This window comes from Streptomyces sp. NPDC058373, from assembly GCF_042723275.1.
Classification (GTDB): domain Bacteria; phylum Actinomycetota; class Actinomycetes; order Streptomycetales; family Streptomycetaceae; genus Streptomyces.
The window spans coordinates 1-40,407 of sequence record NZ_JBHXJE010000055.1 but is presented as its reverse complement, the minus strand read 5'-3'; the positions used below and the strand labels follow the sequence as shown (position 1 = coordinate 40,407).

Genomic DNA, 40,407 nt, shown 5'->3' with positions numbered 1-40,407 from the left:
GGAGTCCCGCCGCGCGCCGGAGCCACGGGGCCGCGCGCCCGGCACCGAATCCACCGGTGGTCCGGGGCGTGTGGCATACCTCGCATTGGCTGAGGTAGCGGGAGTCGGAGTTGCGGGCGGAGGCAGGGCGCGTGGTGGGATGACGCGATGCGTTCCCCCCACCGCATGACCCAGGACACCGACCGTTCACCGGAGGTACCGGCGTACGACGAGGAGGCCGCCACCCCCGGGCCCCACACCCCCGGCCCCGTCCCGCCGCCCCGCGCCGGCGGGCCCGTACCGCGCTACGGGCCGTACGAGTCCAACCCCGAGTGGGACAACCCCTACGAGCAGCTCGCCGGGCTCGACGACCGGGCCGTGGACACCTTCCTCCAGCAGGACGCGGACGCATTCGACCAGTTCGAGACGGGTAAGGCCCCCGCCCGCCGGGCGTCCCCGGCCGCTCCGTCCCGGCGCCGGGCGCGCGGGCGCGGCCCGCTCCGGCGCGCCTTCCGGACGCTGCACTGGGGCGCCAAGATCGTCGTCGGCGTCCTCGTCCTCGCCTGCTTCCTCGCCCTCGGCGACCGCTGGGCCGTGCTCTACGCCGAGAACAGGGCCGAGGACGCGCTGAAGGAGAAGATGGACCTCAGCGCCGCCCCCGAGGTCGACATCGACGGCTTCCCCTTCCTCACCCAGGTCGCCGCCCGCCGCCTCGACACCGTCCACCTCACCGTCCCCGACGTCGCCGCCGGGCGGGTCTCGCTCGCCGAGGTCTCCGCCACCGGCCACGACGTACGGATATCCGGGGAGGGCCTGACCGGCATCGACGGCGCCGACTTCGGCGGCGTCGACGGCGAGGTCCGGCTCTCCTTCGACGACCTCGGCCGCGAACTCGGCGCCTCCCAGGTCACCTTCACCGGCAAGGGCACCGACCGCGTGCTCGCCCGCGGCACCCTCCCCGTCGCCGGGCACGAACTGGTCCTGCGCGCCGACGCGGTGATCCGCCGCGAGGGCGACCGGGGCGTCACCACCGAGGTCACCGGCATGCGGCTCGACATCGGTGACCTCGCCACCTTCCGGCCCGGCACCGGCCCGGACGACGGCCTCCACCTCACCCCGAGCAGCCTGGAGGCGCTGGCGGGCGAGACCCGCAAGGCCAAGGCCCTGCTCTCGGTCCCGGCCATCGTGCACGCCCTCGGCGTCCCCGACTCCCAGATCCGCGCGGCCCTCGCCAACGACCAGAAGCTCGCCGACCTCCTCGGCACCCCCGCCGTCGTCGACGACCTCCTCGCCGTCAACCTGGTCGACCTCGCCGCCGCCCACCCCGACGTGCTGCGCCGCCTCGGCATCGACCCCGGCCTCCTCGACGCCCTCCTGGGCCTCACCCGCCCGCAGCTCGCCGACCGCCTCACCCTCGGCTTCACCCTGCCGGAACTGCCCGGCGAGGGGGACGTACGCCTCCGCGACGTCGGCGTGGAGCCGGACGGGATTCTGGTGCGGCTGGAGGGGACGGGGATGCGGTTCGGGAAGTGAGCGCCGGGGAGCGGGGCGAGGCCGCCGGCCGTACGCGGCTCAGCCCACGCCGCCGGCACCCCCCGGCGTCTCCCCCTCGCCGTCCTCCCCGCGCTCCGACCCGGGCGGCGGCGTCGGCGCCCCCGGCAGGATCAGCCGGACCAGGGTCCCGCCGCCCTCGGCGCGCTCGACGGCGACCCGGCCGCCGCACTGCTCGGCCGTCCGCGCCACGATGGACAGCCCCAGCCCGGAGCCCGGCAGCGAACGCGCCGACGGCGAGCGCCAGAACCGGTCGAAGACGTACCGGAGTTCGTCCTCCAGAATGCCAGGCCCCCGGTCGCGTACGGTCAGTTCGCCCCGGTGCAGCCGGACGTCGACCGTCGCGCCCGCCGGGCTGAACTTCACCGCGTTGTCGAGGACGTTGACGACGGCGCGCTCCAGCGCGGCCGGGCGGCACCGTACGTACCAGGGCGCCAGGTCGGCGGTGAAGGACAGCTCCGGGCCGCGCAGCCGGGCCCGGCGCAGCGCGGTCGCCGTCGTCTCGTGGAAGGCGACCACCTCAACCCGGCCCTGCTGCGCGCCGTCCGTGCGGGAAAGCTCCTGGAGGTCCCCGATGAGCGCCGCCAACTCCGTCATCTGCGCCTTGACCGAGTCGAGCAGCGCCGCCCGGTCCTCGGCGGGCAGCGCGCGGCCGGTGCGCTCGCTGCGGGCCAGCAGCTCGATGTTGGTCCGCAGCGAGGTCAGCGGGGTCCGCAGCTCGTGCCCCGCGTCGGCGATCAACTGCTGCTGCAGGTCGTGGGAGTCGGCGAGGGCGCTGGTCATGGCGTTGAACGAGGCGGAGAGCCGGGCGATCTCGTCGTCCCCGTCGACGGGGATGCGCACGGTCAGGTCCTGCGTACGGGCGACGTGCTCCACCGCGTCCGTCAGCCGGTCCACCGGCCGCAGCCCCGACCGGGCGATCCACAGCCCCGCCCCGCCCGCGCCGAGCACCCCCACGCCCGAGACCAGCAGCAGCAGCAGCGCCAGATCGTCCAGGGTGGCCCGGGTCTCCTCCAGCGAGTACGCGTAGAGGATCGCGGTGTTCCGGAAGTGTGCCGGGGGCGGCCCCTTGCCGATGGCGGGCGCGGCCAGCACGCGGACCTCGGTGCCGTCGGCGGCCTTCGCGTCGTGCGGCTCGGGCTCCGCGGGCGGCCCGGCCACCGCCACCGCCAGGTCGGCCGACTCCGGCTCGACCACCCCGGCCGAGGCCTCGGCGACACAGACCTGGCCGTCGGCGGTGACCAGCTGGAGGTACAGCTCGGGGTGGGCGCGACCGAAGTCGCCCGGGCCCACCGGCGTGGGCTCGTTCGGGCAGTCGGCGAGCAGGTCGCGCAGGGCGGCGGTGGGCTGCGCCTGGTTCTGCGCCTTCAGCTGGGCGTCGATCTCGTCGTACAGCTTGCCGCGCACCACGAACCAGCAGGCCACCGAGACGGCGGCGACCGCCAGCGCCACGGCCACCGCCACCAGCAGGGCGAGGCGGGCCCGCAGCGGGAGCGCGCCGAGCCGTCTCACTCGCCGCTCCCGGTGCGCAGCACGTAGCCGACGCCGCGCACGGTGTGGACCAGGCGCGGTTCGCCGCCCGCCTCGGTCTTGCGGCGCAGGTACATCACGTACACGTCCAGGGAGTTGGAGGTCGGCTCGAAGTCGAAGCCCCAGACGGCCTTGAGGATCTGCTCGCGGGTCAGCACCTGACGCGGGTGGGCCAGCAGCATCTCCAGGAGCGTGAACTCCGTACGGGTCAGCTCCACCGGCCGGTTGCCGCGCAGTACCTCGCGGGTGGCGAGGTCCATCCGCAGGTCGGCGAAGGCCAGCACGTCGTCGTCGGGGGCGGTGTCGGTCCGCTCGGCGGCGTAGGAGGAGCGGCGGAGCAGGGCGCGGACGCGGGCGAAGAGCTCGTCCAGTTCGAAGGGCTTGACCAGGTAGTCGTCGGCGCCCGCGTCGAGGCCGGTGACGCGGTCGCCGACGGTGTCGCGGGCGGTCAGCATGAGGATCGGCACGGTGTCCTGCGCGGCCCGCACCCGCCGGGCCGCGGTCAGCCCGTCCATCCGCGGCATCTGGATGTCCAGCACGATCAGGTCGGGCCGGTACGCGGCGGACTTCTCCAACGCGTCCAGCCCGTCGACGGCCACTTCGGTGCCGTACCCCTCGAAGGCGAGGCTGCGGCGGAGCGCGTCGCGGACCGCGGGCTCGTCGTCGACGATCAGGATGCGCTGCTCGCGGTCCTGGTCCTGCGGTTCGGCGGCCGGCATGGCGGGCTCCCTGGGGCTCGGGTGACGGGACTCGGTGCGGCCAGCCTCGCACGCGCGGGCGGGCGCGCGGGCGAACGCGCCGTCAGCGCTGGGAGCCGGAGCGCAGCGTGTCGAGGTCGGCCTTGAGGTCGTTGACGGGGATGGCGAAGCCGAGGCCGACACTGCCCGCGTCGGCCGACTGGCCCTGTGAGGAACCGGCCGAGTACATCGCCGAGTTGATGCCGATGATCTCGCCGTCCATGTTGATCAGGGCGCCCCCGGAGTTGCCCGGGTTGAGCGAGGCGTCCGTCTGGATCGCCTGGTACGTCGTGGTGCGCTCGCCGGTCTCCCCGTTGAACTGCTCCCCGCCGTACTCGAACGGCCACTCGCGCCCGCCGCCCTGCCCGCTGCCGCCCTGGCTCTCGTCGCGCGACACGGTCACGTCCCGGTCGAGCGCCGAGACGATGCCGCTGGTCACGGTCCCGGTCAGCCCCGCCGGCGACCCGATGGCCACCACGTCGTCCCCGACGGCCACCTTGTCGGAGTCCCCGAGCGAGGCCGTCTTCATCCCCGAGGCGCCCCGCATCTTGAGCAGCGCCAGATCCTTGGAACTGTCCGTCCCGACCACCTCGGCGCTGTACGTCTTTCCGTCACTGGTCGCCACCTGCACCTGCGAGGCCCCGGAAACGACGTGGTTGTTGGTCACGACCTCCCCGTCCTCGCTGATGACGACGCCGGACCCGGTCGACTGCCCCGACGACCCCGCCGCCCTGATCTCCACGATGCTCGGCCCGACCGCCTCGGCCACCCCGGCGACCGTCCCCTTGCTGGACGCGGCCACGGTGGTCCCGTTCACCTGCCCGCCCCCACCGGCCTGCCCGCCCCCGGTCAGCTCCTGGAACGCGTACGCCGTCCCGCCCCCGATGGCGGCGGCGGTCACCGCGACCGCGGCGAGCAGCCCGGCGGGGCCGCGCAGGCGGCGCCGGGCGCGCGGGGTGGGGGGCGCGTAGGCCGGGGGCGGGGGCCAGGCGCCGGGGGCCGCGGGGGCTTCGGCCGTCCCGCCGTACGCCTCCTCCGCCTGCCCGGCGTACTGCGCCTGCGGGCCGGGGTACGTGCTCGGGTACTCGCTGGGTGCGCCGTCGTGGCGGTAGCTCTCGGTCATGGGTACGACGATCCGGGCCCCGGATGAGAGGGAGCTGAGAGCCGACTGAGAAGAGGGGGAGAATCCTGTATGCCCGGTATAAAGGCGCGGGAGAGCGGGGGTGGGTCCGGGCGAAGGCGGCGCGCGGTGTCGCGGTCAGCCGCCCGTGCGGCTCAGCCCCCGGCGCCCGGTCCCCCTCAAGAACACCCGCAGGACCTCCGCACCACCAGTCGCGACGGGAACACCTTCTGCCGCTCCCGGCGGGACCCCGCCACCCGCAGCGCGTCGTCCAGGACCAGGTCGACGGCGGCGCGGGCCATCGCGGTGCGGTCGGAGGCGACGGTGGTGAGGGGCGGGTCGGTGAGACCGGCCTCCTTGACGTCGTCGAAGCCGGCGACGAGGAGTTCGCCGGGGACGTCGATGCGCAGTTCGCGGGCGGCGCGCAGGACGCCTATCGCCTGGTCGTCGGTGGCGCAGACGATGGCGGGCGGGCGGTCGGGGCCCGCGAGCAGGGTGAGGGCGACCTGGTAGGCGTCGTAGCGGTTGTAGGGGGCCTGGAAGAGGCGGCCCTCCGTGGTGCGGCCCGCCTCGGACATGGCGCGGCGCCAGCCCTCGACGTGGTCGGAGACCGGGTCGCCGACCGAAGGGGTGCTGGGGGTGCCGCCGAGGCAGGCGACGTAGGAGACGCCGTGTTCCAGGAGGTGGCGGGTGGCGAGCTGGGCGCCGCCCACGTCGTCGGTGACCACGGCCACGTCGTCGATCGCGTCGGGTCTGCGGTGCAGCAGGACGACCCGGGCGTCCCACGCCTCTATCTCGCTGGCGGCGGTCTCGCTCGGACCCTGGCTGACCAGGATCAGGCCGGAGACCCGCATGCCGAGGAAGGCGCGGAGGTAGTGCACCTCGCGCTCGTCGATGTAGTCGCTGTTGCCGACCAGGACCATCTTTCCGCGCTCGGCGGCGGCCTGTTCCACGGCGTGCGCCATCTCCGCGAAGAAGGGCTGCCGGGCGTCGGGCACGATCATGCCGACCAGGTCGGTGCGGCGGGAGGCCATCGCCTGCGCGACCCGGTCGGGCCGGTAGCCCAGCTCCTTGATCGCGGCGAGTACCCGCTCTCTGGTGGCCGGGGCGACCGGCCGGGGTCCGTTGTTGATCACGTAGCTCACGACGGCGGTCGATGTACCCGCCAGTCGCGCCACGTCGTCCCGCGTCACCTTGGCCACGGCGGCAGTCTACGCGGGTCGCGCCGGCGCTCCTAAGGGCTGTCCGCCCCTCAATACCGGCGCGGGAGCGCTCTCGCGAGCGCGCGCCCCGGCAGTGCTCCGCCCGCCTCCCGGCCGTGGTGCGCGGTGGCCGGGAGGCGGGCGGAGGAAGGGAGCGGGGGCGGGACTCAGCCCTTGGCGGCCTGCTGCTCCGCCGTCTTCTCCCCGGACCCGGCAGCCGCGGCCCGGGCCGACCGGACCTTCTCGGCCGCCTCCTCCTGCGCCTGCTCCTTCGCCGCCTTCTCCTTCGCCTCCGGCTTCTCCGGGGTGACGAAGCGGTAGCCGACGTTGCGGACCGTGCCGATCAGCGACTCGTGCTCGGGGCCGAGCTTGGCGCGCAGCCGCCGTACGTGGACGTCGACGGTCCGGGTACCGCCGAAGTAGTCGTAGCCCCAGACCTCCTGGAGCAGCTGGGCGCGGGTGAAGACCCGGCCCGGGTGCTGCGCCAGGTACTTCAGCAGCTCGAACTCCTTGAAGGTCAGGTCGAGGATCCGGCCCTTGAGCTTGGCGCTGTAGGTGGCCTCGTCGACGGAGAGGTCGCCGTTGCGGATCTCCATGGGGGAGTCGTCGGTGGTGATCTGCTGGCGGCCCATGGCCAGCCGCAGCCGCGCCTCGACCTCGGCGGGCCCGGCGGTGTCCAGCAGCACGTCGTCGACGCCCCAGTCGGCGGTGACGGCGGCGAGGCCGCCCTCGGTGACGACGAGGACCAGCGGGCAGCCGGGCCCGGTGGAGCGCAGCAGCTGGCAGAGGCTGCGGACCTGCGGCAGGTCGCGGCGGCCGTCGATCAGGATGACGTCCGCGCCCGGGGTGTCGACGAGAGCGGGCCCCTCGGCGGGGGCGACGCGGACCTGGTGGAGGAGCAGCCCCAGTGCGGGCAGCACCTCGGTGGAGGGCTGGAGGGCGTTGGTGAGCAGCAGCAAGGAGCTCATCGGCACTCACCCGCCCCGCGGCCGGACTCTCGACAGCTCGGATGGTGCGGGTTGGATCGGTCGCCCATGACGTCGGTTCCTCCTCGGTTCCCTGCGAGAGGGAGTCCGTCCGGAGTGGCGCGCCGGACGGACATGCGGCACTGCGTACGGATATTTCCGCGACCCCCGCGCCCTGGGGACCGCCGGCCTCCCGGAGCGCAGGACGCGACCGGGAGACCCGGTCGTATACAACGTGCCGGAAAGCACGAAAGGACCCGGGGGCGTCGCTGCCCGAGTCCTCTTCCCAGCACAATAACCCACATGAGTACGCCTACGTCAGGGCGCGACGTGTGCCCGGCCCCCTCCCAGGCCGCCTCCCGGGTCCCTCCGCAGGGCCGTGCGGAAGGCGTGGGGCAGGGGCCCGGGGGCAGCGCTCAGGGGCCCCGAGGAGCAGGCTTTCCCGCAGGTCAGGGAGGTTTCGCCGAAGGGGCCGAACGGGTGGTGCTACTGGCGGCGGACGGGGTCGCGCTGGAGGCGGTGTACGAGCCGGCGGATTCTGGCGCGGATTTGTCGGGGGAGCCGACCGATCAGGTGCCGGTCACCGTCGTGGCCCACGGCTTCACCGGCAGTGCCGGACGGCCGCACGTCCGCCGGGCCGCGGCCGTCTTCCGCCGTTACGGGGCGGTGGTCACCTTCTCGTTCCGCGGCCACGGGGCCTCCGGCGGCCGCTCGACCGTCGGCGACCGCGAGGTGCTCGACCTCGCCGCCGCCGTCGCCTGGGCCCGGCGGCTGGGTCACCGCACGGTGTGGACGGTCGGCTTCTCCATGGGCGGCTCGGTCGTCCTGCGCCACGCCGCCCTGCACCGCGCCGGGACCCCGGGCGCGTACGGGCCCGCCCACACCGACGCCGTGGTCGCGGTGAGCGCGCCCGCCCGCTGGTACTACCGGGGCACCGCCGCCATGCGCCGCCTGCACTGGGTGGTGACCCGGCCACTGGGCCGCGCGGTGGGCCGGTACGGACTGCGGACCCGCATCCACACCAGCGACTGGGACCCGGTGCCGCTCGACCCGGCCGAGGCCGCCGCCCGGATCGCCCCGACGCCGCTGCTCCTCGTGCACGGCGACAGCGACCCGTACTTCCCCCTCGACCACCCGCGCGCCCTCGCCGCGGCCGCCGGGGAGGACGCCGAACTGTGGCTGGAGCCCGGCATGGGCCACGCCGAGAACGCCGCCGGCGATGCGCTGCTGGGCCGCATCGGGGAATGGGTGGCCCGGCGGGCGCCGGGCGGGTGACGTACGCCGGTGCCCCGCGAGCGTCCTCAAACGCCGGACGGGCTGTGTTTGTCCTCAGGCGCCGGACGGGCTTCATGTGTCCTCAAGCGCCGGACGGGCTTCATGTGTCCTCAAGCGCCGGACGGGCTTCGTGTGTCCTCAAGTGGTGGCGGGGCTGAATTCCAGCCCGTCCGGCGTTTGAGGACACTCAGCCTGTCCGGCGCCTGAGGACCACGCCGGGTCGCCCGCGCCCCGCGAGGGCCTAACCTTGCGTCTCGGCGCGCCCGCGGACCGCGCCAGGGAACAAGGACGGCCGCGCGACGGCCGTCCGCAGAGCACCGGGTTTCCGCGCCCGGCCGAGGAGGAGCGCCATGCCCACCGGCACGATCCGCTATTGGGCGGCCGCCAAGGCCGCCGCGGGGGTCGCCGAGGAGCCGTACGACGCGGCGACCCTCGCCGAGGCCCTGGACGGCGCCCGCAGCCACCACCCCGGCGAGCTGGTCCGCGTGCTCCAGCGCTGCTCGTACCTGGTCGACGGCGACCCCGTCGGCACCCGCGCCCATGAGACCGTACGGCTGGCCGAGGGCGGCACGGTCGAGGTGCTCCCGCCGTTCGCAGGAGGGTGACCCCCCACAGCATGAGCAATCAGCCGCAGCAGCAGCCGTACGACCCGTACAGCCAGCAGTACCAGCAGTACCAGCAGTACCAGCAGTACCAGCAGGGTCAGGAGAATTACTCGTACGACCCCGACGGCTCTTACGGCCCTCACGGTGCGCAGGGCGCGCAGTACGGGGCTCCGCAGGGGCACGACCCGTACCAGCAGCAGGGGTACGCCCAGCCCCAGCAGGGCGCCGACGGGCCCGCGCAGACCTGGCAGGGGCAGACCTGGGAGAGCCAGACCCACCCGACCATCGCGCCCGGCCCGGCACAGGGTTCGTACGGCGGCCAGGCGTACGGCGGCCCGTCGTACGGCGGCCACCCGGGGCCGGCCGCACCCTCGCCCTACGAGGAGACGGCCCTCATGCCGCCCACCCCGGCCGCCGGCCCGCCGCCCGCGGCCCCACGCGCGCCCCGCCCGCCCGCCCCGCCGAGCGCGCCCGGTCGGCCCGCGCCCTCCCCGTACGAGGAGACGGCGATGATGCCGCAGACTCCGGCGGGCGGCACCCGCCCCGCGCCGCCGCCCCCGGGCGCCCCGTCGTACGGCGGCCAGGGGCGGCCGGTCCCGCCGCCGTCGCCCTACGAGGAGACGGCCCTGATCCCGCCGACCGCCGCCGGGCCGGGTCCGGCCTCGCACGGCGGACAGCGGGGTGCGGTGCCGCCGCCGTCGCCGTACGAGGAGACGGCGCTCATCCCGCCGACCCCGGCCGCCGGTGGCCCCGCGTACGCCGAGACGGCGTACATCCCGCCGGTGACCGGTGCCGGGCCGATGCCCGCCGAGGCGCGGCCCGGGACGGGCGGCCATCGCGCGCCCGGCGGGCAGGGGACCGGCCAGGCCGTCGGCGCCCCGGCCGCGACCGGCAGCCACCGTGCTCCCCGCGGCGAGGAGCCGGCGGGGGCCGACGGGCCCGCCTACGGCCCGGCCACCGTCACCGGCAACACCCGGATCACCGACGCCCAGCGCGCCCGCGCCGAGGGGCGCTCGCCGATCATCGACCCGGGTACGCAGCCCGCGCTGCTCACCGCCGGCCTCGGCGTGCTGCTGGCGGGCGGGGCCGCGCTCGGCTGGTGGGGGACGCTGCTGCCGCTGATCGCCCTCCAGGGGCTGACGGCGGCCGGGTGGTTCCGGTTGAACGGGATGTGGCCCGCCCGGCAGGGCATCGCCCTCGCCTTCGCGGGCGCGCTCGCCGCCGACGCGGTGGTGCTGGTCGCCGGGCGGGAGCACGGCCCGGCCGCGGTGATCGGCACGCTCGGCGTCTGGGTGCTGCTCTGCCTCGTCCTGCAACTGCGCAGCAACGCCCCGGCCGACGACCGGCTGCACGGCCTCTTCGCCACCATCGCCTCGGCGGCGCTGGCGATCATCGCCGCCGGGTACCTGGCCGCCGAGCCGGACGCGGTGGTGGTCGGCGGGATCTCCGTCGCCGTCGCGGTCTTCGTCCGCTCGCTGCCGCTGCCCGCCGCCGCCTCGATGGTCGCCGCCGTCCTGGCGGGCGCCGGGGCAGGGGCGCTCGGCGGAGTCCTGACCGGGCTCGGCGCCTCGGCCGCGCTGATCGGCGCGGGTGCGGCGGTGTGCGCGGTGATCGGCCACCGGGTCGCCGCGTACGACTACCCGTCGCGGTTCGTGCACATGACGGCGGGCGTGGCCTTGCCGCTCACCGCCGCCGTCCCGGCCGTCTACCTGCTGGGCCGCGTGGTCACCGGCTGAGCCGCCCGCACGAAGCCGCACCGCGCCCTCGCCGGACACGGCGGGGGCGCGGTGCGCTCGGTACGGGCCGGAGGGCGGCTCGCCCCGCTCACTCAGGCGGGCCGGTGAAGAAGTCCGCCAAGGAGGCCGCGAGCGCCTCGGGCGCCTCCTCGGCGACGTGGTGGCCGGAGTCGATGCCGTGGCCGCGTACGTCCGTCGCCCACCGCCGCCAGATTCTGACCGGGTCTGCGTACAGTTCCTCCAGGTCGTCCCGGAGCGACCACAGGGCCAGGGCCGGGCAGGCGATCCGCGCCCCGGCGGCCCGGTCCTCCTCCTCGTGCCGCCTGTCGACGGTCAGTCCGGCCCGGTAGTCCTCCAGCATCGCCCGCACCACCTCGGGGTTCCTGGTGGCCTCCCGCCACTCCTCGTAGTTCTCCTGGCCCATGCTCCGCGGATCGCCGCGGTACCAGCTGTCCGGGTCGGCGTTGATCACGCGCTCGGGGATCTCCGGCTGGGCGAAGAAGAACCAGTGCCACCACCGCGTGGCGAAGTCGGCGGTGATCCGGGACAGGTGCTCGCTGACCGGCAGGCAGTCGATCAGCGCCACCCGCGAGACCGCCTCCGGGTGGTCGAGCGCGAGGCGCAGCGCGACGGCTCCGCCCCGGTCGTGCCCGGCGAGCGCGAACCGGTCATGGCCGAGGGAGCGCGCCACCGCGACCACGTCACCGGCGACGGCCCGCTTGGAGTGCCCCGCGTGGTCGGGCGTGGGAGCCGGGCCCCGGGAGCGGCCGTACCCGCGCAGGTCCGGACAGACGACGGTGAAACCGCGCCGGACGAGGAGCGGGGCGACGCGGTGCCAGGTCGCGGAGGTCCGGGGATGGCCGTGGAGCAGCACCACCGGCGGCCCTTCGCCGCCGTGGCGGACGAAGACCGAGGCTCCGTCGACCTGGACCCGCTTGGCCTCGAATCCCTCGAACACGGCCCGCACCTCCCGCCTCGCCGGCGTGCCGCCCACCGCGACCGCGCGTACCGGCAGGTGCCGCACCGGCACCGCCTTCCTCCTGCCCGCGCGGCCACCGCCGACACCGCACGTACGCGTACGGTCACGATCGGCCACCGGGGCGTCTCAGCTCGCACACACTCGGGCACGAACGATCGGGTCGTGGGGCCGTCCGGGTTACGCTCGCGGCCGGGTGCCCAGCGGGGCGCCACGAGCGAAGTCCACCTGGTGGGGGAAGCCGAACGATGCGCGCACTACGCATACTCCTGATCGTCGTCGTGGTCCTGGGGGGACTCTTCGTCATCGCCGACCGCCTCGCGGTCAACTTCGCCGAGGGCGAGGTCGCCGACCGGCTCAAGGCGAGCGGATCGATGAACGCCGACCCCGAGGTGACCATCCACGGCTTCCCCTTCCTCACCCAGGTCGTGGGCAGCGGCCTGGAGGACGTCGAGGTGTCGGTGAAGGAGTTCGACGCCACCACCGACGGCAAGAGCGTCCGGATCGCCGACCTCAACGCCCACCTGCGCGGCGTCGAGTTCTCCGGCGGCTTCAGCCAGGCCACCGCGAAGACCGCCGAGGGCACCGCCCGGATCGGCTACGCGGACCTGCTCAAGGCGGCCAAGCCCGACCCGATCGACGTCGCGCCCGGCGCCACCGCCAAGGTCGTCGGCCTCTCCGACGGCGGAAACGGCAAGATCAAGGTGGAGATCGAGGCGACCATCTTCGGTGCCGCCCTCCCCCAGCCCCTGGAGGTCCTCTCCACCCCGACCGTCAGGGACGGCGAGGTGCGGGTGAAGGCCGACGCGCTGCCCAGCCTCGGCATCAAGCTCGCCGAGGACAAGGTCCGCGAGATCACCGACTTCCAGCAGAAGGTCGGCGGGCTGCCCGGCGGCATCGAGCTGTCGAAGGTCACCCCGGCCAAGAACGGCGTCGAGATCAGTGTCGAGGGTTCGTCGGTCCGCCTCGCCGGGTAGGACGGGGACGGCCGCGCGGATCCCGGGGACGCGGCGGGGCGGCGTCCGCAGAGCGAGACGCGCCCGTCCGTGTTCCCCGCGTGTTCCCCGCCCGCGAGCCGGACGCGACCGCCTCCGCCCCTGCCGCAGCGGGCCGGGGCGGCTCCGTGCTGTCCGGACGCACCTGCGGTGACCACATTGCGGATGATCCTGTCTCAGATGGTGAAACGTCGGTGACATGGTCGCCGATTCGTCCCTACGATCGGACCCATGAAGCGACAGGCGGACCTCACGAAGCGGCGGGCAGTCGACCTGTGCCGCGTCGCCGCCATGCTCTGTCGCCGCGGCTGAGCAGCGCGGGGGCCGCACGCCCCGGCCCGGCCCCGTCCGAGGGCCCGGCCCGGCACCACCCCGCCGAGAAGCCCGGAGAATCCCGCGCGAGCGCCACGATCCCGCATCCTGTCCGTATCGCGGACACCGCCCCCGCCGGACCGCACCGGCAGGAGGCGGGCGGAATCCCCGCACCCGGAGCTCCGGCCCAGCACCGCCCACCCGCCACGCCGTACCAGCCCCGCAACTGCCCCGGAGGAATGCACCATGAGCCGTAGTGACGTCCTGGTAGACGCCGACTGGGTCCAGGACCACCTGGACGACCCGAACGTCGCCGTCGTGGAGGTCGACGAGGACACGTCGGCGTACGACAAGAACCACATCCGCAACGCGATCCGCATCGACTGGACCGAGGACCTCCAGGACCCGGTCCGCCGCGACTTCATCGACCAGGAGGGCTTCGAGAAGCTCCTCTCGGCCAAGGGCATCGCCAACGACACCCTCGTGGTCCTCTACGGCGGCAACAACAACTGGTTCGCCTCCTACGCCTACTGGTACTTCAAGCTGTACGGCCACGAGAACGTCAAGCTCCTCGACGGCGGCCGCAAGAAGTGGGAGCTGGACTCGCGCGACCTGGTCGCCGAGGTCCCCGAGCGCCCCGCCACCGACTACAAGGCCAAGCCGCAGAACACCGCGATCCGCGCCTTCCGCGAGGACGTCGTGAACGCCATCGGCAGCCAGAACCTGGTCGACGTGCGCTCCCCCGACGAGTTCTCCGGCAAGCTGCTCGCCCCGGCCCACCTCCCGCAGGAGCAGTCGCAGCGCCCCGGCCACGTGCCGAGCGCCCGCAACATCCCGTGGTCGAAGAACGCCAACGACGACGGCACCTTCAAGTCCGACGAGGAGCTGAAGGCGCTCTACGCCGACGAGCAGGTCGACCTCGCCAAGGACACCATCGCCTACTGCCGCATCGGTGAGCGTTCCGCGCTCACCTGGTTCGTCCTGCACGAGCTGCTCGGTGTCGAGAACGTCAAGAACTACGACGGCTCCTGGACCGAGTACGGCTCCCTGGTCGGCGTGCCGATCGAGCTCGGCGCCAACAAGTGACCCGCCGGGGCCGCGCGCACCGCGCGGCCCCGCGCCCCCGCCCCTGATTTGGTGAGCGGGGGCCCCGCAACAGCGAAGGACGGATGCAGGAATGTGTGGAGCCAAGGCCGGCGGCCCCGACGCCTCGACCATCAAGCCCGGTGAGACCACCATCCAGGGCAGCGTGACCCGCGACGGCGAGCCCGTCACCGGTTACGTGCGGCTGCTCGACTCGACCGGCGAGTTCACCGCCGAGGTCCCGACCTCGGCCACCGGTCAGTTCCGCTTCTACGCCGCCGAGGGCACCTGGACGCTGCGCGCCCTGGTCCCGGGTGGTTCCGCCGACCGCACGGTCGTCGCCCAGCAGGGCGGCCTGGCCGAGGTCGCCATCGCCGTCTGAGACGCACCGCCGTCCTCAGGCCGCCGTCCGCGCCCCGGCGAGCGCGGGCGGTGCGCAGGACCCGCCGGCCGCAGGGCCGCACCCCAGGGGGTTGGACGCCACCTGGCCGGGGTGCGGCCCTGCGGCCTGTCCGTGTGCGGCCCGCTACCCACCGGCGTCGCTGTCTCCCCTGGTCAGCGCCGTATTTCGAGGAGTTTCGCGAGGGGCCGGCCGTCGGGGTGCAAAGCGGGTGAACCTGCTTACGCTGGAACCATGTATGCGCGAAGGCGGCATGTGTACTTCGCCATGATGGGCTTCTGTCTGAGCCTCTTCGTCGTGGCGTGCGCGGTCGTGCGCCTCTGGTCGGTGCCGGCCGCCGTCGCGATGTGCGTGGTGGCGATGGTGATCCCGCCGTTCGCCGCCATCGTCGCCAACCGCAAGGGGCCCGAGGACCGTTGGTACGACGGCCCCGATCCCGGCCCCGGCGCCGAGCCGCCGCCCGCCCCGCCGACCCACGTCCGCAGAACAGGGCCGCGGGACGGGCCGGGGACGCCGCCGGTGAACCCGCCGGCCGGGCCGCCCGGACCGTCCGGGTCGACCGGGATCTCCGGTACGCCGGGCCCGCCCGGTGGGCGCGGGGGCCGGAGCGGGTCCCGGGGGTCGCTCTCCGACCAGGATCGCGTCCAGGGGCCCGACCCCCAGTCCGAGGCGTGGTGGCGGGAGTTGGACGGGCGGGGCAGCGATCCGCGGCGGCCGGGGCCCTGGCCGGACGAGTAGAGAGCCGCGGCAGCCGAGCCGCTCACGGCGTGCGGGTGTTCAGTAGACGAGCGCCTGCACGCCGTCCGCCATGATCTCGCTGACGAAGACCTGCGCCCCCGCGATCCGGACGCCCTCGATCACGTCGGCCTCGGTGATCTCCCGGCGGGCCGCGCACTGCGTGCAGAGGGTGATCCCGCCGCCCGCCATGATCCCCTCGATGAGCTCCGGCAGCGGGGCCGCGTGCGGGAGTTCGAACTCCGCCGCCCGCCCCGGCAGGGCGAACCACGAGGACTCACCGGTCAGCCAGAGGGACACCTCCACGCCGCTCGCCACGGCCACCGCGGCCACCGTGAACGCCTGCGAACAGCGTTCCGGGGCGTCCGCCCCGGCCGTCACCTTGATCACGAGCTTCTTCGCCATGGCCGAATCGTAATCAACGCGAGGGCAACCCCGTGCCCGCCCGGCCGGTCATCTGTGCGAACTGATCATGCACCGCACAGACACATGCGGAGCATGGGCTTCGACTTCGCGGACCCTGGGGGGACCTTGGACACGTCAGACACGGGCAGACCGGAGCCGGGCCCCTCGGGGCCCGAGGCGGCACCGCCGACCGGGCCGGACGCGGCGCCCGTACCGGCCGAGGCGCCGGAACCCGCCGCCGCCCCGGCCCCACCGCGTCGCCGCCCGCGCGGCCTCACCACGCTCATCGTGGCCTGCGCGGCGCTGGTCGGCGTGGTCGGCGGCACCGCCACCGGGTACGCCGTCCAGGCCGAGCGGAAGCCGACGCCGCTGCCGCCGCTCTCCCAGGGAGACCTGGCGTACCCGAGGAAGGCGCTGCCGGAGAGCGAGCGTCCGGCGCCGCTCCAGCCGAAGCACGACACGGCGGTCAAGGCCGGCGGGGATCTGCGGAAGTTGCTGGTGGGGAAGCCGAAGGGGTTCCGGAAGAATGCCGCCTTCTTCGTCGGCGGGGTCGCCCCCAAGGACGGCTGGCTCTCACCGGGCGGGTTCAGTGCCGAGTACACCGAGCCCGGCGACGTGCTCGTCGACTCGGTGAAGAACGGCATCCGCAGAGTCGCCGCGGCCAACTGGGCGCGCGGCGAGCACGAGCAGATCGCGGTGCGGCTGGTGCAGTTCCGTCCCGGCCCGGTGGCGGAGGCCCAGTCCTTGGCCGAGGACGGCCACCGGGACGCCGGAAGCCGTACCCGCTCCGGTGACCCGGAAGGCCGCGAGGTCAAGGCGGGCAGCGGAGCCCGGTACTTCGTCTACGCGCCGGACTCGAAGCCGGGCTACATGACCGTCTACGGGGCCCGAGTCGTCGGCTACCGCGGCGACATCATGTTCGACCTGCACTTCGTCGACACCAAGCCCCTGTCCGAGAAGGCGATCAAGGATCTCGCCCTCAAGCAACTGGAGCGCCTGTGACCGCCGACGAGGTGCCCGGGACCGTGGCCGACGAGGCCGTGTCCGACTCCGCCCCCGCCCCTGTCCCCGCTGCCCCGGCGCCGCGTCGCGGGGTCCGGCGGCTGCTGACCGTCGGCGTGCCGGTGGTCCTGGTCCTCGCCGTCTGCGGCGGCACGCTCGCCTGGACCGCGGAGACCGCGGCCAAGGCCGACAAGAAGGTGTCCACCGAACGCTGGGGGGAACTGGCGGAGCCCGGCAAGGACCCCGCAGAGCGCGCCTACGAGGGTCGTCACGACACCGAGCTGAGCAAGCTCCTGCTGCCCGCCTCGGAGGTGTACGCCCTCGGGCCGGACAGCGGCGAGCAGGGCAACGACAGCGAGGTGGACGGCGCCGAGGCGGTCGCCGCCGCCAAGGAGACGCTGCGCGGCATGCCGCAGAAGCTCCGCCGGGACATGGAGAAGCAGCTCGACCGCAGCGGCGTCGAGGGCATCGCCCTGCGCACCTACGCGCGCACCGACGACGACACCTTCCTCGCCGGGATGAGCATCGGCGTGCTCAATGACGCCAAGGCCGTCCGCGAACGGCACCGGAGCACCGCCAAGCTGTTCCGCGCGCTCGGCGTCGACAAGGGGCCCAAGATCGAGGGCCACCGTGACGCGGCGTGCTTCCGGTTCAAGGGCGAGAAGAAGAAGGACGTGCAGGAGCTGTACTGCACGGCCGCCAAGGGCAACCACCTCGTCTCCATGACCGCCGAACTGCCCGGCGTGGGCTCCGTGAAGGAGCCCGCCGAGCTGTTCCGCGACCAACTGGACCACCTCGTCTCCCCGGGGGAGTACGTATGACCGAGCAGACCCTGCCCAGAACGCCCGAGGAGTCCGCCGCTCCGGCCGAGGCTGCTGCCGCGCCCGCCCCCGCGCCCGCCAAGTCGCCCCGCAAACCGCTGCGGGAACGCCGCGTGCTGCGCGCCTTCGCCCGGTGGAGCCTCGCCGTCGTGGTCGCGGGCGGCCTCGGCGCGGGGACGGCCGCGCTCGTCACCGCGCAGGACCGCACCGACCTGCCCGGCCTCGCCACCGCCTCCGACGGCCGCTGGGACTTCCCCCGGCAGAAGCTCCCCGCGCTCCCTGCCGACGCGATGCGCCCGGACCACCCCCAGAACCGCGCGGGCGTCCACCACGCCGACCTCCGCGACCTGCTGGTCACCGCGCCCGCCGGGGCGAAGACCGCCGACGGCCTGGACGGGAAGGAGTGGACCCCCACCACCGCCTACCTCGCCGAGTACGCCAAGGGCGACCGCCGCGACCTCGGCGCCAAGCTCCACGAGTTCGGTCTGCGCCACCTAGCCTCCCGGGGCTGGGGCATGCCCGACGGCACCGAGGCCCGCGTCCACCTGCTGCGCTTCCCGTCGTCGGGGCTCACGGACCTGTACCGGGACCGGGGGCTCGACTTCGGGTCGACGACGGGCGCGTCCCTGGCACGGGTCGGGGAGACCTGGATGGACAAGCAGTGGACCAGCCTCGGCGTGCCCGAGACCGCCTCCGTCTACTCCTACGAGGAGCAGGCCCCCTACGGCGACGACGGCGTCCAGACCCGGGTGGCGTACATCGTCGCCGGGGACACCCTCGGGATGGTCGTGCACGAGAAGGAGGGCGGGGCGGCCCGCCTCCCCTTCCACCAGACGGTCGTTCTCCAGACGCAGCTGCTCGGCTGAGGCGTAGGACGGGGCGGGCCCGGGGAGCCGGGCCGCCCTCGCCGAGAGAGCCGGGGCCCGGCCGTCTAAGCTGGGTCCTGGCTTCGTATCCGCTCATCCACGCGTCACCGAGGAGCACCCCGTGCTTGAGGCATTCTTCTCCGCCCTGCTGGTTCTGGTCTGCGTCGGCGTTCTCGCCTTCGTCGGCCTGAGCGTGAAGAAGCTGTACCAGGGCCAGCGCTGACCCAGCTGCCCCGCCGACCCGAACCCCTGCGACGAAACGCGTGAGCCGCTCATGATCGAGATCCCGTCCGACCTCCATCCGGACCTCGTGCCGCTGACCTTCCTCCTCGGCGACTGGGCGGGCGCGGGTGTCTTCGACTTCCCCGGTGCCGAGAAGTGCAACTTCGGCCAGGAGGTCTCCTTCAGCCACGACGGCCGGGACTTCCTGGAGTACCACTCGCACACCTGGGTCCTCGACGAAGAGGGCAAGAAGGTGAAGCCGCTGGAGTCCGAGGCGGGCTTCTGGCGGATCGACAAGGACCGCAAGGTCGAGGTCGTCATGACCCGCGACGACGGGGTGGTCGAGGTCTGGTACGGCGAGCTGGCCGACCAGAAGCCGCAGATCGACCTGGCCACGGACGCGGTGGCCCGCACGGCGGCCTCCGGGCCGTACAGCGGCGGGAAGCGGCTGTACGGGTACGTCAAGAGCGACCTCATGTGGGTCGGGGAGAAGCAGACCCCCGAGGTGCCGCTGCGCCCCTACATGTCGGCGCAGCTCAAGAAGGTCGTGAGCCCTGGCGAGGTCGAGTCCTGGGCCAAGGACCTCGGTGACCTCCCGGACGACGGGATCGCCTTCTTCAAGTAGGCCCCTTTCCTGGCCTCGAGCGCCGGCCGCATCAAGCCCGGCCGGCGTTTGAGGCCACTTTTCAGCCCGGCCGGCGCTCGAGGCCACCCGCCTACACTGAGGACGTGGTGAGCATCGACTGGAAGAGTGACCTGCGGCAGCGCGGCTACCGGCTGACGCCTCAGCGCCAACTGGTGCTGGAGGCGGTCGACACCCTGGAGCACGCGACCCCGGACGACATCCTCGGCGAGGTCCGCAAAACCGCCGCCGGGGTCAACATCTCCACGGTCTACCGCACCCTGGAGCTCCTGGAGGAGCTGGGCCTGGTCAGCCACGCCCACCTGGGCCACGGCGCCCCCACGTACCACCTCGCCGACCGACACCACCACATCCACCTGGTCTGCCGGGACTGCGCCGACGTGATCGAGGCGGACGTCTCGGTGGTCGAGGAATTCACCGCCAAGCTCCGCGAGAGCTTCGGCTTCGACACCGACATGAAGCACTTCGCGATCTTCGGCCGGTGCGAGGCGTGCCGCGAGAAGGCCGCGCGGGCCTGATCCCGGAGAGGGACCCGTACGGAATATTCAGGCCCCCACCCGGCGTCCTAGGCTGTGTGTCCATGAAGAGTCCCCTGCTGTCCCTGCCCGGTGCCGTGCCCGCCGAGGGGCCCGACGAAGGCGTCGCCGCGCACTACGGCGACCTGTTCCGCGAACAGCGTGCCCTCGCCGACGGCACGGGGTTCGTCGACCTCTCGCACCGCGGCGTCCTTTCCGTCACCGGCGACGACCGGCTGAGCTGGCTCCACCTGCTCCTCACCCAGCACGTCAGCGAGCTGCCCGCCGGGCGCGCCACCGAGGCGCTGGTGCTCACCGCCAACGGCCACATCGAGCACGCGCTCTACCTGGTCGACGACGGCACCACCACGTGGATCCACGTGGAGCCCGGCACCCAGGGCGCGCTTCTCGCGTACCTGGAGAGCATGAAGTTCTTCTACCGCGTCGAGGCCGCCGACCGGACCGAGGAGATCGCCCTCGTCCACCTCCCCGCCGGTTCCATCGCCACCCTCCCCGAGGACGCGGCCCAGGCCGTCCGCGAGACCCCGTACGGGCGCGACGTCTTCCTGGAGCGGGAGCGGCTGGAGGAGTTCGCCGCCGCGCACGGCCCGGCCATCGGCGTCCTCGCCCACGAGGCGCTGCGGGTCGAGGCGCACCGGCCGCGGCTCGGCTTCGAGACCGACCACCGCACCATCCCGCACGAGCTGGGCTGGATCGGCACCGCCGTCCACCTCCAGAAGGGCTGCTACCGCGGCCAGGAGACGGTGGCCCGCGTGCAGAACCTGGGCAAGCCCCCGCGCCGCCTGGTCTTCCTCCACCTCGACGGCAGCGAGGTCCACCTGCCCGGGCCCGGTACGCCGGTCCGGCTGGCCGCCGACGGGCCCGACGGGCGGAAGCTGGGCTTCGTCACCACCTCGGCCCGTCACCACGAACTCGGCCCGATCGCGCTGGCCCTGGTCAAGCGGAACGTGCCGCTCGACGCCGAGCTGACGGTGGAGACGACGGCGGCGGCGCAGGAGGTCGTGGTCGAGCCGTAAGGGGCGCCCGGCTGCCACCTGGTCCGGGACGGGGAGCCCGGCGCGGTCGGTGCGCCCCCTGTGACACCGTGCGCCCTTTGTGCCCCCATGTGCGCCGTGGGGTGGCGGACGCGCGACCGTCGGGGGTGGCGAAACCCGCGCCCGGCGGCCCCGGCCCCCGGTCAGATCTCCAGCAGGACCGTGAACGGGCCGTCGTTGGTGAGCCCCACCCGCATCTTGGCGCCGAACCTCCCGGTCGCCACGGTCGCGCCCAGCTCGCGCAGCCGCGCCACCACCGCGTCGACCAAGGGCTCGGCGACCGGGCCCGGGGCCGCCGCCGACCAGGTGGGCCGGCGGCCCTTGCGGGCGTCGCCGTAAAGGGTGAACTGGCTGATGACCAGGAGCGGGGCGCCGGTGTCGGAGCACGAGCGCTCGTCGGCCAGGATGCGCAGCGACCAGAGTTTGCGGGCCAGTTGTGCCGCCTTCTCCGCGGTGTCCTCGTGGGTGACGCCCACCAGGACGCAGAGCCCCTCGCCGGTGATCTCCCCGACCGTCTCGCCCTCGACCACCACACTCGCGCCGTCGACGCGCTGCACCACTGCTCGCATGGGACCCATCATGCCGTGCGCCCGGCGCGTGCCGCGCACGCACCCGCGCGCCCGTCGCACTCCACGCCGGGCCCGGACGGTACCGCCGTACGGGCACGAAATCGGGCACTCCGGCACGTTGCGGTCATCCGGGGTGGCACGATGCTCCCACGCGGTGCAGCCCGCGGCCGGTTCGAGGGGACGGACGAGAAAACCATGAGCACGTCGAGCACATCGAGCACGTCGAGTACGGCAGGCACCGGGCGCCTGGCACCGGAGCGCCGGTCCGGCGGCGTCTACGGGACAGCCCGCCCGCCGACCCAGCGCACCGACAGCCCGCCACCCGGCGGCGGTCTGGCCGCCACCGGGGAGCCCACCCGCGACCTGGTCCTGCTCTCCCTCGCCGAACTGCGCACCGTGCGCCGCACGGCCCAGCGCGACGAGGGCGACCTGAGTTACGTACGGCGCATCCTCCAGGGCCGCCTGGACATCCTGCGGGCCGAGGCGGCGGCGCGCCGGGCCGAGCGGGCGGACACCCCGGGCCCCGAGGGAGAGCCGGGCGCCGGGGACGCTTCCGGTTGCGGGAGCGCCGGGTCCGGCAGTCCGCGCCCCGCCGGGGCCACCGGCGCCGGAGAGGGCACGGTCTCCGGTTCCGGATCGGGCGCCGTCCCGGCCCAGGCACCGCCCCGGGCGCTCGGGTTCGGCTCCGGGCTGACCGGGGCGGGCAGGCGGCTGGTGGTGGGGGCGCCGGTGGTGGCGCGCCTGTCGCAGATCCTCGCCGACGCCCCGACCCGGCACCGCGCCTCGGCCCGGCACGTGACGGTCTCCGTGCCGCAGGGCGAGGAGTACCGCAGGCTCGCCTCCGAGATGCTCTCCGAGGTGGAGCTCTCCGACCTGTCCGCCCTCACCGACGAGGAGCTGGAGACCGCCACCGCCCGCCTCGGCCGCTACGAGCAACAGGTCTCCCGCCGCCGCCAGCAGCTCCAGCGCACCGCCGACGCCTGCGGCACGGAGATCGCCCGCCGGTACCGGGAGGGCGAGGCCCAGGTGGACGACCTGCTGGTATGAGGGGGCCGGGGGACCCCGCCCGCGCCCGTCGGCCGGGGACGCCCAGAATGGACGTACCCGCTCCGGAAGGCCGACTGATGTCCCCCGATCTGCCCGTCCCGCCCCGCCCCGCCGACGAGGGCCGCGCGGCCCCGCCCGCCGGCGCTCCCGTGTACGGACCGTCGCCGGTCCTCGCCGAGGTGGTGCGGTCCGGCTTCGTGGAGGGCGTGCACCGGGGGAGCGCGGTGGTGCTGGAGGCCGACGGGAGCGTCGCCTGGTCCCTCGGCGACCCCGGCCGGCCGGTCTTCCCTCGCTCCGCCAACAAGCCGATGCAGGCCGCCGCGATCCTGCGGACCGGGCTCGACCTCGGCGGCGAACGGCTCGCGCTGGCCGCCGCCAGCCACTCCGGGGAGCCCTTCCACCTGGAGTTGGTCGAGCGGATGCTCGCCGAGTACGGCCTGGCCGCCGACGCGCTCCAGTGCCCGCCCGACCTGCCGCTGGACCCGGTCGAGGCCGAGCGGTACCTCGCCTCCGGCCAGGTCCGCCGCCCCCTCACCATGAACTGCTCGGGCAAGCACACCGCGATGCTCGCCGCCTGCGCTCTCAACGGCTGGCCGCTCGGCAGCTACCTCGACCCCGGCCACCCGCTCCAGCTCCTGGTCCGCGAGACCGTCGAGGCGGCCGCGGGCGAACCCGTCGCCGCGGTCGGCACCGACGGCTGCGGCGCCCCGCTGATGGCCCTCACCCTGCCGGGCCTGGCCCGCGCCTTCGCCGCCTTCGTCCGCGCCGAGCCGGGCACGCCGGAGCGCCGCGTCGCCGACGCGATGCGCGCCCACCCCGAGTACGTCGCCGGGACCCGCCGCCCCGACACCTGGCTCATGCGCGCCGTCCCCGGCGCCCTGTCCAAGATGGGCGCCGAGGCGATCCAGGCGGTGGCGCTCCCCGACGGCCGCGCCCTCGCCTTCAAGGTGGACGACGGCGCCACCCGCGCCCTCGGCCCCGTCCTCGCCCGCCTCCTGGAGCGGCTGGGCCACACCGGCGACACCGTCACCCGCATCGGCCACGCCCCGCTGACGGGCGGGGCCGAGCGGGTCGGGGAGATCCGGGCGGCCTTCTGAGGCGTACGCGAAGCGGGGGTGACGGTCAGCTCTGCCCGAGCAGTCCCGCCAGTGAACTGCGGCGCTCCTGGAGGCAGTTGAGGCGTTCGTCCATGGCGGCCAGTTCTCCGGCGAGGAGGTCGCGCAGCTCGGCACACCAGTCGACGCCGGTGTCGAACGTGTCCTGGTCGACGCAGGGCAGGACGGCCTGGATGACCTCCGTGGTCAGCCCCGCGTCGAGCAGGAACCTGATCCGGCCCACCGCCGTGACGGCGTCCTCGGCGTACGCGCGGTAGCCGTTGGGGCCGCGTTCGGCCTGGAGCAGGCCCTGGTCCTCGTAGTAGCGCAGCAGCCGTCTGCTGACGCCGGTCCGGCGGGACAGTTCTCCGATCAGCATGTACGCCCCCGATGCTCGCGGTCGGCCGGCGGTGATCCGGCTTGACCTTCTCACTGGTGTGAAGCCTTAACGTCCTTTCCCAGAGCGGCATTCCGCTCCACGGGGGGAATGCGGGGGCCGCCGCGCACCGCCGCCCGCCCATGGGGGAGCGGGCGGCGACCGGCCCTCGCCGCCCCCACCCGGCCACCCGTCCGCCCTCACACCGCTGGAGCACACCGTGACTTCGTTCCCCACCTCCGCCTCCGCCACCACCGTCGGCGCCGGGGACCAGGACCGCTCGTTCCTCTTCGTCCTCGGCAGCTCGCGCGCCGACGGGAACACCGCGCAACTGGCGCGGGCCGCCGCCGAGCACCTGCCCGCCGCCGTCTCCCGGCGCTGGGTCGACCTCAACACCCTGGAGCTGCCCGACTTCCGCGACGGGCGCCACGAGGGCGCGGGCTGGCAGCCCGGGGAGGCGGAGGAGAGCCTGCGCGAGGCGACCCTGGCCGCCACCGACGTGGTCATCGCCACGCCGCTGTACTGGTACTCCTTCTCCGCCCAGGTCAAGCGGTACCTCGACTACTGGTCGGGGTGGCTGACCGTGCCCGGCTCGGATTTCGCCCAACGGATGGCGGGCCGCAGGCTGTGGGGTGTCACCGTGATGGCCGACCGCGACGAGGTGGTCGCCGACGGCCTGGACACCTCGCTCCACCACACCGCGGCCTACCTGAGGATGAGGTACGGCGGCCTCCTCCTCGGCAACGGCTCCCGCCCCGGCCAGGTCGCCGCCGACGAGCGGGCGATGCGGCGCGCCAAGACCTTCTTCGACGGCGCCACGCCACTGGCCCGCTTCCCGTCCGAGGAGAAGGCCGGGGCGGCGTAACCCTCTTGGGACCGCGTCGGTCCGCGCTCACCCGTCGGCCGCCGGGCCTCCCCCGGCGGCCGACTCGGCGGTACGCTGCCCGGGCCGCGGCCGGTGCGAGACGTCGGCACCCTCCGCTCCGGCCTCCGGCACGCCCTCTGGTCTCCCTGCCGATCGAAGCGGACACTCCCCTCGTGACCTCTAGCGCGCACCTTCCCGAGCCGACCGCGGACGCCCTCTCCCGTTCCGACCTGAGCGCGGACCCCCGTGCGGCTGCCCCCGCGCTCCCTCCCGCGCTGGACGCGGAGAGCCTGGCGGCCGTCCGCGAGCTGGTCGCCGCCGCGAAGACGGTGATCCTCGGCTTCGACGGCCCCCTCTGCCGCCTCTACGACCCCCTCACCGCCCGCGCCGCCACCGACGCCCTGACCCGGCTCCTGCGCGAGCACGGGGTACCGGCCGAGGAGGTGCCCGGCCGCACCCCGCTCGCCCTGCTCCGCTCCCTGACCCTCGGTGCCCTGGACGACGACCCCGAGCTGAGCACCGCGCTGGACGCGCTGCTGACCGAATCGGAGGTGGCGGCCACGCTGACCGCCCGCCCCACCCCCTACGCCGACAACCTGGTCCGCACCTGGTCGGCGGTGGGCACCCGGCTCGCCGTCGCCACCGGCCACGCGGCCGACGCCGTCCACGCCTACCTCGCCGGACGCGGCCTCACCGCCTGCTTCGGGCCGCACGTCCACGGCCGCACCGGCGGCCTCGCCCACCTGGGCCACGACGCCCCGCCCCGGGCCCTGGCCGCGCTGGGCGCCGACCCGGCCGATGCGCTGGTGGTCGGCTCCACCCCCGACGATCTGCGGGCCGCGCGCGACGCCGGCGCGCCCTTCCTCGGCTACGCCCGCGACCTGCGCGGCTGGGAGCGGCTCCACGCGGCCGGGGCGACGCTGGTCACCGGCACCCTGGAGCCGGTCCGCCAGGCCGTCTGGGAACTGAACCTGCCGCGCCGCTGAGAGGCGGGGCCCGCTGTCACCGCGTCCGGTACCGGAAGAGGCCGTTCGACGCGGCGACGGCGACCAGCAGGACGCCGGCGCACCAGGCCAGCGCCGTCCAGGGCGCCGAACCGGCGGGCTGCCCCAGGAGCAGGGCGCGCAGCGACTCGATGAGCGGGGTGACGGGCTGGTGCTCCGCGAAGCCGTGCAGCCAGCTCGGCATCGTCTCGATCGGCACGAACGCGCTGCTCGGGTACGGCAGGAACATCAGCACGAAGGTGAACCCGGAGGCGGCGTCCGGCGTCCTGGCGAGCAGCCCGACCCCCGCGGAGAGCCAGGAGACCGCGGTCAGGTAGGCGAGCAGGATGCCCGCCGCGGCCAGCCAGGCGAGGGGGGTCGCGGCCGGGCGGAAGCCGATGAGCAGGGCGACGGACAGGACGACGGCGGTGGCCACGACGTTCCGGACGACGCTCGCCGCGACGTGCCCGGCCAGCACCGAGGTGCCGCTGACGCCCATGCTGCGGAAGCGGTCCACGACACCGGTCCGCATGTCCTCGGTGACCCGCATCGCGGTCCCGGCCGAGCCGTACCCGGCGCAGAGCACCAGCAGGCCGGGCACCACGTACGTCACGTAGGCGGTGCCGGTGTCGATGGCGCCGCCGAAGAAGTAGACGAAGACCAGCATGAGGAGGACCGGCAGCAGGATCGCCATCAGCAGGGCTTCGGTGTCCCGGCGGTTCATGCGCAGGCAGCGGCCGGTCAGGGTGAGCGCGTCAGACATGGCTGGGCTCCTTCCGGTCCTTGGGGGTCTCACCGGTGAGCGCCATGAAGACGTCGTCCAGGGTGGCCTGTCGCACGGTGAAGGCGGTGATCTCCGTGCGGTCCGGGTCGAGTTCGTCCAGCAGGGTGCGGACGTGCAGGGCGTCGCCGTCGGTGGGGAAGCCGAGGGTGAGCCTCTCGGGTGAGCGGTGCGCGACCGGATGCGGCGTGGCTCGCTCCAGCCGCGCGAACGCCGCAGGACCGGCCGCCGTCACCTGGAGCCGGCTCTGCCCGGTCGCCGCCTTCAGCTCGTCCGGGGTCCCCTCGGCGGCGATGCGGCCGCCGTGCAGGACGGCGACCCGGTCCGCCAGCTGATCGGCCTCCTCCAGGTACTGCGTCGTCAACAGCACCGCGGTACCGGACGCGGCCAACTCCCGTACGACCATCCACAATTGTTGGCGGCTGCGCGGATCGAGCCCGGTCGTCGGCTCGTCCAGGAACATCACCCGCGGCTCGCCGACCAGCCCGGCCGCCAGGTCCAGCCGCCGCCGCATCCCGCCGGAGTACGTCCGTACGAGCCGGCCACCCGCCTCCGTGAGCGCGAACCGCTCCAGCAGCTCGGCGGCGCGGGCCCGGGCCGCCGTCCGGGTCAGCCCCGCGAGCCGGGCCGTCGTCCAGAGGTTCTCGGCGCCGGTCTGCGTCTCGTCCACGGCGGCGAACTGGCCGGTCAGGCTGATGGCGCGCTGCACGCGGCGCCGGTCGGCCACCACGTCGTACCCGGCGACCCGGACCGATCCGGCATCCGGCGGGGTGAGCGTGGCCAGGACGCGGACGGCCGTCGTCTTCCCCGCGCCGTTCGGCCCGAGCAGGGCGAGGACGCCGCCCTGCGGCACGCGCAGGTCGATCGAGCGGAGGACGGCGTGGTCGCCGTACGACTTGCTGAGGCCCTGGACCTGTACGGCGTCGGGCGATGGTGGGCTCATGGTGGTCCTCCGTCGGGGCGGCTGCCATTACTGCGTATGGCATACACGTTACTGTGTAAGCCTTACGCAGAAATAGGATGGCGTCAACCGGCCAGGTGGCGAAGGGTTCCCGAGTGGAGCCGTGGGAGGAGCGGGCATGGCGGCACCACCCCCCGAGGGGCGCGACGGAGTGGGGGAGACGGGGCTGCCCGCCAGCGTCGAGGCCGCCTGGGGGTTGCGCGGGCGCCCCACCAAGGGGCCGCGCCCGGGGCTGGGCGTGGACAGGATCGTCGACGCCGCCGTGCGGCTGGCGGCGAGCGAAGGGATCCCCGCCGTCTCCATGGGGCGGGTCGCCAAGGAACTCGGCGCCTCCACGATGTCCCTCTACCGCTACGTCGCCGCCAAGGACGAGCTGTTCATCCTCATGCAGGAGGCGGCCACCGGGCTCCCGCCCGAGGACTGCCCGCCGCCCTCGGCCGGGTGGCGGGCCCGCCTGACCTGGTTCGCCGAGGCCTACAGGGACGTCCTCGAAGCCAACCTCTGGCTCCTCCACATCCCCATCAGCTCCCCGCCCGCCACCCCCAACTCGGTCGCCTGGATGGAAGCCGGGCTCGACACCCTCGACGGGACCGGGCTCGACGAGGCGACCAAGCTCGGCGTGATGATGCTGATCGACGGCTACGTCCGCAGCCAGGCGGGCCTCGCGGCCGACCTCGCCGAGGCGATGCGCCGCAGCGGGCGCACGGCCGAGGAGTCCCACCGCCAGTACGTCCACACTCTCACCCGCCTCGCCGACCAGCGCGGCCCCGACAGCTTCCCCGCCGTCCGGCGGCTCCTCGCGGCCCAGGTGCTGGGTGAGGGGGATGATCCGGAGGCGGACTTCGACTGGGGGCTTCAGCGGGTGCTGGACGGGGTGGGGGTGCTCGTCGGCGGGGGCGCGCGCTAGCTGGGCTCCGTCCGGCGCGGGGTGGCCTCAAGCGCCGGCCGGGCTGTCTTTTCGGGTTGCTGTCCGGCTGCCGTCACGGGTGGGGGTGGCCTCAAGCGCCGGCCAGGCTGTCTTTTCGGGTTGCTGTCCGGCTGTCCGGCTGCCGTCACCGATGGCCTCAAGCGCCGGCCGGGCTGGGTTTTGGCGTGGTGTCGGGCAGCATCCGTCCGTAGCGCCACTTCCTAGCCCGGCCGGCGCTTGAGGCCACACTTCAGCCGGGCCGGCGTTTGAGGCCACACTTCAGCCCGGCCGGCGTTTGAGGCCACATCTCAGCCGAGCCGGCGTTTGAGGCCACCCCCGGGGCGAGGTTCGGCCCTACACGCGCAACCCCGGAGGGAAGCCCGTCCAGCGCAGCTCCTCCGGCAGGTGCCGGATGTCGTTGTAGACGATCAGCGAGGACGGCTGCTCAGGCGCGTAATGAATGATGGTGAGCGCAGCGTTGGCATGGTGCAGCCCGATCCACCGCCAGTCAGGCGCGTCCAGCGCCTCCCGCACCAACCACCCGATGACGAAGTTGTGCGTCACGACCAACTCGTGCCGGGCCGCCTCCCCGGGCACCGCCCCGGTGAACCTCCGCAAGGCGTCCCGGGCCAGCTCCGGCCCGGGCAGCCGCTCCCGCTCAGGGAGCTGGAGCAGCCACTCCCACGTGCTCTCGGGCAACCCCGCCGGGACCTCTCGCCGTTCGGGCAGGTACGGCACGTAGTCCCCGGCCGAGTCGCAGGGCCGCAGGGCCAGGCGCGGACCGTCCGCCCGGTCGGGCCGGTGCGCGGCGACGATCTCCGCGGTCTCCCGCGCCCGCGCCTGCGGCCCGTGATGGATCGCCGACAACGGCACCCCGCGCAGACGCTTCCCCAGGTAGGCGGCCTGTCTACGCCCGTCCGCGGAGAGCTCGCCCTCGTCACCCGGCGCGTCCCCGTGCCGGGCCAGGTAGAGCGTGCGGGATGCCATCCCGGTGGCGGCGGTGGAGGTCATGGGTCTGGGTCTCCGGATCTGTGGTGCGGACCGGCGCGGCGCGGTGCCGGTGGGGGCGTCGGGCAGCCGGGCGGCCGGGATGCGGCCGGTGGTTGTCAGGACTGCCGCCCGGGAAGGCGCGGTTCCGCGCGTGCGGGTGGCTGCCGACTCCCTCTGGTTGACGGGGCGTTCGGTGGGCGGGAGCCGCCGCGGTTCCGCCGCCCCGCTGGTGCGGCCCCACCGCAGGTGCGACGAGGCCGCACAGGGACTGCCCAGTCCCCGCCGTTCCATGACTGCGGACCAGGGGCGCGCGGTGGTGGCGGCGTGCGCGGGGGCGGACGCCCGCACCGCTCACGCCCCCTACAAACGGCCCCTCACGGCCGCGGCCGCGTCCCCTGCCCGCTCTCCGCCAGGTTCGCGTCGTCCGGCTCGGCGTACCGCTCCACGACCCGTGCCGCCAGCTCGCGGAGCCGGGTCCGGGCCTCGGGTGGGTCGGTCACGGTCGGCAGGCTCCTTCGTGCAGGGACCGGCCACCCGTCCCACGACGGAGAAGGAGCAGCCTCCTCATGACCCGCCCCAACATGTTCATCGTCCACGTCTCCGACGCCCCGGCCTCCGCCCGTTTCTACGGCGACCTGTTCGCGATGGAGCCCGCCTTCGAGTCCCCTCACTTCATCGCCTTCGACCTCGGCGGCGGCGTCCAGCTCGGCCTGTGGAGCGGCGTCGCCGAGACCCTGCCCCAGACCCGGGCGAGCGAGGTCTGCCTGAATCTGGACGGCGCGGAGGCGATCGACGCCCGCTTCGAGGAGTGGACGGCGAAGGGCGTCACCATCGTCCAGAAGCCCCACGACGCGGTCTTCGGACGCACCTTCGTCGCGGCCGACCCCGACGGGAGCCTGCTCCGGGTGGCCCCGCTGGACTGAGCGCCGACAGGGCTGCCTCCCGGCCGGCACAGGGGAGTTCAGAGCCCCAGGATCTCCGCCACGCCGGCCAGCGAGTCGACCTCGTACGCGTGGTAGTGCGGGGCGGACGGCTCGTACCCCCGGTTGAGGTACACCGTGTCCCGCACGCCGAGGTCGGTCGCCGACTGGAGGTCGTAGCGCGGGCTGGCGGAGACGTGCAGCGTCTCCTCCGGCCCGCACCCCAACTGCTCGTACAGGTACTCGAAGGCGGCCAGCCGCGGTTTGTAGGCGCGCGCCTGCTCGGCCGTGTGGATCGCGTGGAAGGGCGCGCCGAGCAGGGTGGCGTTCCGGTCGGCGTGCTGGTCGGAGGCGTTGGAGAGGATGACGAGCGGGAAGCGCTCGGCGAGCCGGGCCAGCGGTCCCGGCACGTCGGGGTGCGGCCCCATCTCCGGGATCGCCGCGTAGACCTCGGCCGGGTCGTCCGGCCGGAAGGGGATCCCGGCGCTGCGGCAGGCCCGCTCGAAGGCGCGGGCGAGCACCTCGTCGTAGGGGCGCCAGTCGCCCATCACCTCGTCGAGCTGGTAGGCGCTGAACCGCCGGAGGAAGAACTCCCGCTGCTCAGGACTGGTGATGTCCTCGACCGCCGCACCTGCGGCAGCCCCGACGGCGAAGTCCGTCAGCGTGCCGTACATGTCAAAGGTGATGAACTGGGGCTCCGGGCGGCTCACTGGGCTCTCCTCGTACGTCCCTGGGGCGGCGGGTCTCCGCGCAACCGGCCGGGCCCGCCGCTTATTCCCAGGCGGCGTCGAAGGGCGGGCCGGTCAGCGCGTGCCGACGTCGGCGAGGACCGCCTCCCAGCTGGCGCGGCATTCGGCGGCGAAGTCGAAGAGCGTGTCCCGGTAGCAGGGGAGCCCGGCGGCGCCCACCGCGACGCGTGCCCGTACGCCTCGCGCGCGGGCAGATCCCCAGAGCGGGGTGTGCTCGGCGTCGGGAGAGCCGACGGAGAGGGCCCCGAAGTCGATGACGGCGTGCAGCTTCCCGGAGGTCGGCCCACTCCTTTCCACTCTCAACGTATAGCTCACAGGGGGGCTTGCGGCAAGGCCCCGGTGGTACCGCAGAATGACCCGCCAAAGCCTGTACCTGCGGAAATGACGGGCTCGTGCCCATACCTGCGCTCTGTCCGTATGGGGGGCGCGCCTTCGCCGGCCGGCTGGAACTCCACGTGCGGCAAGCACGCGACTCGCGGAATGGACGTGAAGAGTGATGACTGACGTGATCGTGGTCGGTGGCGGACCGACCGGGCTGATGCTGGCCGCAGAGTTGCGGCTGCACGGTGTGGACGTCGTCGTGGTGGAGAGGGACGCGGAACCCACCGGGCACTCCCGCGCGCAGGGGCTGCATGTGCGCAGCATCGAGGTGATGGACCAGCGCGGGCTGCTCGACCGGTTCCTGGCGGTGGGGAGGAAGGTCACGTCCGGCGGGTTCTTCGCCGGGCTCGGCAAGGTCTGGCCGGAGCGGCTCGACTCGGCGCACGCCTACGTCCTCGCCATCCCGCAGACCGACACCGAACGCCTGCTGGCCGAGCACGCCGTCGCGCTCGGTGCGGAGATCCGGCGCGGCCAGGAGCTGGTCGGGCTGGAGCAGGACGAGGACGGCGTGACCGCCGAACTGGCCGACGGCACCCGGCTCCGCGCCCGGCACCTCGTCGGCTGCGACGGCGGCCGCAGCACCGTACGCGGACTGCTCGGCACCGGCTTCCCCGGTGAACCGAGCCGCGTCGAGACCCTGCTGGGCGACGTGGCGCTGACGGCGGGGCCGGAGGAGCTGGCCGCGGTGACGGCCGAGGTGCGGAAGACCCAGTTCAGGTTCGGCGCGATGCCGCTGGGGGAGGGGCGGTACCGCGTGATCGTGCCCGCCGAGGGCGTCGCCGAGGACCGCACGGCCCCGCCGACGCTGGACGAACTGCGCGCGCGACTGAGGGCGTTGGGCGGCACCGACTTCGGCGCCCATGACCCGCGGTGGATCTCCCGCTTCGGCGACGCGACCCGGCTCGCCGAGCGGTACCGGACCGGCCGGGTCCTGCTGGCGGGCGACGCGGCCCACATCCACCCGCCCGCCGGCGGCCAGGGCCTCAACCTCGGTGTCCAGGACGCCTTCAACCTCGGCTGGAAGCTCGCCGCCGAGATCGACGGCTGGGCCCCCGACGGCCTGCTCGACACCTACCACGCCGAACGCCACCCGGTCGCCGCCGCCGTACTCGACAACACCCGGGCGCAGATGCAGCTCATGGACCCCGACCCGGGCCCCCAGGCGGTGCGCCGCCTGATGGCCGAACTGATCGACTTCGAGGAGGTCAACCGCCACCTCATCGAGAAGATCACCGCCGTCTCCGTCCGCTACGACCTCGGTGACGCCCACCCCCTCCTCGGCCGCCGCCTGCGCGACCTCCCCCTGGGCCACCGCGGCCGCCTCTACGACCTGACCCACACCGGCCGCGGCCTCCTCCTCGACCAGACCGGCCACCTCTCGGCGAAGGGCTGGTCCGACCGCGTCGACCACGTCGTCGACACCAGCCCGGGACTCGACGAACTGGCCGTGCCCGCGGCGCTGCTCCGCCCGGACGGGCACGTGGCGTGGGTCGGGGACGACCAGGGGGGAGTGGAGGCGGCGCTGAGGCGGTGGTTCGGGGAGGCCGCGGCGGGGTGAGAGGTCAGGACCCGGCGAGCCGCGCGAGCACTTCGGCGGCGGGCTTCGGGTGGACGAGCCAGCGCAGATGGCTGCTGTCGAGGGTGTGGACCTCGAAGGGGTTGCCGGGGGTCAGCGCGTCGGCCTCGCGGATCATGCGGTCCTGCACGGCCGGCGGCAGGCTGGCGTCGGCGGCCAGACGTACGTACGTCCTCGGGACACGGCCCCAGGTCTCGGCCTGGGCGCGGTCCTCGGGCGTGCCCGCGTCGAGGTTCTCGTCGGGCTGGAAGGTGTTCAGGAAGGTCCGGAACTCGTCGTCGGTCAGGTCGGCGGCGAACGCTTCCTTGAAGGCGGCGAGCGCCTTCGGGTCCGCCGTACGGAAGTTGGTGCGGAGCAGGCCCAGTTCGGCCGGGTTCCCGACGAGCGTGGCGGCGAAAGCGGCCGGGTCGACCTCGGCCATCTCCGGCTCGGCGTAGTAGGCACCGACGTCCAGGGCGACGGGGCACCAGGCGGAGACGTAGACGATCCGGTCGATCAGGTCGGGCCGGGCGTTGGCGGCGGCGGTGATGGTGGCGCCGCCCCGGCTGTGGCCGACGAGGATCGTGGGCCCGTTCCGTCTGGCCCGTTCGAGCACCTCGATCACCCGGGCGGCGTTGTCGGCGAGGGTGACGCCCTTGATGCTCCCCGGCTCCGCGGCCAGTGCGCCGAGGTCCTGCGGGGCCTGGTAGGGCGCCGGAAAGGTCGCCTCGAACCCGTGGCCCGGCAGGTCCACCGCGACCGAGCGGTGCCCGAGCAGCCCGAGCTCGGCCTGGAGCGGGGCGAACGAGAACGAGTTGGCGAAGGCTCCGTGGACAAGGACGAAGGTCGGAATGTTTGGCATGCCTCAGCGTCCAACGGAACGGCCGGTTCGGCAAGGTCCTTTCGGGCAGGGGAACTTGGAGTCGCCGGGCGGGACTGACGCAGGACCGGTCGGTTCGCGGGCGCTACTTTTGCAAGCGGGCGCTTGCAAAAGTTAGCGAGGGTGGGGCATGGTGGGGGCATGGCATCGCTCAACGTCGGTGGTCTCGGGGAGTATCTGCGCGAGCAGCGGCGCTCGGCGCAGTTGTCGTTGCGGCAGCTCGCCGATGCCGCCGGGGTGTCGAACCCGTACCTGAGTCAGATCGAGCGCGGGCTGCGCAAGCCGAGTGCGGAGATCCTCCAGCAGATCGCCAAGGCGCTGCGGATCTCCGCCGAGACGCTGTACGTGCAGGCCGGGATCCTCGACGAGCGGGACCGCGGCGAGGTGGAGACGCGCGGCGTCATCCTCGCCGATCCGACGCTCGACGAGCGGCAGAAGCAGGTGCTCCTGCAGATCTACGAGTCGTTCCGCAAGGAGAACGGCTACGGGGTCGACGATGGCTCCACCGGTACCCCCGGTGGCGCCGGTGCCCGCAGGGCCGAAGGCGGCGGGCCCTCCGCAGGGGGCGAGGGGCCCGCCGGGACGGCAGAAGCCTCGTGACAACCGCTGCCGGGCGAACCGTCCGGCACACCCAACCCTCGAACGACGCATGACCGGGAGGACCACGTTCATGGCCATCACCGATGACCTGCGCAAGACCCTGAGTGAGTCGCGTCCCCTGTACTTCGCGGCCGGCACCGCCGACCTCGCCGTGCAGCAGGCGCGGAAGGTGCCGGGGCTGATCGAGCAGCTGAGGGCCGAGGCGCCCGAGCGGTTCGAGGCGGTGCGCAACACCGACCCGAAGGCCGTGCAGGACAAGGCCGCCACCCGCGCCAAGGAGGCGCAGGAGACCGTCCAGGCCAAGGTCAACGAGGTGTTCGCCTCGCTCGACACCGACCTGCGGAAGCTGGGCGAGAGCGCCCAGGGGCTGGCGCTGCGCTCCGTGGGCGTCGCCGCCGAGTGCGCGGTGAAGGCCAAGGAGGCGTACGACAAGGTCGCCGACCACGGTGAGCAGGCCGTGCGGACCTGGCGCGGCGAGACCGCCGAAGGCGTCGTCCAGGTCGCCGAGCTGGTCGACGAGGCCGCCGACGGCGTGGTGGACGTGGCCGAGAAGGTCGAGCCCGAGCCCGCTCCGGCCGCCCCGGCCGCCTCCGAGAAGGCCTCGACGGCGAAGTCCGCCGGGACGGGCGCGGTGGCGAAGAAGCCCGTCGCGCCGAAGAAGCCGGTGGCGCCGAAGAAGGCGCCCGCCCGCAAGCCCGCGGCCCGCAAGGACGCCCCCTCCGACAGCTGAGTGCCCGGATGCCGTACGGCCGGTCCGGCCCCGGTGTCCCTCCCCGCTGCGCACGCGGGCGGGGGGCGTGCCGGGGCCGGAGCGCGTGCGGTCGCCGGGTCGGGTGGGCGGAACGGGGGTAGGCGTACTCCCGTACGTACGTACGTCCGGGGCGCTCGCCTCGTGTCCGCGGGGCCGGGCGCCCGGTGAGCGGTATCGGGCATTTTGGATTCTGTGGCGTATTGCTCGCGGAATCGGGCACGATTTCGGTGCCGCTGTGCGTTGTCCAGGTGCGGGCGTGGCCGGTGTGTACGCGTCGGTCGGTGATTCCGGCGGCTGTCCGGGACACTGGGGGCAGGCCCGGCGCGGAGCCGGGCGACCGGTCCTCGGTGGTGTCCGCGGCACCGTGAATGTCGAAACTGGTGGTGGAGAGAGTGCTGATACAGGGATTCAACAGCCTGCTGGGGCTGCTGCAACTGGCGTTCGCTGCCTTTGCCGCCTTCGCGTTCATCGACGCGGTGACCCGCCGGGAGGACGCCTTCCGGGCCGCCTCGAAGCAGTCCAAGCCGTTCTGGCTGATCGTCCTCGGGATCGCGCTGGTCGTGAGCCTGCTGTTCGACATCATCTCCCTGCTGCCGATCATCGGCCTCATCGCCGTGATCGTGTACACGGTCGACGTCCGGCCCGCCGTGCGGGAGATCTCCGGTGGGCCGCGCCGGGGCGGGCGAGGCTCCAGCAGCGACGGGCCCTACGGGCCGTACAACGGCGGCCGCTGACCCGGGCCGCCAGGAGACGGAAGAAGCCGGGACCGCGTGAGGCGGTCCCGGCTTCTCGCTGTCCGCGCAGGTCAGGAGCGCGTCGGCACCATCCGGTCCAGGAGGAGGACGGCCACGTCGTCGGTGAGCTCGCCGCCGTTGAGGGCGCGGACCTCGGTCATCGCCGCTTCGAGCAGGGCGTCGCCGCGCAGCCCCTCCGCGAGCAGGCCGCGGACCAGGGAGACCATGCCGTCCTGGCCGAGGCGCTGGTTGCCCGCGCCGACGCGGCCCTCGACCAGGCCGTCCGTGTAGAGCATCAGGCTCCAGGAGCGGCCCAGCTCGACCTGGCGCCGGGGCCAGCGGGCCTGCGGGAGCAGTCCGAGAGCCGGGCCGTTGTCGTCGTACGGCAGGAGCTCGGCGAGGTGGCCCTGGCGGGCGACGAGCGGGGACGGGTGCCCGGCCAGGCAGAGCCCGGCCGAACGGCCGTCCGGCGAGATGTCGACGGTGCACAGGGTCGCGAAGATCTCGTCGTCCGAGCGCTCGTTCTCCAGGACCTTCTGGAGGGTGGAGAGCAGCTCGTCGCCGCAGAGCCCGGCGAAGGTCAGCGCGCGCCAGGCGATGCGCAGCTCGACGCCGAGCGCCGCCTCGTCCGGCCCGTGGCCGCAGACGTCGCCGATCATCGCGTGGACGGTGCCGTCGGAGGTGCGCACCGTGTCGTAGAAGTCGCCGCCGAGCAAGGCGCGGGAGCGGCCCGGCCGGTAGCGGGCGGCGAAGCGCAGCGGGGCGCCTTCGAGTAGCGGTGTGGGGAGCAGGCCGCGCTCCAGCCGGGCGTTCTCCTGGGCGCGCAGCCGCGACTCGGTGAGCTGCCGCTGGGCGTGGTCGGCCCGCTTGCGCTCCACGGCGTAGCGGACCGCGCGGGAGAGGAGCCGGCCGTCCAGCTCGTCGCGGTACAGGAAGTCCTGGGCGCCGACGCCTACCGCCTCCGGGCCGCGCGCGCTGTTCTCTGCGCCGGTCAGCGCCAGGACGGCGTGTCGCGGCGCGAGGCGCAGGACGTGCCGCAGCACCGCCAGCTCGTCCTCGGCGCCGTCCGGGGCGGCCTCGGTCCGGGGGGCCGGGGCGGGCAGGGCGAGGTCCAGCAGGATGCAGTGGACGTCGTCGGTGAGCAGCCGCTCGGCCTCGGTGAGGTTGCGGGCCGTGCGGACGCGCACCGTCAGCTCGGCCGAGTCCAGCAGCGACGGGATGTTGAGCGAGCCTGTCGGGTCGTCCTCGATCACCAGCAGGGTGAGCGCGGTCGACGCCGGTCCGGAGCCGGGCGATCCGGCCGCGACCGGGGCCGGTGCCTCCGCCGCCTCGGTGGCCGTGGGGGCCGCCGGACCGGAGGAGTCACCGCTTCTGTCCGCGCCGCCCGTGGTCCGCGGGCCGCCGGTGGCCGCGGTGTGGTTCTCGTGGTCGGTGGTGCCGCCGGGAGTGGTGCCCCGGGTGACGTCGGTGGGCGACCCCGCGAGCGGGCTCGACTGCGGTGCGGCGTCCCCGTCGTGACCGTTCTCCACGGCGGGGATGACTCTCTGCCGCGGTATGGGTACGGGCATCGTCTGGTTTCCTTCCCTCCCCCCGAGGGCGCGATGGGACGACAAGCGACGCCCATCCGACGGGGACCATAGCGGGTGGCCGCGCCCCGACGGAATGCCACGGCGCGCATGGCCGGAGTCATATGCCGGGCCATGTAAGGGGATTGGGGGCCTTTGTGGGGGAGGGTGATGACGAAGCTCACCCTCCGGGGAGGCGTGTGGGTGGGGTTGGTCACCCACTGGGCGCGTGGTGGGTGGGGAGCCCCGCGGGGCCGGAGCCAGGGCTGGTGCGCCGAGGCTCCCGGCGCGAGGGCCCCGACTCCCGGCGCCGGGAGCCTCGGCGCGTGGGGCGTGGGGCGTGGGGTGTGCCGAGTGCCGCGTGGGGCGCCCGGCCCCGAGGCCGGTCACCGGACAAGGCGCCCCCCGGCGGCGACCCACCCCTTACGCGTCCGGGCGGACGACTCCGAGGATCGTCATCGTGCCCGCGCCCGCCAGGGTGATGTCCCGGCCCGGCCGAGGGGCGTGGACGATGGTGCCGTCGCCCACGTACATGCCGACGTGGCTGGCGTCGTCGTGGTAGATGATCAGGTCGCCGGGGCGCATCTCGCGGATGGGGACGCGTTCGAGCTGGCGCCACTGCTCCTGCGAGGTGCGGGGGATGGGGACGCCGGCGGCGGCCCAGGCCTGCGAGGTGAGGCCGGAGCAGTCGTACGAGCCGGGGCCCTCGGCGCCCCAGGCGTACGGCTTGCCGATCTGCTCGCCCGCGTACTCCAGGGCCTTCTTGCCCGCGGCCGAGGCCTTGCCGGAGATCGCGTCGAGGATGCCGGAGTCCACCCAGGCGCTCTGGGCTCTGCGCTGGGCCGCCTCCTCCAGCTTCCGGAGCCGCTCGCGCTCCTCGGCGGCGAGCCGGGACTCCAGCTTCTCGGCGGCGCTGATCTGCTTCTTGATCTCCTTCTTCGCCTTCGCCTCGGCCTTGCGGTGGGTCTCCAGCTTCTTCCACCGGGCGGAGGCGGCGGCGCGGTCCTTCTCCAGCTTCTCCTGGGTGGTCCGCAACTCCGCCATCAGCCCCTTCGCGGCGTGCTGGCCGCGCTGGAAGCGGTTGGCGTTGTCCAGGAAGAGGCGGGGGTCGTCGGTGAGGAGGAACTGGGCGCCCTGGGGGATGCCGCCGCTGCGGTACTGCTCGCGGGCGGTGGCGCCGGCGCGGTGGCGCAGCAGGTCGAGGCGGTCCTGGCCCGTGGTGATGGCGCGGCCCAGCCGGGCGACCTCCTTGGACTGGCGCTCGGCCTTCTCCTCGGCGGCGTTGTAGGCGTCGGTGGCGACCGAGGCGCGGTGGTACAGCTTCTCGATCTCCTTCCGCACCTCTTCGAGGGCGCCGGGCGTCGCCTGCTCACCCTCGGGTGGCTGAGCCGCCGGGTCACCGGGGGTGCCCGGTACGGCCGGTGCCGTGGCGGTGGGGGACGGGTCCGGTGCGGCGAAGGCGGTGCCCGCCGAGGCCACTCCGCCGACGCAGGTGATGCCGCACACCAGTGCCACCGCGGCAAGGGTCGTCCTTCGCATGCCGGTCACTCTCCGCCCCCACAAAGTTATTTCCCGCCAGTAACATCGGGGATGCTGCCATGTCCGGCCCAGATACGACAGACCCGACACCGGCCTTGCTCGGCGGCGCCCCCGCCGCACGGGTCACTTTGCCCGCACTCCGGCGGCTTCAGGCGAAAACACCGCACAGGCCGTTCACTTACTTCCGGGGGCGGTCACGGTTCTCCACCCCTGAGGGGGACGGCGTACGGCAGCGCCGGGCTCGCCCCTCAGCCCCGCGGCGCCAGCGCCCCCCACGCCACCGTGGCCTCCCCCTGGCGCCACCGCGCCGGACCGTCGAGCACCGGCCAGTCGGCGGCCAGGTCGCGGACCGCGCGCTGCCAGCGCTGGCGGGCGCCGTACGAGGCGTACGGGGCCGCCGCCGCCCAGGCGCGGTCGAAGTCGCGGAGGAAGGCGTGCACGGGCTCGCCCGGGACGTTGCGGTGGATCAGTGCCTTCGGGAGGCGCTCGGCCAGGTCGGAGGGGCGGCCGAGGGAGGCGAGGCGGGCCGCGAAGGTGACCGTGCGGGGGCCTTCCGGGCCGAGGGCGACCCAGACGTGGCGGCGCCCGATCTCGTCGCAGGTGCCCTCCACGAGCAGGCCGCCGCCGTGGCCGTCCGGGCCGGGCCGGGCGAGGCGGGCGGTCAGGCGGTCCCAGACGGCGCGTACCTCGTCCTCGTCGTACTGGCGCAGGACGTTCGCGGCCCGGACCAGGTGGGGGTTGCCCGGGACGGGCAGTTCGAAGCCGCCCCGGGCGAAGGTGAGGCCCTCGCGGGCGTGCGGCCGGGCCGCGGCCACCCGGGCCGGGTCGATCTCGATGCCGGTCACCGTCACGGTGGGGGCCGCTGTGCGCAGGCGGGTCAGGAGCTCCACGGCGGTCCAGGGGGCGGCGCCGTAGCCCAGGTCCACCGCCACCGGGTGGTCTGCTCGGCGCAGGGCTGGGCCGTGGACGGCCGTGATCCAGCGGTCCATGCGGCGCAGGCGGTTGGGGTTGGTGGTGCCCCTGGTCGCGGTTCCCACGGGGCGCGAGGGCGCGGGCATGGTTCGAGTATGGCGTCCGGCGCCGGCCGGGCCGGGGGCGGGCTCGCGCTGCGCCCGGGGGCTTCGGCCGTCCCGGGCCGAGGCGGGGTGGCGTGGCCTCAAGCGCCGGCCGGGCTGTTGGGGGCTTGGGCTGTGCCCCAGGGCTTCGGCCGTCCCGGGCCGGGCGGGGTGGCCTCAAGCGCCGGCCGGGCTTCATTTTGCTCGCGTGGTGCCTCGGGTGCGGCTTACGACAGCCCGGCCGGCGCTTGAGGCCGCCCCCCCCCCCCCCCCCCCCCGCCCCGTAACCTTTGGGCAAAACGGGACCCCCCCGGCCCCCCGGGGGGTTTTAACCCGGGGGCGGCGGGGGTTGCCCCCCGGCGGGCAGGGGGGTGG

Annotated in this window: 44 protein-coding genes; 25 read left to right on the top strand and 19 right to left on the bottom strand. The window is 74.2% G+C overall.

Annotated features, from left to right (window positions below):
• Positions 1–165: 165 nt before the first annotated feature.
• Positions 166–1,512, top strand: a complete 1,347-nt coding sequence (locus tag ACFWMZ_RS24915) for a DUF2993 domain-containing protein (RefSeq protein ID WP_383204185.1) — start codon at positions 166–168, stop codon at positions 1,510–1,512.
• A gap of 39 nt (positions 1,513–1,551) precedes the next feature.
• Here ACFWMZ_RS24915 and ACFWMZ_RS24910 read toward each other — a convergent pair whose 3' ends face one another.
• From ACFWMZ_RS24910 to ACFWMZ_RS24890, 5 genes are all read right to left on the bottom strand, one after another.
• Complete coding sequence (locus tag ACFWMZ_RS24910; RefSeq protein ID WP_383204183.1) at positions 1,552–3,042, bottom strand: ATP-binding protein; 1,491 nt, start codon at positions 3,040–3,042, stop codon at positions 1,552–1,554.
• The gene (locus ACFWMZ_RS24905; protein WP_383182692.1) at positions 3,039–3,779 is read right to left on the bottom strand and encodes a response regulator transcription factor; all 741 of its coding nucleotides are present in this window, start codon (positions 3,777–3,779) and stop codon (positions 3,039–3,041) included. The genes ACFWMZ_RS24910 and ACFWMZ_RS24905 overlap by 4 nt, the downstream gene beginning before the upstream one ends.
• 82 nt (positions 3,780–3,861) lie before the next feature.
• Positions 3,862–4,920, bottom strand: coding sequence for a S1C family serine protease (locus ACFWMZ_RS24900; RefSeq protein ID WP_383204180.1), 1,059 nt, complete (start codon positions 4,918–4,920; stop codon positions 3,862–3,864).
• A 176-nt stretch (positions 4,921–5,096) separates the two neighbouring features.
• Complete coding sequence (locus ACFWMZ_RS24895; protein WP_383182696.1) at positions 5,097–6,119, bottom strand: LacI family DNA-binding transcriptional regulator; 1,023 nt, start codon at positions 6,117–6,119, stop codon at positions 5,097–5,099.
• Positions 6,120–6,286: 167 nt separating this feature from the next.
• A complete protein-coding gene (locus ACFWMZ_RS24890) occupies positions 6,287–7,087 on the bottom strand; it encodes a response regulator transcription factor (protein WP_383182698.1) in 801 nt (266 codons plus the stop codon).
• Positions 7,088–7,564: 477 nt separating this feature from the next.
• Here ACFWMZ_RS24890 and ACFWMZ_RS24885 point away from each other — a divergent pair, with 477 nt between their 5' ends.
• The 3 genes from ACFWMZ_RS24885 to ACFWMZ_RS24875 all read left to right on the top strand — a co-directional run bounded on the left by ACFWMZ_RS24885 (position 7,565) and on the right by ACFWMZ_RS24875 (position 10,700).
• On the top strand, positions 7,565–8,359 hold the full coding sequence (locus ACFWMZ_RS24885; protein ID WP_383204177.1) for an alpha/beta hydrolase: 795 nt from the start codon (positions 7,565–7,567) through the stop codon (positions 8,357–8,359).
• A 350-nt stretch (positions 8,360–8,709) separates the two neighbouring features.
• Positions 8,710–8,964: a MoaD/ThiS family protein gene (locus ACFWMZ_RS24880; protein ID WP_383182701.1), complete on the top strand. Its 255-nt coding sequence runs from the start codon at positions 8,710–8,712 to the stop codon at positions 8,962–8,964.
• Between the two features lie 11 nt (positions 8,965–8,975).
• Complete coding sequence (locus tag ACFWMZ_RS24875; RefSeq protein WP_383204174.1) at positions 8,976–10,700, top strand: hypothetical protein; 1,725 nt, start codon at positions 8,976–8,978, stop codon at positions 10,698–10,700.
• An 88-nt stretch (positions 10,701–10,788) separates the two neighbouring features.
• On the opposite strand, the gene ACFWMZ_RS24870 is transcribed toward ACFWMZ_RS24875, so the two are convergent.
• Positions 10,789–11,658, bottom strand: a complete 870-nt coding sequence (locus tag ACFWMZ_RS24870) for an alpha/beta fold hydrolase (protein WP_383182705.1) — start codon at positions 11,656–11,658, stop codon at positions 10,789–10,791.
• 266 nt (positions 11,659–11,924) lie between these two features.
• On the opposite strand from ACFWMZ_RS24870, the gene ACFWMZ_RS24865 reads away from it, so the two are divergent.
• The 5 genes from ACFWMZ_RS24865 (at position 11,925) to ACFWMZ_RS24845 (ending at position 15,204) form a co-directional block, all read left to right on the top strand.
• Complete coding sequence (locus ACFWMZ_RS24865) at positions 11,925–12,653, top strand: DUF2993 domain-containing protein (protein ID WP_383182707.1); 729 nt, start codon at positions 11,925–11,927, stop codon at positions 12,651–12,653.
• Between the two features lie 249 nt (positions 12,654–12,902).
• On the top strand, positions 12,903–12,983 hold the full coding sequence (locus ACFWMZ_RS24860) for a putative leader peptide (RefSeq protein ID WP_350495130.1): 81 nt from the start codon (positions 12,903–12,905) through the stop codon (positions 12,981–12,983).
• A gap of 246 nt (positions 12,984–13,229) precedes the next feature.
• Positions 13,230–14,069 carry a sulfurtransferase gene (locus ACFWMZ_RS24855; RefSeq protein ID WP_383182709.1) on the top strand — a complete coding sequence of 280 codons (840 nt, stop codon included), beginning with the start codon at positions 13,230–13,232 and terminating at the stop codon, positions 14,067–14,069.
• Positions 14,070–14,160: 91 nt separating this feature from the next.
• Positions 14,161–14,448, top strand: a complete 288-nt coding sequence (locus ACFWMZ_RS24850; RefSeq protein ID WP_003949043.1) for a DUF1416 domain-containing protein — start codon at positions 14,161–14,163, stop codon at positions 14,446–14,448.
• A gap of 252 nt (positions 14,449–14,700) precedes the next feature.
• Positions 14,701–15,204, top strand: a complete 504-nt coding sequence (locus tag ACFWMZ_RS24845) for a DUF3099 domain-containing protein (protein ID WP_383204171.1) — start codon at positions 14,701–14,703, stop codon at positions 15,202–15,204.
• 39 nt (positions 15,205–15,243) lie between these two features.
• Here ACFWMZ_RS24845 and ACFWMZ_RS24840 read toward each other — a convergent pair whose 3' ends face one another.
• Positions 15,244–15,606, bottom strand: a complete 363-nt coding sequence (locus tag ACFWMZ_RS24840; protein ID WP_383182714.1) for a DsrE family protein — start codon at positions 15,604–15,606, stop codon at positions 15,244–15,246.
• A 126-nt stretch (positions 15,607–15,732) separates the two neighbouring features.
• On the opposite strand from ACFWMZ_RS24840, the gene ACFWMZ_RS24835 reads away from it, so the two are divergent.
• From ACFWMZ_RS24835 to ACFWMZ_RS24810, 6 genes are all read left to right on the top strand, one after another.
• Positions 15,733–16,608 (top strand): hypothetical protein, encoded by an 876-nt coding sequence (locus tag ACFWMZ_RS24835; RefSeq protein WP_383204168.1) that lies wholly within the window; start codon positions 15,733–15,735, stop codon positions 16,606–16,608.
• A complete protein-coding gene (locus tag ACFWMZ_RS24830; RefSeq protein WP_383204165.1) occupies positions 16,605–17,429 on the top strand; it encodes a hypothetical protein in 825 nt (274 codons plus the stop codon). Before ACFWMZ_RS24835 ends, ACFWMZ_RS24830 begins: the two co-directional genes overlap by 4 nt.
• Positions 17,426–18,295 carry a hypothetical protein gene (locus ACFWMZ_RS24825; RefSeq protein ID WP_383182720.1) on the top strand — a complete coding sequence of 290 codons (870 nt, stop codon included), beginning with the start codon at positions 17,426–17,428 and terminating at the stop codon, positions 18,293–18,295. Before ACFWMZ_RS24830 ends, ACFWMZ_RS24825 begins: the two co-directional genes overlap by 4 nt.
• Positions 18,296–18,569: 274 nt before the next feature.
• Positions 18,570–19,142, top strand: coding sequence for an FABP family protein (locus ACFWMZ_RS24820; RefSeq protein ID WP_383182722.1), 573 nt, complete (start codon positions 18,570–18,572; stop codon positions 19,140–19,142).
• Positions 19,143–19,246: 104 nt separating this feature from the next.
• Complete coding sequence (locus tag ACFWMZ_RS24815; protein ID WP_383182725.1) at positions 19,247–19,678, top strand: Fur family transcriptional regulator; 432 nt, start codon at positions 19,247–19,249, stop codon at positions 19,676–19,678.
• 62 nt (positions 19,679–19,740) lie between these two features.
• Complete coding sequence (locus tag ACFWMZ_RS24810; protein ID WP_383182727.1) at positions 19,741–20,712, top strand: YgfZ/GcvT domain-containing protein; 972 nt, start codon at positions 19,741–19,743, stop codon at positions 20,710–20,712.
• A 161-nt stretch (positions 20,713–20,873) separates the two neighbouring features.
• Here the strand turns inward: ACFWMZ_RS24810 and dtd are convergent, their stop codons facing one another.
• Positions 20,874–21,299, bottom strand: coding sequence for a D-aminoacyl-tRNA deacylase (gene dtd, locus ACFWMZ_RS24805; RefSeq protein WP_383204162.1), 426 nt, complete (start codon positions 21,297–21,299; stop codon positions 20,874–20,876).
• A 195-nt stretch (positions 21,300–21,494) separates the two neighbouring features.
• Here dtd and ACFWMZ_RS24800 point away from each other — a divergent pair, with 195 nt between their 5' ends.
• Together ACFWMZ_RS24800 and ACFWMZ_RS24795 are read left to right on the top strand one after the other, a co-directional pair.
• Positions 21,495–22,346: an ABC transporter permease gene (locus ACFWMZ_RS24800; protein ID WP_383182731.1), complete on the top strand. Its 852-nt coding sequence runs from the start codon at positions 21,495–21,497 to the stop codon at positions 22,344–22,346.
• Positions 22,347–22,423: 77 nt separating this feature from the next.
• On the top strand, positions 22,424–23,443 hold the full coding sequence (locus ACFWMZ_RS24795; protein ID WP_383182733.1) for an asparaginase: 1,020 nt from the start codon (positions 22,424–22,426) through the stop codon (positions 23,441–23,443).
• A 25-nt stretch (positions 23,444–23,468) separates the two neighbouring features.
• Here ACFWMZ_RS24795 and ACFWMZ_RS24790 read toward each other — a convergent pair whose 3' ends face one another.
• A complete protein-coding gene (locus tag ACFWMZ_RS24790; RefSeq protein ID WP_383182735.1) occupies positions 23,469–23,819 on the bottom strand; it encodes a MerR family transcriptional regulator in 351 nt (116 codons plus the stop codon).
• Positions 23,820–24,036: 217 nt separating this feature from the next.
• On the opposite strand from ACFWMZ_RS24790, the gene ACFWMZ_RS24785 reads away from it, so the two are divergent.
• Both ACFWMZ_RS24785 and ACFWMZ_RS24780 read left to right on the top strand, forming a co-directional pair.
• Positions 24,037–24,681: a flavodoxin family protein gene (locus ACFWMZ_RS24785; RefSeq protein ID WP_383204159.1), complete on the top strand. Its 645-nt coding sequence runs from the start codon at positions 24,037–24,039 to the stop codon at positions 24,679–24,681.
• Positions 24,682–24,854: 173 nt separating this feature from the next.
• A complete protein-coding gene (locus tag ACFWMZ_RS24780) occupies positions 24,855–25,667 on the top strand; it encodes an HAD family hydrolase (protein ID WP_383204156.1) in 813 nt (270 codons plus the stop codon).
• Positions 25,668–25,683: 16 nt separating this feature from the next.
• Here the strand turns inward: ACFWMZ_RS24780 and ACFWMZ_RS24775 are convergent, their stop codons facing one another.
• On the bottom strand, positions 25,684–26,427 hold the full coding sequence (locus ACFWMZ_RS24775; protein WP_383183982.1) for an ABC transporter permease: 744 nt from the start codon (positions 26,425–26,427) through the stop codon (positions 25,684–25,686).
• A complete protein-coding gene (locus ACFWMZ_RS24770; RefSeq protein ID WP_383204153.1) occupies positions 26,420–27,388 on the bottom strand; it encodes an ATP-binding cassette domain-containing protein in 969 nt (322 codons plus the stop codon). Before ACFWMZ_RS24770 ends, ACFWMZ_RS24775 begins: the two co-directional genes overlap by 8 nt.
• Before the next feature lie 136 nt (positions 27,389–27,524).
• Here ACFWMZ_RS24770 and ACFWMZ_RS24765 point away from each other — a divergent pair, with 136 nt between their 5' ends.
• A complete protein-coding gene (locus tag ACFWMZ_RS24765) occupies positions 27,525–28,313 on the top strand; it encodes a TetR/AcrR family transcriptional regulator (RefSeq protein ID WP_383183978.1) in 789 nt (262 codons plus the stop codon).
• 354 nt (positions 28,314–28,667) lie between these two features.
• On the opposite strand, the gene ACFWMZ_RS24760 is transcribed toward ACFWMZ_RS24765, so the two are convergent.
• Both ACFWMZ_RS24760 and ACFWMZ_RS24755 read right to left on the bottom strand, forming a co-directional pair.
• Positions 28,668–29,324 carry a histidine phosphatase family protein gene (locus tag ACFWMZ_RS24760; RefSeq protein WP_383183976.1) on the bottom strand — a complete coding sequence of 219 codons (657 nt, stop codon included), beginning with the start codon at positions 29,322–29,324 and terminating at the stop codon, positions 28,668–28,670.
• Positions 29,325–29,677: 353 nt separating this feature from the next.
• A complete protein-coding gene (locus ACFWMZ_RS24755) occupies positions 29,678–29,803 on the bottom strand; it encodes a hypothetical protein (RefSeq protein ID WP_383204150.1) in 126 nt (41 codons plus the stop codon).
• Positions 29,804–29,869: 66 nt separating this feature from the next.
• Here ACFWMZ_RS24755 and ACFWMZ_RS24750 point away from each other — a divergent pair, with 66 nt between their 5' ends.
• Complete coding sequence (locus ACFWMZ_RS24750; protein ID WP_383204147.1) at positions 29,870–30,226, top strand: VOC family protein; 357 nt, start codon at positions 29,870–29,872, stop codon at positions 30,224–30,226.
• Between the two features lie 38 nt (positions 30,227–30,264).
• Here ACFWMZ_RS24750 and ACFWMZ_RS24745 read toward each other — a convergent pair whose 3' ends face one another.
• Positions 30,265–30,933, bottom strand: coding sequence for a haloacid dehalogenase type II (locus ACFWMZ_RS24745; RefSeq protein WP_383183970.1), 669 nt, complete (start codon positions 30,931–30,933; stop codon positions 30,265–30,267).
• A 93-nt stretch (positions 30,934–31,026) separates the two neighbouring features.
• A complete protein-coding gene (locus tag ACFWMZ_RS24740; RefSeq protein WP_383204145.1) occupies positions 31,027–31,269 on the bottom strand; it encodes a hypothetical protein in 243 nt (80 codons plus the stop codon).
• A gap of 199 nt (positions 31,270–31,468) precedes the next feature.
• On the opposite strand from ACFWMZ_RS24740, the gene rox reads away from it, so the two are divergent.
• Complete coding sequence (gene rox, locus ACFWMZ_RS24735) at positions 31,469–32,911, top strand: rifampin monooxygenase (protein WP_383183966.1); 1,443 nt, start codon at positions 31,469–31,471, stop codon at positions 32,909–32,911.
• Between the two features lie 4 nt (positions 32,912–32,915).
• On the opposite strand, the gene ACFWMZ_RS24730 is transcribed toward rox, so the two are convergent.
• Entirely contained in the window at positions 32,916–33,770 is an 855-nt protein-coding gene (locus tag ACFWMZ_RS24730; protein ID WP_383183964.1) for an alpha/beta fold hydrolase, read from the bottom strand.
• A 159-nt stretch (positions 33,771–33,929) separates the two neighbouring features.
• Here ACFWMZ_RS24730 and ACFWMZ_RS24725 point away from each other — a divergent pair, with 159 nt between their 5' ends.
• The 3 genes from ACFWMZ_RS24725 (at position 33,930) to ACFWMZ_RS24715 (ending at position 35,873) form a co-directional block, all read left to right on the top strand.
• Complete coding sequence (locus ACFWMZ_RS24725; RefSeq protein ID WP_383204142.1) at positions 33,930–34,388, top strand: helix-turn-helix domain-containing protein; 459 nt, start codon at positions 33,930–33,932, stop codon at positions 34,386–34,388.
• A 70-nt stretch (positions 34,389–34,458) separates the two neighbouring features.
• Positions 34,459–35,118 carry a hypothetical protein gene (locus ACFWMZ_RS24720; protein ID WP_383204139.1) on the top strand — a complete coding sequence of 220 codons (660 nt, stop codon included), beginning with the start codon at positions 34,459–34,461 and terminating at the stop codon, positions 35,116–35,118.
• A gap of 413 nt (positions 35,119–35,531) precedes the next feature.
• Entirely contained in the window at positions 35,532–35,873 is a 342-nt protein-coding gene (locus ACFWMZ_RS24715) for a DUF2516 family protein (protein ID WP_383183958.1), read from the top strand.
• Between the two features lie 71 nt (positions 35,874–35,944).
• On the opposite strand, the gene ACFWMZ_RS24710 is transcribed toward ACFWMZ_RS24715, so the two are convergent.
• The 3 genes from ACFWMZ_RS24710 to ACFWMZ_RS24700 form a co-directional block, all read right to left on the bottom strand.
• On the bottom strand, positions 35,945–37,441 hold the full coding sequence (locus ACFWMZ_RS24710; RefSeq protein WP_383204136.1) for a PP2C family protein-serine/threonine phosphatase: 1,497 nt from the start codon (positions 37,439–37,441) through the stop codon (positions 35,945–35,947).
• Positions 37,442–37,861: 420 nt separating this feature from the next.
• Complete coding sequence (locus ACFWMZ_RS24705) at positions 37,862–38,977, bottom strand: NlpC/P60 family protein (protein ID WP_383204133.1); 1,116 nt, start codon at positions 38,975–38,977, stop codon at positions 37,862–37,864.
• A gap of 248 nt (positions 38,978–39,225) precedes the next feature.
• On the bottom strand, positions 39,226–40,035 hold the full coding sequence (locus ACFWMZ_RS24700; protein ID WP_383183952.1) for a class I SAM-dependent methyltransferase: 810 nt from the start codon (positions 40,033–40,035) through the stop codon (positions 39,226–39,228).
• Positions 40,036–40,407: the final 372 nt, after the last annotated feature.

What these genes read in the sequence shown, in the direction of transcription:
- ACFWMZ_RS24840 (WP_383182714.1), bottom strand. Translation starts at nt 15,606, where the DNA reads ATGGCGAAGAAGCTCGTGATCAAGGTGACGGCCGGGGCGGACGCCCCG.
- ACFWMZ_RS24905 (WP_383182692.1), bottom strand. Translation starts at nt 3,779, where the DNA reads ATGCCGGCCGCCGAACCGCAGGACCAGGACCGCGAGCAGCGCATCCTG.
- ACFWMZ_RS24850 (WP_003949043.1), top strand. Translation starts at nt 14,161, where the DNA reads ATGTGTGGAGCCAAGGCCGGCGGCCCCGACGCCTCGACCATCAAGCCC.
- ACFWMZ_RS24790 (WP_383182735.1), bottom strand. Translation starts at nt 23,819, where the DNA reads ATGCTGATCGGAGAACTGTCCCGCCGGACCGGCGTCAGCAGACGGCTG.
- ACFWMZ_RS24760 (WP_383183976.1), bottom strand. Translation starts at nt 29,324, where the DNA reads ATGACCTCCACCGCCGCCACCGGGATGGCATCCCGCACGCTCTACCTG.
- ACFWMZ_RS24770 (WP_383204153.1), bottom strand. Translation starts at nt 27,388, where the DNA reads ATGAGCCCACCATCGCCCGACGCCGTACAGGTCCAGGGCCTCAGCAAG.
- ACFWMZ_RS24750 (WP_383204147.1), top strand. Translation starts at nt 29,870, where the DNA reads ATGACCCGCCCCAACATGTTCATCGTCCACGTCTCCGACGCCCCGGCC.
- ACFWMZ_RS24825 (WP_383182720.1), top strand. Translation starts at nt 17,426, where the DNA reads ATGACCGAGCAGACCCTGCCCAGAACGCCCGAGGAGTCCGCCGCTCCG.
- ACFWMZ_RS24795 (WP_383182733.1), top strand. Translation starts at nt 22,424, where the DNA reads ATGTCCCCCGATCTGCCCGTCCCGCCCCGCCCCGCCGACGAGGGCCGC.
- ACFWMZ_RS24775 (WP_383183982.1), bottom strand. Translation starts at nt 26,427, where the DNA reads ATGTCTGACGCGCTCACCCTGACCGGCCGCTGCCTGCGCATGAACCGC.
- ACFWMZ_RS24865 (WP_383182707.1), top strand. Translation starts at nt 11,925, where the DNA reads ATGCGCGCACTACGCATACTCCTGATCGTCGTCGTGGTCCTGGGGGGA.
- ACFWMZ_RS24890 (WP_383182698.1), bottom strand. Translation starts at nt 7,087, where the DNA reads ATGAGCTCCTTGCTGCTGCTCACCAACGCCCTCCAGCCCTCCACCGAG.
- ACFWMZ_RS24820 (WP_383182722.1), top strand. Translation starts at nt 18,570, where the DNA reads ATGATCGAGATCCCGTCCGACCTCCATCCGGACCTCGTGCCGCTGACC.
- ACFWMZ_RS24705 (WP_383204133.1), bottom strand. Translation starts at nt 38,977, where the DNA reads ATGCGAAGGACGACCCTTGCCGCGGTGGCACTGGTGTGCGGCATCACC.
- rox (WP_383183966.1), top strand. Translation starts at nt 31,469, where the DNA reads ATGACTGACGTGATCGTGGTCGGTGGCGGACCGACCGGGCTGATGCTG.
- ACFWMZ_RS24800 (WP_383182731.1), top strand. Translation starts at nt 21,495, where the DNA reads ATGAGCACGTCGAGCACATCGAGCACGTCGAGTACGGCAGGCACCGGG.
- ACFWMZ_RS24880 (WP_383182701.1), top strand. Translation starts at nt 8,710, where the DNA reads ATGCCCACCGGCACGATCCGCTATTGGGCGGCCGCCAAGGCCGCCGCG.
- ACFWMZ_RS24725 (WP_383204142.1), top strand. Translation starts at nt 33,930, where the DNA reads ATGGCATCGCTCAACGTCGGTGGTCTCGGGGAGTATCTGCGCGAGCAG.
- ACFWMZ_RS24860 (WP_350495130.1), top strand. Translation starts at nt 12,903, where the DNA reads ATGAAGCGACAGGCGGACCTCACGAAGCGGCGGGCAGTCGACCTGTGC.
- dtd (WP_383204162.1), bottom strand. Translation starts at nt 21,299, where the DNA reads ATGCGAGCAGTGGTGCAGCGCGTCGACGGCGCGAGTGTGGTGGTCGAG.
- ACFWMZ_RS24845 (WP_383204171.1), top strand. Translation starts at nt 14,701, where the DNA reads ATGTATGCGCGAAGGCGGCATGTGTACTTCGCCATGATGGGCTTCTGT.
- ACFWMZ_RS24875 (WP_383204174.1), top strand. Translation starts at nt 8,976, where the DNA reads ATGAGCAATCAGCCGCAGCAGCAGCCGTACGACCCGTACAGCCAGCAG.
- ACFWMZ_RS24710 (WP_383204136.1), bottom strand. Translation starts at nt 37,441, where the DNA reads ATGCCCGTACCCATACCGCGGCAGAGAGTCATCCCCGCCGTGGAGAAC.
- ACFWMZ_RS24700 (WP_383183952.1), bottom strand. Translation starts at nt 40,035, where the DNA reads ATGCCCGCGCCCTCGCGCCCCGTGGGAACCGCGACCAGGGGCACCACC.
- ACFWMZ_RS24720 (WP_383204139.1), top strand. Translation starts at nt 34,459, where the DNA reads ATGGCCATCACCGATGACCTGCGCAAGACCCTGAGTGAGTCGCGTCCC.
- ACFWMZ_RS24855 (WP_383182709.1), top strand. Translation starts at nt 13,230, where the DNA reads ATGAGCCGTAGTGACGTCCTGGTAGACGCCGACTGGGTCCAGGACCAC.
- ACFWMZ_RS24900 (WP_383204180.1), bottom strand. Translation starts at nt 4,920, where the DNA reads ATGACCGAGAGCTACCGCCACGACGGCGCACCCAGCGAGTACCCGAGC.
- ACFWMZ_RS24730 (WP_383183964.1), bottom strand. Translation starts at nt 33,770, where the DNA reads ATGCCAAACATTCCGACCTTCGTCCTTGTCCACGGAGCCTTCGCCAAC.
- ACFWMZ_RS24810 (WP_383182727.1), top strand. Translation starts at nt 19,741, where the DNA reads ATGAAGAGTCCCCTGCTGTCCCTGCCCGGTGCCGTGCCCGCCGAGGGG.
- ACFWMZ_RS24765 (WP_383183978.1), top strand. Translation starts at nt 27,525, where the DNA reads ATGGCGGCACCACCCCCCGAGGGGCGCGACGGAGTGGGGGAGACGGGG.
- ACFWMZ_RS24915 (WP_383204185.1), top strand. Translation starts at nt 166, where the DNA reads ATGACCCAGGACACCGACCGTTCACCGGAGGTACCGGCGTACGACGAG.